This window comes from Nocardia brasiliensis NBRC 14402, assembly GCF_000308475.2.
Taxonomy (GTDB): domain Bacteria; phylum Actinomycetota; class Actinomycetes; order Mycobacteriales; family Mycobacteriaceae; genus Nocardia; species Nocardia brasiliensis.
In genome coordinates this window covers 171,864-229,534 of the sequence record NZ_BAFT02000098.1, presented here as the reverse complement: position 1 = coordinate 229,534, position 57,671 = coordinate 171,864, and the positions used below count along the sequence as shown (strand labels likewise).

The window sequence follows — 57,671 nt, the reverse complement described above, 5'->3', positions numbered from 1 at the left end:
CTCCGGGCTGGATGCGATCGAGAGCGCCGCGGCGCGCGTTGCCGCGGGGTACGCGGACCTCATCGTCGCAGGTGGTGTCGAATCGATGTCCCGGGTGCCGATGCTGGCGGATCGGCCCGCCATCGCCACCGACGCCGACCTGGGGGAGCGCACGGGCTTCGTGACGATCGGTGTCTCGGCCGATCTCACCGCGGCCACCGCGGGCATCACCCGCGCCGAACTCGACGAGTACGCGGTGTCGTCGCATCAACGAGCAACGGCCGCAACAACTTCCGGGTCGGTGGTGCCGGTACGCAAGGGTGGGACGGTGCTGCTCGCCGCCGACGAGGGCGCGCGGGCCGATGCGAGCACCGCGGCCTTCGCGGCGCTGCCCGCCCTGTTCGGTGCCGATCCGGCGTGGCAGCGGGTGGCGCGCCGCCTGCCCGGCGCACCCCATCCGGCCGACGGCCTGCACACCATCGCGACCGCGCCACAGCTGGCCGACGGCGCGTCCGCGCTGGTCATCGGCAGCAGGCGGGCGGAGCAACGGCTCGGCAGACCGCCGCTCGCCCAGATCGCCGGCAGCGCGCAGACGGCCGTGCGTTCGCCGCTGCTCACCGCGCCGAGCACCGCCGCCCGGCTGGCGCTCGACCGGGCCGGGCTCGCCGCCGCCGATCTCGACGTGCTCGAGATCAACGAATCCTTTGCCGTCACACCCATTCTGCTCACCCGGGAGCTGGGCGTGGATCCGGCGCGGGTCAATCCGGCCGGCGGTGCCCTCGCGGTCGGGCATCCGCTCGGCGCGACGGGCGGCAACCTGATCGTCCAGGCGCTCGACGCGCTCACTCGTACGGGTGGCGAACACGCACTCGTCGCCATTCCCGCCGCACTGGGGCTCGGCTCCGCCCTGGTGCTGCGGCTTCTCCGCTGAAGGAACGCCCATGCCCGAGTCGTCCACCACCGCAACCGATACCGGCGCCGGCACGGACGTGCCCACCTGCCATCCCGCGGACAAGGTCCGCGAGTTTCTAGCCCGGGGTTGGTGGCAGCCGGAAACGCTGCCCGACCTGCTCCGGCAGCGGGTCGAGGCGGCACCGGAGGCGCCGGCGATCTCCGATCCGGCCGATCTCGCGGCGCTGACCGGCGCGTCGCCGCGCACCCTCTCGTGGCGCGCATTGGACGAGCACAGCACCGATCTGGCGGCACTGCTGTACCGCAACGGGATTCGGCAGGGCGACACGGTGGCGGTGCAGCTGCCGAATTCGATCGCGTTGACCGCCACCTATTTCGCGCTGTGGCGGCTCGGCGCGATCGCGACACCGATGCCCGCCTCGTTCCGCCGCCACGAGCTGTCCGGCATCGTCGCCGCCGCCGGCGCCACCGCGGTGATCACGGCGGGGGCGTTGTCCGGCCGCGAACTGGCCGGGGACGCACTGGAAGTGGCGGACACCGTGTTCGCCTTCGGCCCCGGCGTGCCGGACGGGGCGATCCCGCTGGACGCCCCGGTGGCCGCGGCGGACCGCGAACGGCTGCGGTTCTATGTGCGCGGGCTGGCGGTCTCGGTCAACGATCGAGTCACCGTCTGCTGGACCAGTGGCACCGAGGCCGCGCCGAAGGGAGTGCCGCGCTGTCACGGCGACTGGCTCGCCATGGCGTGGGGCGTGCAGGACGGGCTGTGTCTCACCCCGGAATCGGTGCTGCTCAACCCCTTTCCGATGGTCAACATGGCGGGTTTCGCGGCGTCGTTTCTGCCATGGCTGCTCGTCGGCGGGCACCTGGTGCAGCACCAGCCGCTGGACCTGCCCGTGTTCCTCGGCCAGATCGCGCGGCATCGGGTGACGCACACCAGCATGCCGCCCGCGCTGCTGACGATGCTGCTGCACAACGAGACCTTGCGCGCCTCCGCCGATCTCAGCTCGTTGCAACGGGTCGGCTCCGGCGGCGCGCCGTTGCCGCCGAGCGTGGTGCGGGGCTGGCGGGACGAACTCGGCATCGAGGTGCTGAATTTCTTCGGCTCCAACGAGGGCGTCTGCCTGCTGGGCGCGCCCGACGACATCCCCGATCCGCTCACTCGCGCACAGCATCTGCCGCGCTACGGCGCGCCCGGCGTGCGCTGGGCCACCCGGCTCGCGCGGAGCACGACGGTGAAGCTCGTCGATGTCGGCACCGGCGCCGCGGTGACCGCCATCGGCGGCACCGGTGAACTGCGGCTGGCCGGGCCCGCGGTGTTCGGCGGCTACCTGCCCGGTACCGCGACGAGCGAGCCGTTCGACGAGGACGGTTTCCTGTGCAGCGGAGACGTCTTCGAGCTGTGCGGCGTCGACGGCCGGTATCTGCGGTTCGTGGACCGGATCAAGGAGATCATCATCCGCGGCGGAATGAACATCGCGCCCGCCGAGATCGAGGGTCTGCTGGCCGATCATCCGGCCGTCGCCGATGTCGCGGTCGTCGGCTACCCCGACGCGGTACTCGGCGAGAAGTGCTGCGTCTTCGTGGTTCCGGCACCCGGTACCACGGTCACGCTGGCCGATCTGGTCGAGCATCTGCGCGAGCGCGAGGTGGCCTCGTTCAAGCTGCCCGAGCGGCTGGAGCTGGCCGAGGCGCTGCCGCGCAACCCGGTCGGCAAGCTGCTGCGGCGCGAGCTGCGGGAGACGCTGCGGGGCAACGGCGTCGAGACCTGACCGGGTCCCCGCGCCACCCCAGACCCGCACGAGAGACCGGAGTACTCATGTCCACCAGCACCATTCACCTACTCGGCGGCAGCCAGACCGATTTCGCGGTCAACTGGCATCGGTCCGGCCGCGGCTTCGACGCGCTCGTCGCGGCGGTGCTCGCCCCCACCTTCGAGGCCACCGGCGTCGGGCCGGACGAGATCGAGGTGATCCACGTCGGTAATGCCTTCGGGCAGCTGTTCACCGGGCAGGGCCAGCTCGGCGCCATGCCCGCCACCGTCTGTCCCGAGTTGTGGGGTGTACCGGCGAGCAGGCACGAAGCCGCCTGTGCCTCGGGCAGTATGGCGCTGCTGGCCGCGATGGCCGACCTGGCGGCGGGCCGCTACGACTGCGCGCTGGTGCTCGGCGCCGAGCTGGAGAAGACCGTGCCGGGGGAGCAGGCGGCGGGCTACCTGGGGGCGGCGGCCTGGGTGGGCCACGAGGCGCAGGACGCGAAGTTCGTGTGGCCGACCATGTTTGCCGCCCTCGCCGACGAATACGACCGCCGCTACGGCCTCGACGACGCGCATCTGCGCGCGATCAGCGAACTCAACATCACCAACGCCCGCGCCAACCCGGCCGCGCAGACCAGGAACTGGACCTACGCCCGGGACAGCTTCGCCGCCGACGACACGGCGAACCCGCGGGTGGCGGGCCGGTTGCGCCGCCAGGATTGCAGCCAGATGACCGACGGGGCCGCGGCCGTCGTCGTGGTGTCGGACCGATTCCTGGCGCGGCGCACCGATTTACGGTCCGGACGCCGCGCGGTGATCACCGGCTGGGGGCACCGCACGGCCGGGCTGTCGCTGGCGGGGAAGCTGCGGGTCGCGGCGGACGACCCGTATGTCTTCCCGCATGTGCGCACGACCGTCCTGGACGCGCTGGGGCGCGCCGGCTTGCCTGCCATCGACGCCGTGGACGGTGTCGAGGTACACGACTGCTTCGCCATGTCGGAGTACATGGCGATCGATCATCTCGGTATCACGGGGCCTGGGGAGAGCTGGAAAGCGGTGGAAACGGGCGAAATCGGGCGAAACGGCAGGATCGCTGTCAACCCGGGTGGCGGATTGATCGGGGGTGGCCATCCGGTGGGGGCGACCGGGGTGCGTATGGTGCTCGACGCGTACAAGCAGGTGACCGGGCAGGCAGGAGATTATCAAGTGCCGGACGCACGTCGATTCGCCACCCTCAACATCGGCGGGAGCGCCACGACCGCAGCGAGTTTCGTGGTCGAAGCCGCGACGCGCCCGAACGAGTGAGGCATTGCCCGGCCGCGTCCGCGCGGCCCAGAAACCCCGTAGCGAACATCGGGCGTTTCGGCGCGTCGTGCCCGCGACACGGTCATCGTGAACCGTTCAGTCTGGTATGCGCACCGGCGAAAACCGTGTCGCGGCACGCCGCATTCACCCGGCAAATCGACACTTTTCGCTGGCAACGGTGCGTCGTCCGGAAATGCGATGTAGCCTTCTCCCGCGTGATCACTTGTCTGCCATCGAATCTCCTCCTGGAGCCTAAATGACCATCCAGCATCCCATCGAGGACGAGGTCACGCAGCTGGCGAAGCGGGTCGAAAAGGCTCGTGGCCGGCTGGCATACCAATTCGATCCCGCGTTGACCGAAGCGCTGTCCGAGGACGAGCTGCAGGCGGAACGCGAGCTGGCCGAGCGGATTCGCGGCCAGGATCGTGGTCAGCGCTGGAAAGAGGCTCAGGCCGCCGCGTCGGCGGCCGACCGCGCCAGGCAGACCACCGAAGCCATCGAAAAGGCCGACATGCGAGATCTCCTGATGGCCCGCAAGGCCATTGCGTCACAGCGCCGTGAGTCGAGCCCGCATGCCAAACTGGCCTCGCTGTACCGGCATCGGTCCTGGTCGCTGCGCGCCCTGGCGGGCGTCGTCGGCGCGGGCATGCTGTGGTCGGCAGTGAACGTGCAGCAGAACATCGCGCCCGGCGGGGCCGACGATCCGCTGTTCTGGTTCAGCTATCTGCTGGAGGCGATGATCAGCGTCTGCTTGATCATCATCATGATCGGCACCAACAAGGTGGCCGAATGGGGCATCGTCGACAACCGCAAGCAGGTCGTCGCCGCCGAGGTCGCGCTGCTGTCGCTGACCGTCACCCTGAACACCTACCCGTACGTGCGCGCGGAGCAGTGGTACGACGCCGCCGTGCATGCCGTCGCGCCCGTGATGATCGGTGTGGCACTGCTGATTCACGACGCGGCCAGCGCCCGCTACGGTCTCGCGATCCACCGGGCCACCGAGCAGGTCCGCGATCTGCCGGATCCGGCCGAGCAGATCCGGCGCACGCTGCCGCCGATCGCCAGCTACCGGATGGACCGCCGGACCTCGGACGTGATGGCGGCGAGCGCGATCGCCGAACTCACCGTGGAGCCGGAGCCGGATCCGCTGGCGGAGTTGGGCGCCGGCCCGAGTACCGCCGTCGTCGATCCGGAGATCGATGTCGTGGTGCAGGACGACGACGCCGTCACCGAGAAGAAGCCCGCCGTGTCGGGCTCGGCGTTCCGCGGCGCGACCGCGTTCGAGGCGACCTCGACCTACGAGAAGCTCGCCGCGCTGGACAAGCTCGTCGAGGCCGACAGCGCCACCGCGTTCTCGGCCACGGCCGAGAACGGTCGCACCGCAGGCGATCCCGAGCTCCGCACGGTGCCGAACGGCACCGAGGTCACGGCTACGGTGTCGGCCAGGAACGGTAAGTCCGCCGAGCTGCCCGCCGCGAAGAGCAAGCCCGCCGCGGCGAGCACCGAGAAGCGTACGGCCGAGACCAAGCCGGCATCGGCGAGCCCGGCCGCCAAGAACGGCGCCGTCAAGCCCGCCGCACCGGAGGTGACCCCGGCCAAGCCGGCCACCCCGGTGACGAAGCCGGCCGCCGCGGCACAGTCGGCCGCCGCGACGACGGCGGCGATCAAGCGTCAGGACACCGAAAAGTCCGGCGGGGCAGCCGATGCCAAGGATGCGCTGCCGACCCCGGAGATCCACGACACCGGCCAGTTCCGCATCGCCGAGATCCTCGAGCAGGAACTCGCCGAGCTGCAGGCGGCACGTCGCCGGGCCCGCACCAACCGCAAGACCTCGCCCGCCGCGGGACGCGATCGCTGAGCGCGTCCCACCGAACCCGGATCGTCCGGCCCGCTCAGTTACTCGGTGCGCACCGAGCAGCGCAGCGCGTCGAACATCCAGTGGTGGATCGCACCGATCGTGGCGGTGACGCCCGTGACCTGCGCGGTGAGCCGCCAGTAGCGCTGTAACCGGGGATCCGGGTCAGTCGCGCCGACGAGCAGTTCCCGGCGGAAGCGCGGTGTGTCTCGGCGCCCGCGGGCAGCGGCGTGCGCGGCCACGTACTGGTCGAGCACGGTTCCCGCGCGCGGCTGTTCGGCCGCGGCGACGAGCGGTGCCGCCGCTTCGCAAGCCTGCGCCACCGCCGTCACCAGCTGTCGCCGATCGCCGACGTTCGCTCGGCTGGATCGCCAGATCTGGTGTGCCATCGCGGTTTTGACGTGCGCGTCGGTCGCGAGTGCGCTGAGTTCGGCGTACGCGAGCACGTGTCCCGGCTCCGGGTCTCTCGGTAGCGGCGCGTGCATATCGATGAACGAATCGAACAGTCCGCCGGGCAGGGTACCGAGGATGGGACGCCACAGCGCGACCAGCGTATCGAGCACGGTGTCCCGATCATGTGCTGCCGCAAGCAGAGCCACGCGCTCGGTGTGTTCGCCGGCAGACGCGTGCTCGATGGCGAGCAAGGCCGCCCGGCGCCAGCGCAACGCGTCGAGCTCGGCCTCGACGGCCGCCCGCTCCACCGCGGCCGCCGCGCCGAGGGACTCGGCGCCGCCGAGCACCCGCACGATCGTGGGCAGCGGCACGTCGAGCGCCCGCAGCCTGCGCACCAGCAGCAATTGGTCGATCGCGGCGGGCAGGTCGAAGATCCGGTGGCCGGCCCCGGTCCGGCGGTAGTCGAGAACGCCGCTGTCGCAATAGAACCGGATGGTGCGCACGGAAACGCCGGTCCGCTCGGCCAATTCGCCGATGCCGGCCACCCGGGTGGATGTGTCCTCGGTCACAGCAGCTTGCACCTCCACTCGGCTGGAGTTCCTAAGGTAGTGCAACCACGAGCGAGAGGGCCTACCGATGCCACCCACCGGATCCATGACCACCGAGGACATTTGGCGGGCGACCGCCGCCGAACGGGCCGCACTCGCGGACCTGCTGACGGGACTCACCGAGGAGCAATGGGAGCACCAGTCCCTGTGCTCGCAGTGGCGGGTCCGCGACGTGGTCGCGCACGTCGTGCAGACCACCCGCGCACATCTCGGCTGGATTCTGGTGAACCTGATCCGGGCCCGGGGCAATGCCGACCGGGCGCTGTGTGAGGTCGCGATCCGGCACGCGGACCGGGTCGGGACGCGGGAGTTGCTCGCGGAACTGCGCGCGAGTGTGCCCGCGCGGTTCGTCCCGATCAGCACCGTGCCCGCCGACCGGCTGCTGGACGTGCTGGTGCACGCCCAGGACGTCGCCGTACCGCTGGGCATCGAGCACCCGATGCCCGCGGCGGCGGCAAAGGTTGCGCTGCAACGGGTCTGGGCGACGGCAGGCCGGTTCGGGATCGCCGAGCGGTTGGCGGGCGTGCGGCTGGTCGCCACCGACGTCGAGTGGGCGGCGGGTGCAGGAGCGCAGGTGCACGGCACCGCGGGCGCGCTGCTGCTGCTCGCCACCGGCCGCCCCGCGGCCGGGCTGCTCGCGGGGCCGGGGCCGCAGTGCTGGCCGACCGGCGATGAATCGACCGCCCGCGCGCAGCCGGTGACTACTCAGGCGGGTTTGCGGGCGCTCAGGTATCGGATGCCGTCCATCATCTGACTGAACGGTTCCGGCAGCACCGGAGCGTCCCGGTGGTAGAGGTCGGCCAGCTGCTCGGGCCGCAGTGCGCTGGTGGTCCAACCCTGTGCGGTGAGCCAGCTTTCGGCGTCGGCGCGGTCGTCGGTGTAGAAGAGCGCGCCGAAGTCGATCTTGTCGTAGACGGTGTCGCGCAGGTGCTCGGCTTGGTAGGCGGTGACCTGCTGGAGATCGACCGCACTGTCGAAGGTGTCGGTGGCCAGGCTGCTGCCCGGTGCGGACAGGTGATCGATGCGGCTGAACAGGGCGTCCTGCGCCGCGCCCGGCAGGTAGGGGAGCAGTCCCTCGGCCGACCAGACGGTGGGGACGGCCGGATCGAACCCGGCCGCCAGGAGTGCGGCGGGCCAATCGTCGCGGAGATCGACGGCGACTTCCCGGCGCTCCGCGCGGGGGACGGCACCGGCCGCGGTGAGCACCTGGCGTTTGAAGTCGAGCACCTGCGGCTGGTCGATCTCGAAGACGGTCGAACCCTGCGGCCAGTCCAGCCGGTAGGCGCGCGCGTCGAGCCCCGCGGCCAGGATCACCGCCTGCCGGACTCCCGCCTGTCCGGCGGACAGGAACAGGTCGTCGAAGAACTTGCTGCGTAAGCCGAGGTACCCGTCCATCAGCGGCGTGCCCTGCCATCGCTGCGGGTCCCGGACCAGCGCGATCGTGTTCGGGTCGCCGGCCGCCTCGACGAACAGCGCGGCGAATTCGTCGTGGATCAGGGCGTCGGGTCGTCCGGTCTCGATCGCGCGGGCGGCCGCGACCTGTAGCGCGGTCATCCCCACGCTGCTGACGATGTCCCAGGTATCACCTTCGGTACGCATGTTGCTCTCCTCGAAGTCCTCGAATGACCGGTGCGACAAGCACTTCGGACGTATCCATCCGACGAATTCGCTTGTCGGCGTGGCAATTACATTGCTGTCTACAGGGCCGAGCGGAAACGAGTCGATCATACGACTGACTGGGACGGTCGTGCTAGAGCTGTGCTGCGGGAAACCAGGGGGTCAGCAGGTGGTCGGGCCGGGATCGGCGCCCGCGACGACCGCGGTGAGCCAGAGCAGCGAGGGTTCGTAGCCGATGAGTTCGGCCGAAATGTGTTCCGAGGCGGGAACTCTGAAGAAGCGCAGGTTGGCGCCCGCGGCGCAGTAGCGCTGCACGACCGGTTCGATCGACGGGATCGGGATGATCGGATCGGTGGTGGAGTGCCAGATGGCGATCGGCACATCCGGTGTGTCCCCGTAGCCGAGGCTGTCGCGATGCAGCACCGACTGGACATCCGGGTCGAGGAAGGCTTGCGGGTCCTTCAGATAGTTCTTCAGCGGTCGCCACGCTCCGGTGGCCGCGGCGGTGTAGAGGCAGCGATGCGAGATGTCGTTGGCGACGGTCAGGCCGTCGGGGGTGAGGAACTTTTCCAGCGGCAGCTCGTCCGGGAATTCCCTGGACAGTCCGATGATCCAGATCCAGCCGACGAAATCGGACTGCCCCGCGATGCCGGGGCCCGCGTCCATGGCGAACTGCGTCATCGCGTGCTTGTCGCCGGGCACACCACCCTGGGCGCTGCCTTTGACCGGCAGTTCCGGGGCGTAGCTGCGATGCAGCTCGGCCGCCCAGGCCGTGGCGCTGCCACCGCCGGAGTAACCCCACAGCCCCACCGGCGCGTCCGCCAGTCCGAGCCCGGCCCGGCGGACTGCACGGGCGCCGTCGAGCACCATCCGGCCTTCGCTCGGCGCGAGCGTGGTGCTGGTCTTGCCGTTGAAGTCGGGCACCGACACGGCCATGCCTTCGGCGAGGAACTGCAGCAGCAGCTGGGTTTCCTTCATGGTGCCCGCGCGCAGCGTGTGCGAGGGATTGCAGGCCGGATCGAGTCCGTCGATCGCCTCCTGGTAGGAGATGACCGGTCGCGGCGTGGGCCCGAGCCAGGGGATGCCCGGGATCAGCACGGTGGTCGCCGTGGTGATCGGCCGATCGTGGCTGTCGGTGCTGCGGTAGAGGATCTGTTCGGTGTGCACCGGCGGCCACGGCACGCCGAGCAGATAGCTCGTCACCACGCGCTTGCGGATGACGTCGCCGTTCGCGTAGGCGCCGAGATCGGCGGGATCGTCATACCACCGATCGTCGCCCGGCATGGGCACCGGGATGAACCGGTAGATATCGGTTTCGCTGGGCAGCGGCGGGAATTGGTTCTCGTCCGGCCGGCTCGGCCAGGTGGGCGCCGGATCTCCGGGCGCATCCGGTGCGGCGGTCGCCGTCCCGGTCACGGCGAGCGCGGCAGCGAGGGTGAGACCGAGGGCGAAGGTCGCGGAACGAAAGCAGGGCAGCATTGCGTCTTCCTCATGGGCTTTGATGGGCACCTGAGCCAGGGACCGCGCGCGGCGGCCGCCAACCGGGACCCAGGGGAGTGCCCGACCGACCGAACGAGCACTCATTCCACCCGACCTGTGATCTGGGTGTCACTACGCACTCGCTCAGTATTTGCCCACTTCGCCCTGTGCACTGTGCATATATGTGACCGTAAATGCACGGATATTGCCCGAGGGTCCGAGCAGGCCGGCGAGTCTCAGGGCGCGACGAGCCGGAACCGCAGCTGCTGGCCCGGCCGCAACTGGGCCAGCAGGTCCACATCGGCGCTGACGACCGTGCCGACGACCGGATAGCCGCCGGTGATCGGGTGGTCGGCGAGGAAGACGACGGGTTCGCCGCTCGGCTGTACCTGGATGGCGCCGAGCGCCATGCCCTCGGTGGGCAGTTCCTTGTCGTCGATCCGGGTCAGCGGGGGATGCTCGCCCACCCGGGTCAGGCGCACGCCGACGCGATCGGCGCGGTCGGTCATCGCCCAGGTGCCGGTGCACAGCGCCCGTGGATCGGTGAACCAGTCGTCGCGCGGACCCAGCAGCACGCGGACTTCGACGGTCGCGGTGTCGGGCGAAGGCACCGGTGCCACAGCGACATTCGGCCACGGGTAGGTCCGCGCCGAGCCCACCGCGAGCTCGGTCCCGCCCGTCAGTGCCGCCGGCCCGAGCCCGGCCAGTGTGTCCGTGCTGCACGAGCCGAGCACCGGTTCGGCCGCGATGCCGCCGCGCACTGCGACGTAGGTGCGCAGACCCGCCGTGGCCGTGCCGAGCTTCAACTGCTGACCGGCCGCCAGCGCGAGCACGGCGGCGCGCGCCTGCGGTACGCCGTCCACGGTGATCGGCGCGTCGGCGCCGGTGACCGCCAGCAGGACCGGCGCGAGGGTCGTCAATTCCAGTCCGCCGAGCAGAGTTTCGATGCCCGCCGCCTGCTCGGGGTTACCGACCAGCCGATTGGCCAGCTGCAGCGCACCGCGGTCGGCCGCACCGGATACGCCGACGCCGATGGCGAACCAGCCGGGCCGGCCCAGATCCTGGATGGTGCTCAATGCCCCGGCGGCGTCGACCCGTAACGCGGCATGTCCCGCACTCACGCGGCGGCCTCCTCGGTGAAACGGACTCGGGTGCCCGGACGTAACAGGGACGGTTCGGTCCGGGTGAGGTCCCACAGGCGAAAGTCGGTGGTGCCGATGATCTGCCAGCCGCCGGGTGAGCGCCGCGGATAGACGGCGCTGTACCCGTCGGCCAATGCTACCGAGCCCGCGGGCACCGAGGTGCGGGACTCGGCCCGCCGCGGCACCGCGAGCCCGGTGTCCGTGCTTTCCAGATAACCGAAACCCGGCGCGAATCCCACGAAGGCGCAACGCCATTGCGCCTTCGTATGGCCCTCGACGACCCCGCGGGTGTCGGTGCCGAGCAGTGCCGCGACGGCGGCCAGGTCCGGTCCGTCGTAGCGGACCGGGATGATGATCGCGGCGGGCACCGGCGCCTCGGACGCCGCTCGCTCGGGGGATTGCGCGCGCCGGAACAGTTGGCGCAGGTTGTTTTCCACGGCCCGGCCGTCCGCGCTGTCGGTCATGGTGACCAGCACCGTCTGCGCCGCGGGCAGCACATCGCGTACCCCGTCGGGCAATTCGCACCGCAACAGGTCGACGAAGGCGACGAGGTCGGCGTGGTCCTCGGGGGCGACCAGTAGCGAACGGTCACCCGCGGGCAGTATCCGCAGCGGCACGGTGGTCACCGACATCCTTTCTCGCTCAGGCCAGTTCGCGGCCACGGGTCTCCGGCAGGCCGAACAGTGCCAGCACGGCGATCAGGTAGCCGAGCGCGCCGAACATCATCGCGCCGGTCAGGCCGAACGCGGTGGACGCCAGAAACCCGACGGCCGTGGGGAAGATCGCGCCGACGCCGCGCCCGAAGTTGTAGGTGAAGCCCTGCCCGGTGCCGCGTGACGCGGTCGGATACAGCTCGGACAGGAACGACCCGAAGCTGGAGAAGATGGCCGCGGTGCAGAAGCCGAGTGGGAAGCCCAGGATCAGCACCAGGGTGTTCGCCCCCTCGGGGACCTGGATGTAGGCGATCATGAAGGCCAGTGACAGCACGGCGAACAACTGGATCGTGCGTTTGCGCCCGAGCCGGTCGGCGAGGATGCCGCCGGTGACGTAGCCGAGGAACGCACCGCCGATCAGCAGGAACAGATAACCGCCCGTGCCAACGACATTCAGGTGCCTGCTCTTCTTCAGGTAGGTCGGCAGCCAGGTCGCGAGGGTGTAGTAGCCGCCCTGCACGCCGGTGGCCAGCAGCGAGGCGAACAGGGTGGTCCGCAGCAGGTCGCGCCGGAAGATCGCGAAGAACGATCCGGCCTGCTTGCCCGCCGATTCGCGGCGCTGGGTCACGGCTTCGGAATCGGTCAGATTGCGCCGCACCCAGACGATCAGCAGCGCGGGCAGTGCGCCGGTCCAGAACAGCACCCGCCAGGCCAGATTCTCGTCGACGAAGTGGAAGACCAAGGTGTAGACGAGCACCGCCAGACCCCAGCCCACGGCCCACGCGCTCTGCACATAGGCCACCGCCCGCCCCCGGTATTTGGACTGGGCGTACTCGGCGACCAGGATCGCGCCGGCCGCCCATTCACCGCCGAAGCCGAGGCCCTGGAACGCCCGGAACACCAGCAACGTCTCGAAATTCGGTGCGAAACCGCACAATACGGTGAACAGGGTGTAGGTCGCGACGGTCAACTGCAGTGTTCGTACCCGCCCGATCTTGTCGGCCAGCACGCCCGCCAGCGCGCCGCCGAGCGCGGACACCAGCAGCGTCACGGTGGTGAGCAGCCCGGCCTTGCCGGAGCTGATGGCGAAGTACGACGTGATCGCGCCGAGCGCCAGCGGCAGCACCTGGAAGTCGTAGGCGTCCAAGCCATATCCGCCGAACGCGCCGAGGAAGGCGCGTTTGCCCTTGGCGCTCATGGTGCGGAACCAGTCGAACGGCTGCGAGGTCCCGGCGGAGTCCGCCGGAATGTCGGTGGAAAGGGTCATGCTGCCTCACAAATCTCTAGCTCAAGAGAGCGACCTACGTCACAGCAGAGTACGGATCGTTGAACGATTCTGCAATCCTAAAGTCGGATCGTCGGCTGGCGGTGCGATCTGAGCTATGCTCGAACGGCAAAGCCACAGGTCCGCGGAGGTTTGGATGACGACACCGGTAGATCGGCCCGATCCCGTCTACACGGCCCTTTCCGAACACAAAGGTCTGCTGACCCGGTCCAGCCGCAGCTCACAGACCGCCGATATCGTCCGCGCGAGCATCCTGGACGGCTCACTGCGGCCCGGTTCCCGCCTTTCCGAGCCCGATATCTGTGCCGCGCTCGGTGTTTCGCGCAATACTCTGCGCGAGGCCTTCCGCTCGCTGATCGAAGAGCGGCTGGTGACCCACGAACTCAACCGCGGCGCCTTCGTCCGGGTGCCCACCTCCGACGATGTCGCCGAGCTGTACCAGTGCCGGCGCATCGTCGAGTGCGCGGCGATCCGCGGATTCGACCGCGCGGCAACCGAATCCGACGAGCTCGCGGCCGCGCTCGCGCGCGCCGACGCCTGCGCCGCGGAACAGGATTGGACTGGGGTCGGCACCGCGGACATCGATTTCCACAAGGCGATCGCCGCGCTCAATCGCAGCAAGCGCCTCGACCAGATGATGTCGAGCGTGTGGAACGAACTGCGCCTGGTCTTCCACGTGATGGCCGATCCGCTCACCTTCCACGAGCCCTATCTGGCGCGTAATCACGAGATCCACCGCGCGCTGCTCGACGGTCGTGGTGCGGTGGCCGAACAGATGCTGGCCGACTATCTCACCGACGCCGAAACGCATATCCGGTCCGCCTACACGCGCGTGGTCGCCTGAGCGGTCAGCGCAGATACCATCCGGTGCTGCCGACCGGTATCTCCTGCTCCATGCGCGGAACATGCTGGTCGAAGAACAGTTTCGCGGTCAGTTCGGCCCGGCTGCGCACCGCGAGCTTGCCGAAGATCCGTTTGACGTGATCGTCGACGGTGTGCGCGGACAACGCGAGCAGTTTGGCGATCTCGGTCCGCGCATAGCCGCGGGCGAGCAGCCCGACCACGTCCCGCTCGCGCGGGGTGAGCCGGTAGGTGTCGGCGACCAGTGCCGCGATCTCCACCGGGCGGGTGGCCTCGATGATCACCGAGAGTTGGTCGGCGGCACCCGGTAGCCGCTCCGCGTGCAAGGTCATCCAGCGCCCGCTCCTGGCCCGGGTCCTGGCCCGCGCCGGGCCGGGGCGAGACCACGCTTGATGCGCCAATGTCATGACGCAGAACGGAATCTCGCGGTCCGGGTCGACGCCGTCGTCGATCTGCGCCAGCCAGTGCGCGGCCGCCGCGGTCATGGTGACCGGATGCAGGTCGGGCGTCAACAGCAACAGCCCCGGCCCGGTGACCGCGTCCTCGGTGGCGATCTCGGTGAGCACCATCTCGCGGCGGATGGCGTCGGCCACCGAAGTGGTGGCCGCGTCGGCGAGTTCGGCGTCGGCCGTGGCGAAGTCCGGGACGTCCGCGCCGCGGAACAGCACCAGCGCACCCCACACGTTGCCCTTGTCGCCGAAGAGGATGCGCATCTCGCGGGTCATCCCGCTCGGCACCAGGATCTCCCGGTAGTGCCTGCTGCGCTCGGGGTGCCCGTCGGTGGCCGCGCTCAAGGTCATCGCCCGGTGCGGGCCCCTGGCCAGGATCGGCAACGCCAGCGCGTCCTGACCGCCCGCCTCGATCTCGAGCATCGCATCCATGTACTCGAGCGGGAGTCCGTTGCGATGGCAGCCGCCGGTCGGCAGCACCGAACCGGGGTCGACGGTCAGCACGCACCACGCGTCGAAGGGCACAGCCTCGCGCAATACCGCGGTCACGGCGCGCTCCAGTTCGACCGCGCCGGACACGGTCCGGCAGACGCGGTCGACGCCCGCGGTCACCCAGTCCAGGGATTTCTCCGGCATGGTCTCAGTATCGTCCGGGGTGCGGCCGTGCCGAACCCCCGGAATCGGGGATGGTCGCGCCCGGCCCGGCTGGCGAGGCTTTCTCGTATGACCAGCTACGCCGCCGGGCTGTCCGGCTTCACCGGCACTCTCATCCGGCCCGACGACCCGGACTATCACGCCGCGCGCCGGCTCTGGAACGGCGCCATCGATCGATACCCGGCCGTCATCGCGCGCTGCCGGAGCGCGGCCGACGTCGCGCTGGCGGTGCAGTTCGGGCGCAGGCACGAACTGGCCATCGCGGTGCGCGGCGGCGGGCACAGCTTTTCCGGGCTGTCCACGTGCGAGGGCGGGCTGGTTATCGACCTGAGTGCGATGCGCGCAGTCGAGATCGATCCGCGTGCCCGAGTCGCCCGCGTCGAACCCGGCGTGCGCTGGCAACAGCTGGACGCGGCGGCCGAGGCGGTCGGGCTGGCGGTGCCCGGCGGCGAGGTCTCACACACCGGCGTCGCCGGGCTGACCCTCGGCGGCGGAATCGGCTGGCTGTCCCGTCGTTACGGTCTCAGCTGCGACAACCTGATCGCCGCTCAGCTCGTCACGGCGGATGGCGAGATCGTGGAGGTGACCGCGGAAACTCACCCGGAACTGTTGTGGGGGCTGCGCGGTGGCGGGGGGAACTTCGGGGTCGTCACGCGGTTCACGATGCGGCTGCATCCGATCCCGGTGCCGATGTTCGCCGGGGCGGTGCTGTATCCGCTGGCGGCGGAACCGCTTTCGGTGTTCCTGGACGTGGCCCGGACCGCCCCGCCCGAACTCGGATTGAACGCCGCGCTGATCACCGCGCCGTCCGCGCCGTTCGTACCGCCGCAGTTCCACGGCAAACCGGCAGTGGCGCTGGCGGCCTGCCACACCGGCGATTTCGCTGCCGCACAGGAGCTGGTCCGGCCGCTGCGCACGGCGGGCACACCGCTCGCCGACCTGTTCGGGCCGATGCCCTACACCGCGCTGCAAACCATGGTGGACGACGCCGCCGCACCGGGACGCTGTGCCTACGGTCGCTCGGAATGGCTGGGCCCGTTGGATGATACGGCGGTCGACTGCTTGGTCGCGGCAGCCGAACACAGCACTTCGCCGATGTCGCAGCTGCTGGTGCGCATCGCGGGTGGCGCGATCGCGGACACGCCCGCTGAGTCCGCCGCCTTCCGCTTCCGCACCGCCACCGCGCTGCTCACCGTCGCCGCCGTCTGGCCGGACGCGACCGACGACAGTGCGGCCCATCGCCATTGGACCCGGGCGACCTGGGCGGCGATGCACCCGTGGTCGGCGGGCGGCGGGTACGTCAACCATCTGGGCAACGAAGGCGAGCATCGCATCCGGGAGGCCTACGGTGAACCCGCGTGGCAGCGACTGGTGCGGCTCAAGCGCGCGGTCGACCCGGACAACGTGTTCCATCTCAACCAGAACATCCCGCCCGGGAACCGTTGAGGCGCAATGGCCGCCGCGTGGGGTGCCAAAGCGCTGGGTGCTCTCGACAAACTGGGTGGTCTGGACAGCCGGGGCGGCCCGCCGCGGCGCGCAGCCTCAGGACACCATCGATTTGACCCAGCGCCGGCTCGGCGCCAGGCACCGGCGCTGCGCGTCGGCGAAGAGCCGGACTGCAGCCGGGCCCGGCCACTGCGCGGGCAGCATCCGCTGCGGCAGACCGGGATCGAGATAGGGGATCACGCGCCATTCGTCGAGCGCGGGCACGAACCGTTCGAAGGCGTCCCGGTCGCCGAGCTCCGCCGGGTCGAGCAGACCGCGATGCCGGGCGAGGAAAGCGCGGTACCGCGCGGCGAGGGCGGGCAGATCCCACCACTGCGCCGCCACCGCTGCCAGTGGGCCGGGCACCGAAAGATCCACCGCGCGAAAGGTGGTCACGTACGCGTCGAGCCCGAGCGCGCGCACGATGGCGGTGACCTCGTCGGCCAGATACTCCGGGCAGATCCACAGCCCGGGCGAGACGGTGCCGCAACCGATCGAGGTCAGCCGCCGCCGCAGCTGGTGCCGGGCGGCGCGCTCGGCTTCCGGAATACCGAACGAGATCAGATGCCACGCATCGGTATCGGCCATCTGCCGGAAGCCGAAGATGCGCGGATCGCCGCGCAGGTACATCGCCTCGGCGGCCGCGGTGACGCGGTAACCGCTACGCCCGCCGCGGGATTCGGCCGCCAGCACGCCCTTGCTCTTGAGGCGGGCGACCGCCGTCCTGGTGCTCGGCTCCGGCACGCCGAGCCGGGTGAGCAGCGCGCCGAAATCGGCGATCGCGATCCAGCCGCCGAGATCACGGACGTAGGCGCCGAGCACCGTCCGGGCGAGCGAGGTGGCGCTGCCCGGCCGCGAGTCGATGTCGTCGAGGACGGCACCGGCGGTCGCGGGATCAGGGTGCGGTGAGTTCATCGCGAATCGCCGACACTCCGGCGAGCACTTCGGCGAAGGTGGTGCTGAGTGGGCTCAGCCCGATCCGGATACCGTGCGGCGGACGGAAATCGGGAAGGACACCGCGCTCCCAGAGTCGTGCCGTGACTTCCTGGAAACGGGGGTGATCGATCGTCACGTGGCTGCCGCGGCGGGCCGGATCTGCTGGTGAGGACACCGTTACACCCAACGGCACCAGCCACGCGTGCGCAAGGTCGAGCGCGAAATCGGTGAGTGCCAGCGATTTCGCGCGCACTGCGGGCATGCCGGCCGCCTCGATCAGGTCGAGCATGTCCTGGATCGGCAGCATGCCGATGATCGCGGGCGTCCCGCTGATCAACCGCCGGATACCGGGTGCGGGCCGGTAGCCCTGCGCCATCGCGAAGGGGTTTTCGCGGCCCATCCAACCCCAGATGGGCTGGCGGAAGTCAGCGAGATGCGTGCTGTGGACATAGCCGAACGCCGGTGCGCCGGGGCCGCCGTTGAGGTACTTGTAGGTGCAGCCGACGGCGAAATCGATACCCCACGAGTCGAGTTCGAGCGGTACCGCGCCCACCGAGTGGCACAGGTCGAGCAGCAGCAGTGCACCCGCGTCGTGGGTGACGGCCGTGATCGCGGGCGCGTCCAGCAGATAGCCGGATCGATAGGCGACGTGACTGAGCACGACCAGTGCGGTGCGTTCGGAAACGACCTGTGCCAGTTCGCCGGCGGTGACCCCGCCGATGAATTCCGGTTCTATCCAGCGCAGTCGCAGTCCGAGATCGGCCGCGATCGATTCGAGCAGGTACCGATCGGTGGGGAAGTTGTCGCGGTCGAGCACGATCTCGGTGCGGCCGGGCCGCAGTGCGAGCGCGCCCCGGGCCAGCTTGTAGAGCAGCACGGTGGTGGAATCGCCGATGGTGGTCTGCCCGGCGGCCGCGCCCAGCACCGTGGCGCCGATCCGATCGCCGATCGTCAACGGCAGCTCGTACCACTGTTCGTCCCAGCCCCGGATGAGTCTGCCGCCCCACGCCTCGGTGACGAACTCGGCGAGGCGGTCGGCGCTCGCCCTCGTCGGCCTGCCCAGCGAGTTGCCGTCGAGGTAGGCGACGATCTCGGGATCGTCGCTGCCGAGGAAGCGGCCCGGGTAGTCGCGCAGCGGGTCGGCTTCGTCGAGGGCTTTCGCGCGCGTGGCGAAGTCGTCGGTCGTCATGGCTCAGCCTCCGAGCTCGGTACGAACGGCGAACAGTTCCGGGAAGAAGGTGAGGTCGAGCGCGCGCTGCAGGAAGCCGACGCCGCTGGAACCGCCGGTGCCGCGTTTGGTGCCGATGGTGCGCAGCACGGTGCGCATGTGCCGGAACCGCCAGAGCTGGAAGTTCTCCTCGAGATCGACCAGTTCCTCGAACGTCTCATAGATCGACCAGTGCTGCTGTGGGGCTTGATAAATGGATTTCACCAGCGGAATGAGTTCGGGGTCGAGCACGTAGGCCTTCGTCACGTCCCGGTCCAGCGTCGAGCGCGGCACGTCCAGCCCGCTGCGCGCGACATGGCGCCAGAACGAATCGTAGAGGCTCGGTTCGTGCAGCAGGGTGTCCAATTCTTTGTGCGCCACCGGATCTGCCTCGAAGACGCGCAGCATGGACGCGTTCTTGTTGCCGAGAATGAACTCGATTGCCCGGTACTGATAGGACTGAAAGCCCGACGAGTTGCCGAGCACGCCACGGAACTGGGCGTATTCGGTGGGCGTCAGGGTGGCCAGCACGGACCACTGCTCGGTCAGCGTCTTCTGGATATGTTTCACCCGCGCAATGCATTTGAGCGCGACACCGGTGTCGTCGGCGTCGAACGCGGCCCGGGCGGCCCTGGTCTCGTGCAGCACGAGTTTGAGCCACAGCTCGGTGGTCTGGTGCTGGATGATGAACAGCAATTCGTCGTGATGTTCGGGCCTGCTCACCGGATGCTGCGCGCTGAGCAGGGTGGGCAGATCGAGATATCCGCCGTAGCTCATGCGGGAGCTGAAGTCGGTGACGATGTCGTGTTCGAGTGCCCGGGTGTTGTGCTCGACGGTCATGCGAAATCCCCACTGATCGGGTACTACCTGGTGCCGCCAGGGTATGACATTATCGTGACGTTCGCTAGATCGATGTCATGGGAGGCGCGTGATGAGCGACCTGCGGATCGTCTTCGGGCCCGATGCGGTCACGCACTGGGCGACCGCCGTCGAACTGCTCGCCGCGGCCTGCGCTGCCTACGACGTCACGGCGGTGCCGGTGCGCACCGGCGACCAGGTCGAGTTCGCCGCGGCCTGTCGTGCCGCCGCCCCGGACGAAGAGCTCGTGGTGGTACCGGGCGCGGCCGCGCTGCCGGGGGATGTGCAGCGGCGGATGATCCGGGTGGACTTCGAGCGATGTGCCGCCGACCGGTCCGCCGGTGTGCGCACGCATATTCGCGGTCGAGGTTTGGCCGGTCTCCGGTATGCCGTAGCCGACTGGTATTTCCACCGGTGCCATCCCGCGACGATGCTGACCTACGGCACGCATCCGTATCAGCGGGTGTACCTGCGGACACCGGCGGGCCCCGGCCCGTTCCCGGTGGCCGTGCTGCTCCATGGCGGGTACTGGAAGCCGTGGTGGGACAGCGACCTCATGCATGCCATGGCGGTCGATCTCACCGCCCGCGGCTGCGCGACGTGGAACGTCGAATATCGTCGACCGGCCGAATCGAGCTGGGCCGCAATCGTTGCCGACGTGGCCGACGCCTTCGCGGCGCTCGCGCCGGCGGCCGAGGCGCATCGGCTCGACCTCGACCGGATCGCCGTGCTCGGCCATTCGGCGGGCGCCCAGCTGGCATTGCGCCTGGCCGCCGACGCGCGGGCCACCGACTTGCGGCCCGCCGTCGCGGTGAGTCTCGCGGGCGTGCTCGACCTGCGTACGGCGGATCGCCGCGAACTCGGCGACGGGGCGGTGTCGCTCGCGCTCGGCCACCGCTACTCGCCGGACTCGGCCGTCTACCGCTCGGCCGCACCGATCGAACGATTGCCGCTCGGTATACCGCAACTGATCGTCTGCGGCCTCGATGACGAACCCGATCTGCTGGAGTTCAGCAGGAACTACGCGGATCTGGCTCGTAGGAAACAGGATTCGGTGGAGCTGCTCGAGCTGCCCGCCGATCACTTCGCCGTGATCGATCCGGGCAGCGCGATCTGGCGGCGCACGGCGCAGTGGTTGATGCACACTCTCTGAGTCCTCGGGGTGAAATCCTCGGCCCCGAAAACTATGGCTATCGGCGACCTTCCGAAGCTGCCTAGGCTGTGCCGCACATCATCCGGACAAAATCCGGACGATGCGGACACCCACGGTTATCCTGCCGGTACCACCGGCGGGTCGCCGGATAGATAGCGCAAGGTGGGACAACAGAATGAAGGTCGGGGTCACGGGCGGGTCGGGATTCATCGGCTCCTATGTCTGCGAAGAATTGGTGCGGCGCGACCACGAGCCGGTGATCTTCGACCACCGACGACGGGCGGGCGCGCAGCCGTACGAGGTGATGCTCGGCGACATCCGCGACGCCACCGCGATGGCCGAACTCGCCGCACACTGCGAGGGCATCATCCATCTCGCCGCGGTGCTCGGCACGCAGGAGACGATCAGCCGGCCCCGGCCCGCGGCGGAAACGAATCTCGTCGGCGGACTGAACTTCCTGGAATCCGTGGCGCAGTACGATCTGCCCGGCGTGTACATCTGCGTCGGCAACCACTGGATGAACAACAGCTATTCGATCTCCAAGACCGCGGTCGAGCGGTTCGTGCACATGTTCAACGCGTATCGCGGTACCCGGGTGACGAACGTGCGGGTGGTCAACGCCTACGGCCCGCGCCAGTTGGCGGCCGCGCCGTTCGGGGCGGGCAAGGTACGCAAGTTCACGCCCGCGGTGATCTGCCGCGCGCTGGCCGGCCAACCCGTCGAGCTCTACGGCGGCGGGGTGCAGCTGTCCGACATGGTCTGGGTGGGTGATGTTGCGCGCGTGCTGGTTTCGGCGTTGGAGTCGGCCGAGCGCGGCCTGGTGCCGGACGTCGTGCTCGAGGTCGGTCCGGCCCGCTCCCAGTCGATCCGGTCGGTCGCCGAGCTGATCATCGACCAGTGCGCCGAATTCGGATACCCGCGGGTGCCGATCGTCGGTCTGCCCATGCGGCCGGGCGAGGAGCCCGGCGCGATCGTGCGGGCCGATCCGGCGACGCTGTCCACCATCGGCGTCGACCCCGAATCGCTGCTGCCGCTCGACGACGGTATGCGGCGCACCATCGAATGGTTCATCGAGACCCGCGGCACGCATTGGGGTGTGCCGGAGCCCTGCGAGACGGCCACGGCGTGATGGCCCCCGCCGGGTTCGGCCTCACCGTCGTGGTGCCGTGCCGCGACGAAGAGGTCAATGTCGTCGCGGCGCACGCGGCCGTGCTCGCCGAGCTCGGCGAGCACGATATCGAGCTGCTGTTCGTCGACGACGGCAGCACCGATGCCACGCTGGCGCTGGTGACCGGGCTGGCCGCGGAAGACGAACGGGTGCACTACATCTCGTTCGCGCGCAACTTCGGTTTCGAGGCGGCCTTCGCCGCGGGCTACAAGTACGCGAGCAAACCGTGGATCCTGCACCTGGACGCCGATCTGCAGAGTCATCCGAGTCAGGCGCACAAGCTGATCGCGGCCGCCTCCGACCGGGTGGACGCGGTGTTCGGGGTGCGCGACGAGCGCGCCGATCCGCCGCTGCGGCGGTGGGGCTCCACGCTGTCGGAGCTGATCGCGCGTCGCCTGCTCGGGATCGAAATGCCCCGGGGCGCTACGACCTTCCGTCTGGTGCGCGCCGGCGTCGCCCGCCGGGTCGTCGAATTGCGCCGTCCCGCACCGTACTTCATGGCGTCGCTGCCCGCCGTCACGAATCGCTACACCACCGTGCGGACGGCCCACCAGGCCCGGGCGGCGGGAGCGTCCAAGTTCACCGTCGCGGGACTGGCCCGGCACGCGCTGGATCTGTATATCGGGCACTCCGGCGCACCGGCGGCCGGCGCGGCGCTGCTGCTGGTGGTGGTCGCGTTCGCCGCGGGCATGGTGCTCGTCCTGTTCGGCGCGGGCGTGGTCGGTGGCGGGGTGGTACTCGCCGCGCTGCTGTGCGCCGTGCTCGCGACCATGCCGGCCTTGGCTCTGCTGCTGCGCTATTCGGTGCTCACGGCCGGTCGTGGCGTGCGCGCGCTGTATTACATACGAGAGTCCGACCTGCCCATCGACGCGGCCGACCGGCTGCAGCTGGGGCGGTCCGTGGTGGGTGGAGGTGCGTTGTGACGGGCACGGTGGTCATCCTCGGCGGTGCGGACGGCTCGACGTCCACCTATCGCCGGGCCCGCGAACTCGGCTACCGCACTGTCTGCGTCGACCGGCGCGCCGGCGCCGTGGCGCGGTCGCTGGCCGACGAATTCGTGCACGTCAGTATTCGGGACCCCACCGCGATCGCCGCCGCGCTGGACGGGCGCGCCGATATCGTCGGCGTGCTGTCGCCGGCCAGCGATACCGGGCTGTCCGCGCAGCGCTGGCTGGCGCGGCACTGGGAGCTGCCGGATCCGCTTGCCGCGCAGGTCGTGCACGCCTCGCAGGACAAGTCCTATTTCCGGGCGGTGTGCCATCGGCTCGGCTTCGACAGCTACGGGTACGTCGCGGGCCGGGCCGACGCGGAGCTCGCGTTGCGCGCGGCGACGCTGCGGTTCCCGGTGCTGGTGAAACCGCTGGACGCGCAGAGCAGTCGCGGCATCCAGGTGTGCGCGGAGGTATCCGAGGTCGCGGCGGCGGCGCGGGAGGCGGCCCGGTTCGCCGGCGACGGCGGCGTCATCGTGGAGGAGCAGATCGCCGGAAAGCATTACAGCGCAGAGGTGTTCGTCGATCGCGGGCGGATCGTGTTCATCGGGGTCAGCGCCCGCACGCTCACGCCCGCACCGCATTTCGTGACCGTCGAGCATCGGGTGCCCGCCGACCTCGCCGTCGAACAGCGGTGGGAGCTGACCGACATGCTGAACGAGCTGATCACCGAACTCGGCTATCGGCGCGGCCCGTTGACCGTCGACGTGATCGTCGACGCGTTCGGCACCCTGCATCTGATCGAGATGGGTGCCCGGGTCGGCGGCAACGGACTGGGCGAATTGTTCCGGCACGCCTACGGAGTGGACACCGTCGGGGCCTCGATCGAAGCCGCGACGGGCGGCGCGGTCGATGTGCTGCCGACCCGGTCCCGCGCCACCGTGTCCGGGATCCTCTACACCGACGACGCCGGGGTGATCGCCGAGGTGCGCGGCGCCGACGATGCCGCCGCGGCGATCCCCGAGCTGGCGGAGCTGGTGCTCTTCGTCCGGCCGGGCCAGGAGGTACGGCCGTATCACAACGCGGCGAACAAGCTGGGCCACTTCATCGTCGTCGCCGATCTGCCCGACCGGGCGGCCGAGGCGGCGGACGCGGTGCGGGCCAGGTTGCGGTTCGACGTGAGCGGGGCGGCATGAGTCCGGCGGTGCGCAGCGCGCTGCTCGGCGGCGCGGCCGTGGTCGCGGCCGGGCTGGTCTGGGGGACGACCGGCCGGGAGCACGGTGTGCCGAGTGTGTGGGCGCTGCTGGCCTCGCTGATCCCGTTCGTCTTGGCAACCGAGACGATCGCGAGCCTGCGACCCGAGTGGTTCCGGCGCGGACGGCTGGTCGAGATCTGTGCGCTCGCCGCGTTTCTCGTCGTGTTCTGTTTTCTGGTCCCGAAGATCTTCGCCGCCGCGCTCGACGACGATTTCAGCCGGTTGTATTCGTGGATGCGGATATTGGTGCCGCTGTTGATCCTGTGTCTGGCGCTGATGCTGCGGCTGGGCGGCGCGGGACCGGCCGTGGCCCGCCGGGTCGGCTACGTGGGCATCCTCGTCATGCTCTCGGGCATCGAGGACCTCGCGTTCCAGCTGCTGCGCGGGAAACCACTGGCCGCGCAGTGGGATTGGGCCGATCACATGACGGTTCGGCTCGGCCATGTGGCGAGCCGGAACGAGGCGCTGGCCTTCATCGTGGTGCATCTGATCCTGGCCGCGGTGGTGCTGCTGCTGCCGGACCGGTACTGGCAGGGGATCGGCGACGGCCTGCGACGGCGCTCCGGGGGCGTGCGGCGGCGCGCCGTCGCGGTCCGGCAGCGAGCGGGCGCGCGTCACCGCTGATGGTGTCCCCGTCCGCCCCGCTGCCCGCACCGGCCACTGTGCTGTCGCTGCTGGCCGGCCGCGGCGGATTCCGGCTCGCCTATCACGGCATCGCGCTTGTGCTGCTGGCGATCTGGGGCGCGGACCAGTTCGCGGTGTACGCGAGCGCGGTCGGCGCCACCGCCTGGATCGCGCTGCTCGGCTCCGGCCCGGAGAAGTCCGTGCTGAAACTGGTGCCGCGACTGCGGCACACGGGCGCGGACGTGGTGCGGACCGCCGTGCTGACCGCGGCTTTGCCGCTGGTGCTCGCCCTGCTCGCGAGCGCGGTGACCGCGGGCTCGGCATTCGTGGTCTACCCGCTGGCCGCCGCCTGGAGCGCCGGTCTCGGGCTGCTGACGGTCGTGGTGGCGGTGCATCGCGGGGCCGGGCGCGCGGAACGCGACAGTCACGGCTTCCTGCTGCTCGCCGTGGCCATGGTCGCGGCGGTGGGAGTCGGTGCGGCAGCGGGGCTTTCGCCCGCCGGTCAGCTCACCGTGCTCCTGGCGGTGACACTGGGCGTGGCCGGCTGGTCGGCCCGCGGACTCCCGTCGCTGACGGTGCGGCCGCGACGGGGAACCGCCACGGCGATCGTGCGAGCGGAACTGCTGCTCGGCCTGTACGAGCCGCTGGGCAGCGCGGCCGTCGGCGTGCTGTACGCGGCCTTGGCGCTGAGCGGTCAGCGGGACAGCAGCACGACACTCTATGTGGCGCTGCTGATATCGAGCGTGGTCGGCTCGGGCACGCTGTACCTGCTGCGGATCTATCAGCCCGTGTCGTCGCTGCGGCTGCGCGGTGCAGGCGCGCGCGCCGGGATCGGACTGGCCCGCCGACTGCTCGTCGCCGCCCTCGGCGCCGGCCTGCTCGGCAGCGTGCTCGCGGTCGCGCTGGCCGGGAAGGTCACGGCCGCAGTACTTGTCGCGGTGCTGCTGGGTTTCGAGATCCCGGTGCACGCGCTGGTGAGTCTGGCGCTGTTCCTGCTGGAGAATACGGGCCGGCGGGAGCTGACGGTCGCCGCCGTCGGTGCCGCAACGCAATTCGCCGCGGTCGCGCTGGGCGCGGCGGTGCTGGTGCCCGCGCACGGTCCGCCCGGCGCGCTCGCCGCACTGGTCGCTTCCTATGCTGTGCTCGCGGCGTCGACCCTGCCACGGCTCAGCCGAGCGTCCCGTGCGGTAGCGCGACGCCGCGGTCCCGGAAAGCGGTGATGGGTGTGCGCGTCGATGTCTTCGATCCCTTCCGAGACGCCGAGCCGCCGTGGTGGGACACGGTGCGGCGCACCGCGGGACTGCGCGCGACCTGGTCCTGGGAGGTGCTCGCCGCGGCCGGACCCCGGCTCGGCATCGCGGTGGTGTTCGACGGTGCGGACGTCGTCGCGCTGGCTGCCGCGCGGTGGACCGCAGGGGTCCTGAATGTCGCCGCGCCGGGCAGCACCGGCCAGCCGGGATGGTGGGTGGCCGACGCGGCGCGGGCGCACGAGCTGTTCGGCGTGCTCGCCGCGGGCCTGCGAGCGCGCTTCCGGTACGCCGTGCTCGGCACGCTGTGGCGGGAGCTGTCCCGCGAGCAGGTGGCGACCTTCGGGGGCCCGCGCATCACCAGGGAGGTCAACCCGACCGCGATCCTGCCCGTGGCGTGGCCGGACGAAGACGGCTGGCTGGGCACGCTGTCCTCGAATCGCCGGCGCAGCCTGCGCGCCGAAGCCCGGTGGCTGGCCCGCGATCACGATCTGATCGCCGGTTTCGGGCCCGCGAGCGAGCTGGACGTCGATCAGCTGGTCGGATTGTTCCGGCGGACCGAGGAGAAGTACGACGGACTCGGCCGCGCACCGCGCATGCCCGACGAATGGCTCTACCGCGTGCTGGTGCATCCCGACGTGCACGCGGTGCACTACCACGACACCGACCGAAACCTGTTGGCCGCGTTCACTATTCTGGACCACCCCAGCTGGCCTCTGGTGCACCGCTGGGGCGCGCTCCCGGTCGACGAGGGCGGCCGCAAACACCTCTACTTCGACGCCTTCCGCCGCACCGTCGCCTGGGCGGCGGCCGTCGAAAAGCAAGGCCTCGTCTGGGGCAAAGGCCTACCCGACGTCAAAGCCCGCCTCGGCTGCCAACTGATCCCGCGCTACGCCGTAGCCCTGGCCGGTAGATAGTGCTCGGTCGCTCAATCCACGAGGGCGGTCGGCGGGCGCATTGCCCGGGTCCGGCTCGCAAGGGAGGATGGAGAGGTGGCCATCGGATCCAGCGCTCGGGCGAATCCCTGGGTGGCGCTGGGCCCGGAGGACGACGCGGAGCGGGTGGGCCACCATGTTTCGGCCGCACACGAATTGTTCGTCGCGCGCGGCGAGGCGCCCCGCAGCGTGCGCCGGGTGATCGAGGCGTCCTGGTTGCGCAGTCGCGGCAACGGCATCGACCCGGACCGCCAGATCGGCCGGACCTCGCTCACCGGCCTCGAATTGGAACGCTACCGGCGCGCGCATCCGATGGCGGCGGTGCGCCCGGTGGTGCAGAAACTGTTGGTCGAGGACGCACGGGACACCGGGCTGCTGGTCGCGCTGAGCGATGCGCGAGGCCGTCTGCTGTGGGTGGAGGGCGACGCGGCGGCCAAGGACCGCGCCGCGCAGATGAACTTCGCCGACGGCGCGGACTGGAGCGAGGCCGCGGTCGGCACCAACGCCCCGGGAACCGCACTGGCACTTGATCATTGCGTGCAGATCTTCGGCGCCGAGCACTACAGCCGGGTGGTGCATCCGTGGAGCTGCGCGGCGGGCCCCGTGCACGATCCCGCGACGGGACGGGTGCTGGGCACGATCGACATCACCGGCGGGCCGCGGGTCGCCGCCCCCGAGGTGCTCTCGCTGATCAAGGCGACCGTCGCCGTCGCCGAATCCGAGCTGCGCGCCCACCCGGCCCCGGCGCCGGCCACGCCGCGGGTCGAACTGCTCGGCGCCGGCCCCGCGCTGCGGTTCGGCCACGAGCGAATCGCGCTGTCGCGCAGGCATTCGGAGATCCTGCTCCTGCTGCTGGAACATCCCGAGGGTCTGTCGACCGAGCACATCGCGGTGCTGCTGGACGAGCGTGACCTCGACGCGGTGACCGTGCGCGCCGAAATCTCGCGCCTGCGCCGCATTCTCGGCGGCACCACGCTGGGGTCGCGACCGTATCGGTTACTGACGGAACTCGATTCGGATATCGGCGAGCTGCGTCGCGCGCTGCGCCGCGGCGATATCGCCGCGGCCGTCGCGGGATACCGCGGGCAACTGCTTCCCGCCTCGCGCGCGCCCGGCGTCGGCCGGGTGCGGGAGGCGCTGCGGGCCCGAATGCGTGCCGCGGTGCTCAAGTCTCGCGATCCGGCGATCCTCGGCTGGTGGATCGGCTCCGTCGACGGCCGCGAGGACCGGGGCGCGTGGGCCGCCTATCTCGCCTCGCTGGACCGGGATTCGTCGTTGTACGCGCAGGTGGCGGCGCAGTTGCGGATGCTCGATCGCGAGTTGGGCGGCTGCTGAACGGTTCCCAACGGTGATGCAACGTTGGCGCTCTAGTGTCGTTGATCACATGTCGTGTCCCACGACAGTGCCGTCTCGACCGCGAGGAGCTTCGATGACTGTGTATGCCCGGCCCGGCGCACCGGATGCCCTGATGAGTTACCAATCCCGCTACGACAATTGGATCGGCGGCCAGTGGATGGCACCGGTCAAGGGGCAGTATTTCGAGAATCCCACGCCGGTCACGGGCGAAAACTTCTGTGAGGTAGCGCGTTCCACCGCGGAGGACATCGAACTCGCGCTCGACGCGGCGCATGCCGCCGCCCCGGCCTGGGGCAAGACCTCGGCGGCCGAGCGCGCGGCGATCCTGAACAAGATCGCCGACCGGATCGAGGCGAACCTGGACGCGATCGCGCTGGCCGAGGCGTGGGACAACGGCAAACCGATCCGCGAGACGCTGGCCGCCGACATCCCGCTGGCCGTCGACCACTTCCGCTATTTCGCGGGAGCGATTCGCGCGCAGGAGGGTTCGCTGTCGGAGATCGACGCCGAGACCGTCGCCTACCACTTCCACGAGCCGCTCGGCGTGGTCGGCCAGATCATCCCGTGGAACTTCCCCATCCTGATGGCGACCTGGAAGCTGGCGCCCGCGCTGGCCGCGGGCAATGCGGTGGTGCTCAAGCCCGCGGAACAGACCCCAGCCTCGATCATGTTCCTGTGGAGCATCATCGGCGATCTGCTGCCGCCCGGTGTGGTCAATATCGTCAACGGCTTCGGTGTCGAGGCGGGTAAGCCGCTGGCCTCCAGCAACCGGATCGCGAAGATTGCGTTCACCGGCGAGACCACCACCGGCCGGCTCATCATGCAGTACGCGTCGCAGAACCTGATCCCCGTGACGCTCGAGCTCGGCGGCAAGAGCCCGAACATCTTCTTCTCCGATGTCATGGGCGCCGACGACGACTTCCTGGACAAGGCCCTGGAAGGCTTCACGATGTTCGCGCTGAACCAGGGCGAGGTGTGCACCTGTCCGTCGCGCTCGCTGATCCAGGCCGATATCTTCGACCGCTTCCTCGAGCTGGCCGCGCTGCGGACCAAGGCGGTGCGCCAGGGCGATCCGCTCGACTCGGAGACCATGATCGGCGCGCAGGCGTCCAACGACCAACTGGAAAAGGTGTTGTCCTACATCGAGATCGGCAAGGGTGAGGGCGCGCAGCTGGTCACCGGTGGCGAACGCGCGCTGCTCGGCGGTGATCTGAACGGCGGCTACTACGTGCAGCCGACCATCTTCACCGGCCGCAACGCGATGCGGATCTTCCAGGAGGAGATCTTCGGACCGGTGGTGTCGGTGACCTCGTTCACCGACTACGACGACGCCATCTCGATCGCCAACGACACCCTGTACGGTCTCGGCGCTGGGGTGTGGTCCCGCGACGGCGGCACCGCGTACCGGGCGGGCCGTGATATCCAGGCGGGCCGGGTGTGGACCAACACCTATCACCAGTATCCGGCGCACGCGGCGTTCGGCGGCTACAAGCAGTCCGGGGTCGGCCGGGAGAATCACAAGATGATGCTCGACCACTACCAGCAGACCAAGAACCTGCTGGTCAGTTACGCGCCGAAGGCCATGGGATTCTTCTGATGGCACAGCCCGCCCCGCCCCGGCTGGTGGCGACCACGGCGGCGGCGCAGCTGCTGCGCCGCCTCCGTACCGCGCACGGCGCGCTGATGATGCACCAGTCCGGCGGTTGCTGCGACGGGTCCTCGCCGATGTGTTATCCGCTGGGGGAGTTCATCATCGGCGACCGCGACGTGCTGGTCGGCATCATCGATCTGCGCCTCGCGGTGGGCGAGGTGCCGACCACGCTGCCCGGCGACGAACTGGACGCGGTGCCGGTATGGATCTCCGGCTCCCAGTTCCAGGCGTGGAAACACACGCAACTCGTCATCGACGTGGTGCCCGGCCGCGGGTCCGGCTTCAGCCTGGAAGCGCCGGAGGGTTGGCGCTTCCTCAGCCGGGCAAGGGCATTCACGGCCGCGGAGAACGAGGCGCTGGCGGCCGTCGCGCCGGTGGTCGGCGCCGAGTACGAATCCGGCGCCCGCCCACCGGTTCCCGACACGCCCCAGGTGGTCGCCGCGGCGGTGGACGCGTGCCCGGTGCCGCGCTGACTCGGCAGGCGGGCATTCTCCGGAACTTCCCCTATTCGGACATCAACCCAGCGGGGTAGACCGGATCCCCTCAGCAGGTGATGATCTCGCGGCCAGGTGTCCCTAGGGTTGCGGAAGTGCCCGTCGCCCGTGCTGCTCGATATCGCGTCCTGTTGTTCGCGGGATGGCTCCTGCTGCTGGGTGCCGGGGCGGCGCCCGCGTTCGCCGATTCCGCCGCCGCCGGCGCGGATCTCTCGATCGCACAATCCCTCGGCGACCGGGAACTGACCGTGATCCTGCGCCGGGTGACCAGCGTGCCGGGGCCGCTGCGGGTGGACGTCGTCACCCACACCGGTACCGCCGCGGGGAGACTCGCCCTCGCCGCCGTCCCCACGGGTGCGGTCGCCGTCGATTCCACGCTGCCCGCGCCCGGTGTTCCCGTGGCGGAGAACAGCATCGAACTCGGCGCGACGCCGGGGATGTACTCGGCGACCCTCGACATGGACCGGCCCGGCCCGTGGGAACTGGCCATCGGTGACGGCACCCGGGTCGCCCGGATTCCGTTCGTCGTGCCCGCACAGGTCACCTCGCCGCCGGAACGCCTGGTCTATCGCGGCTTTCTGGTCGCCGGTGTGCTGCTGCCCGTCGCCGTGCTGATCGCCGTGCGCGCCAAGCGTCCCGCGTGGGCTCTGGTTCCCGCGGGCGGAATGGTCGCGGGCATCACGGTATCGGTGACCGCGGCGCTGCTCTCGGCCTCGCTCCCGCTACCGCCGCAACCGGGTGGCCAGCTCGATCCCACCCTGGCCAACGTCATCGATCCCTACGCGGTGAATCAGCCCGCCATCGCGGACTTCTCGCGCCCGCCGGTGCTGCTGACCGTGGCGGGCGAACCGTTGACGGCGGGGCAGCCCGGCGATATCGACCTGGTCCTGCTCGACGCCGCCACCGGTGCACCCGTCGACGACCTCGTGGTGCACGACAGCGCGCTGGTACATCTGCTCATGGTCGGGCCGTCGGGCGTTCTGTCCCATCTGCATCCGATCCGTACCGGCCCCGGACGCTACCAGGTGCATTCCACGGCAACCGAACCCGGACGCTACGCGCTGTCCGCGGAACTCGCGCGCCGCGGCGGTGGTGTGCAGATGGCCCGCGCCGCCACCGGTGTCACCGTCCTGCCGGGCACATCCGGCACCGTCGCGCCGCCGTCCGCACCGGTGTCACTCGGCGGCCCGGTGACGTCGGCGTCGCTGGTGCTCGACGGCACGCCGATCGAGGTCGAGACGACCGCCGCGGTGGCCGGGCAGCCGACCACGATCACCGCCGAGATCGGCGACGCCGCCGAACTGCAACCGTGGCTCGGCATGGTGGGTCACCTGATCATGGCGGGGCCGATACCGGACGGCAGCACCGATATCGCGGCGGCCGTGCACGATTCGGCCGTCTGGGGCCACGGCCACTCGATGGGCCCGACATCGATGCAGGGCATGGCGGACCTGCCTGAAATGGACCATGCGTCAGGAGCACACCACATGCCGGGCATGGATCACGCAGAGCCACATGGCGTGCCGGGCACGGCGACCGAGCCCGCCGGAGGTCGCGGCGTGATGCTCATGCCACCCGCCAACGGACAGAGCCCGCCCGACGAAACCGTGGCCGCCTACGGCCCGGACGTGCCCTTCACCTACACCTTTCCGGTCGCCGGCCGATACCGGCTCTGGATTCAGGTCGAACGCCGCTTCACCGTACTGACCATCCCCGTGGTGCTCGAGGTCGCGCAGGCGCGGCGATGAGCGAAACGAGCACGCGCACAACTCGTTCGCGCCGTCCACTGATCCTCGCCGCCGCGCTGGTGGTCGTGCTCGCGGTGCTCGGCTGGCTGCTGTGGCCGAATTCGGCGGCAGCGGTCGCCCTGCGCTCGGGCAGCGAACGCCACCAGGTGACGGTGACCGTCGAACGAGTTCGACTGGGCGACACCGCCGTCGACGTCACGGTCGCCGATCGGGCCGGCGCGCCGGCCGTGCACGCCACCGTCACGGTGCAGGCGACCCAGCTGCTGATGGGCCACGCCGGTCCACCTGTCGCGCTGACCGCCGTGGGCGACGGTCGCTTCCACGCCGACTCGGTGCCGCTGATGATGACCGGTCCGTGGGAATTGCGCCTGACGATCGACGCGCACGGTGGCGTCGACCAGATCACCGTGCCGCTGTGGGTGGGCAACTGAAACAGACACGCGACACACAAGATTCAACGAGGCACCGAGGAGGGCAGCGGATGGACAGCTCGGCAGCGTTCGACGCGAGCGAAGGGCGAGCCGGACCGGCGGTGGACACCGTTGCGGCCCGGTCCGCGCCGGAGCACACGGCATCGGACAACAGCGCCGCCGCGCGGGCGGGCGCGTGGGGCGTACTGGCGGGCACCGCCGTCACGCTGGTCGGGCTGAGCTGGGACATTCAGTGGCACAACGATGTCGGGCCGGACACGTTCTTCACGCTGCCGCACCTGTTCCTGTATTCCGGCAGCGCCATCTCCGGGTTCGTCAGTCTGGCGATGGTGTTCCTGGCCACCGCAGCGCAGCGGGCCGGGCGGCCCGTGCCACGGCTGGGCGGCACGCCCGTTCGCGTCTTCGGCAGCACCCTGACCGCGCCGCTCGGCTACATGATCGCCGGGGCGGGCGCGGCCCTGTTCCTCCTCTACGGCCTGCTCGATCTGGAATGGCATTCGATCTACGGCTTCGACGCGGTGCTGAACACGCCGTCGCATGTGGCGCTGTTCCTGTCGATCACGTTGACCATGATCGGCAGCATCATCGTGTTCGCGGCACATCGTGACCACCGGTGGGGCCGGCTCGGCATCGTCGCGGCGGTCCCGATCCTGATCACCTTCGCGCCGATCCTCGCGCAGGCCCTGGACAACCTGGACCTGCCGGTGGATTCGACCATCCTCGGCGTGCTGTTCTTCGGCCCGCTGCTGCTCGTCCTGGGCGCGGCCGTGCTGGCACGGCCCGGCGCCGCGCTGGCCATCGCGGTGGCTCTCGGTGTGCTGCAAGGGATCCTGTGGTGGTTCTCGCCCTGGGCCGCCGAAGCGTACGCCGATTCGATCGGCCTGCCGCTGCGCGACGGGCTCGGCTCGCGCCCGCCTTCGCTGCCCGCGATCATGCCGATGTTCCTGCTCCTCGCGGCGGCCGGGATCGAGGCCCTGTTCTGGTCGGTGCGTACCCGCGGCTTCGACGCGCGAAAGGTCGTCGTGCTGGCCGGTGGCTTCGCCGGAATCGTGGTCGGCGTGACGTTCCCGCTGCAACTTCAGCTCACCCACTTCTTCTCGGGTGTCGGTCCCGGTGACGTCCTGGTCTCGACCGCGCTGGGTCTGCCACTGGGTCTGCTGGCCGGTTTCCTCGCCGGTCGATTCGTCCGCATGCTGCCCACACCGGGAGATCTCCGATGACCACCCTGCGCAGATTCGCGCTCACCGTGCTGGCGGCGATCACACTGTCGCTGGTCGCGATCAGCCCCGCGTCGGCGTACGCCCCGGTCGACATCGTGCACACCGAGCGCGTGCAGGCCGGGCCGTACGGCCTGACCGTCGGCTTCTCCACCTGGCCGATCCGTGCGATGCAGTCGCTGGACTTCACGTTCATGCCCGACGGCGGCATCGCCGACAAGTCCGGCACGCTGAAACTCACCGGGCCCGGCCTGAATTGGCGGCGGCCGGCGAAATTCGTCCGCCACCCGCGCAAGCGCGACTCGTGGGGTCTGGACATCTTCGCGGTCGACGATCCCGGCAGCTACAGCTTCGCCTTCACCATCGATGGCCCGCTCGGGCACGGCGAAGGCACCCTGGACCGGCTGCAGGTGCTGGACCAGCCCGGCCCGCCGCTGCCGCTGAGCTGGTCGATCGCCGCCCTGCCGCTGCTCGGGCTGCTCGGCTTCCTCACGGTCGCCTGGCGGCGCACCCGGCCGGGCAGCAAGCCGTTGCCGGTGTGAGTCTCAGTAGATGTGGCTGGGCAGCGGCACCTCTGCCGCCTGCGCCCCGGCCGAGCGGTCCAACGTGGCGGTAACCGTACCGGCGCAGTCGATTTCGGTCCTGCGGTTGCGGTCTTCCGCGTCCACCAGCACGGTGGCCAGATTGCGGCGCCCCGGGGGTAGCACCCGGACCGTGACATGGCCGCGGTCGGTGTTGTCCAGTTCCTGAACGGCGATGTCGCGCACCAGATCACGCAGTGCGAGGGACGCGGTTTCCAAACCGCCGTCGTCGAGCAGCATCACCTCGACGCCACGGCGGCGCGCGGCGCGGGCCGCGGCGAGCACCTCGCTCGTCGACAACTGCGGTGCGCGCAACTCGTCCCGGAGTTCGGCTTCGAGCAGCCGGCATTCCTCCCGCTCCTCGGGCTGGAACGGGACCGCGCTGGCGATGCGTTCGAGCATCGGGCGCGCGCGCAGGTCGAGCCGGTCGAGCTGGCGTTTGCGCTCGGCCTTCTGCGCGTCGAGCCGGGCCCGATTCGCCGCGCGCGTGGTCGATTCGGCCTCGAGTTCGTGCAGCGAGCGCAGGGTGGGGCGCATGATCGCGGCGAAGGCCGCGGCGATGACGACGTTGACCAGCGGCACCACCCCCTGCACGAACGCGGTCGACGCACCGCCCGCGGCGGCGACGACGGCGAGCCAGGTGGCCACGGTTCCCGCCCACGCCAACAGATTCCGGCCGCGCAGCACCAGCAGGGCGAGCGTGATGCCCGCGGTATACGCGGTCCACATGCTCGTGCGTGCATCCAACTGCGCAGTGACCTGATCGCGGACGATCAGGGTGGCGACCGGCCCGGCGGCGGCGACCAGCAGGGCCGAGGATCTGCGGATCGGCACCCCGGGGTCGAGCACGACGAGCACGGTGCTGGCGGCGAGCAGTGCCGCGGCCAGGAAAAGCGTGGGGGACAGCGGTATTCCGGCCAATCGCACCGAACGGATCATCACCGCGGCGTCGGTGGCCAGCGCCACCACGATGATCGTCACCATGGTGGAGCGCTGCCCGCTGAGTAGTCGGCTCAGGTCGCCGTGGTCAGGCGTCATCGGGTGCGTCCCATTCCAATATGATCCGGGTTCCGGCGCCGGGCGCGGCGTCGATGACGGCCCGGCCGCCGACCTCGCGCATCCGCTGCACGATGCTGACCGTGAGGCCGAGGCGGTTGGGTGCGACCGCGGCCGGATCGAATCCGGCGCCGTCGTCGGCGACGACCACGGTGAGACCGAATTCCCGTGCGGCGATCGTGACGTCGCGGGTGACCGTGCGTTCCGGCACGTCCGCGTGCCGCACGCTGTTGCGCACCGCTTCCGCGGCGGCCTGCGCGAGAGCGCTCACCGCGGCCGAGTCGATGCGCAGTTCGCTCGCGCGCCGATCGTGGCGGACCTGCACGCGCAGTGAGGTTTCGGTGGCTGTCGTGACCTCGGTGGTGATCGTCTCGATCGCCTCGGCGCCGGTGCACAATTCGTTGATCCGCCCGATCGCGGCGAACTGGCCGAGCGCCTGTTCGGCCTGCCTGGCCAGCATCGTCGGGCAGCCGCCGCGCGAGGTGTCGAGCAGCGTGGCGAGCACCTTGTCATGGATCACGCCCGCGAACAGCGCGCGCTCGCCGGCCCGGGCCTCCGCGGCCGCCGCGAGCGTGGCCTGCTGCTGGGCCCGCGTCCGCTCCATGTCCAGCAGATAGGCGGCACGCCGCGTCATCCTGGTGATGTAGACGAATCCGACCGATATACCGAAGATGCGCAGCCAGGTGAGGAAGAACTCGATCGAGCTGAGATCGTTCTTCACCTGACCGTTGGACCACGCGGCCAGCACCGCCACCACGAGCAGATAGAGCGCCGTCACCGGCGTACGCCACACCACCGTGGCCGCGACCCCGCCGAGCGGTACCAGCCGATAGATCCATTCCACATCGTTGGTGATCTGCCCGGAGGTCACCGCGAAACCGGACAGCCCGATCACCACGGCGAAAACCGTTGCGTGTGTTGCCGCGAGCACCCGGACCGCGGGGAACGGCACGAACAGCGTGGTGGCCGCCAGCACCAGCGCGGTGCCGAACACCCCGCACATGGCCACCACGGTCCACCACGGCGCGTAATGACGCGACTGCTCGGCGATCTCCGCGGCGTCCCCGATGCCGAAAATCCAAGTGCCCGCGCCCAAGGCGAAGGCGATGATGCGATCCACCCGTTCCCCTGCGGCCCGTGCGGGCACGGTTCGTTGCCGCCGGCAATTCGGCAACATGGCGGTCGCGCGGTACCGCAGGGCTTCCCGCAGTGAAGTCATCTGGCGTCTCTGGCTTCGGCCCCGGAGAGTTCCCGGTCGGGTGCCGGGGCGCGCCGCAGGTACGTGGTGCGGACCCGCCGCTTGGGACGCAGGTTGATGGTCAGTTTCATGCCGGGGTCGCCCGCAACTCGTACGGTGCCGCCGGCGAGCAGCAGCGCGGTGAAGATCTGTCCCTCCAGCAGGGCGAGCGCGGAGCCGACACAGACGTGCTCACCCGCGCCGAAGGGTAAGTAGGACAGGCGTTCCCAGCCGCGGTCGGCATCTGCGGCGAAGCGTTCCGGGCGGAACGCTTCGGGATCGGGATAGCGGTCGGCGGATCGGTGCATGACGTACGGCGCGACGAAAATGATGGTGCCCGCGGCGATTTCATGCTTGCCGAGGCGTGTGTCGCACGCGGCCTCGCGCAGGAACGCGGGCGAGGGCGGATACAGCCGCATCGACTCCTTGAACACCTGCAGGCAATACGGCAGCAGCGCAAGATCTTCCGCGGTCGGCACCGCGCCGCCGAGGGCGCGGTCCACCTCGCCGCGGGCGCGGTCGGCGGCGACCGGATGGCGCGCCAGCGCGTACGCGGTCCAGAACATGGCGTCGGCGCTGGTCTCGTGCGCCGCCGCCCAGAGGTTGATCACCTCGTCGATCAATCGCTCGGTGGGCATCGGTGCGCCGTCGCGGTCCCGCTGGGCGAGCAGCGCGGACACGATGTCGTCGCGCGGCGCGCGGCGGCGCGCGTCGACCATGGCGGTGGCCCAGTCGCGGACCACGCCGAGGTCGCGGATGAATTCGCGGTTGCGTTTCGTCGGAATGTTGAGCGGGGTCACGATCGGACGCGACATCGCGCGCATCTCCCAGTCGAAGATGCGGTTGGCGGCGTCGAGCACCTCCCGGTAGCCCTCGATCGGCTCGTCCACCAGCAGGCCGGCGATGACGTCGTGCATCATCTCCTGCACGGCGGCGAGCAGATCCACCTCGCCCGCCGCTTGCCAGCGGCGCAGATGCGGCCGCATGCGCGTGGCGATCACGTCGACGTATTTCGGCACGCGCCGCGCGGTGAACAGCGGCCCGACCAGCGCGCGCTGGCTGCGGTGCACCTCGCCCTCGGAGATGATCAAGCCTTCGCGCAGTGCGGGCCACAGCGTGCCGGTCACCGCCCGCGCCCGGCGGTAGTCCGCGGCGCGCGAGACCAGCACCTCGTGGATCTCGGCCGGCCCGGTCACCAGCGCCGCGGGCCACAGGCCGATCTGGAAGCCCGCGACCGGGCCGTGCTCGTCCGCGAGCCGCCGCATCACGCCCAGCGGATCGCGGAACCACCGGATCGTGGTGCCCAGCCCGAGTACCCCGCCACGTCCGTGGTGCAGTCTTGCAGTTTCCCCTGTTTCCCCCGCCCGATCGTCATTCAACTGACGATTCCTCCCTGGCTCGTCACCGAAGTCTGACTCTATGGTCAGTCGATCGTTCGTTGTTCAGTTGTGGCTGCCTCTGCGCAGTCTTCTCTGCCGCATGTTATCGGCATCACGGCGCGCCGTCGCGCCCGCAGAATTGGGGTCTGCCATAGCTGGGGCCGATGCTAGGATGACTTCACTTAGTTTAGCTAAGCATTTGCTGGTCTGCGTGTGTTGCCTCATCTGATGAAGGAAAAACAACTCCATGGCTGTCGTCCTGCACACGGAAGAACAGCGCGGTACCGGTGTGGTCGAGGTGGTGAAACCTCGTGCCCCGCACACGTTCACGGTGCTCGCCGCTGCGCTCGTCTTCGCCTGCTGCTCTGTCGGTGCCTGGCTGGCCTTCGTGCGGCCGAACTGGGAAATGTACTGGCACCAGGTCGATCTCCAGGTCTACATGTGGGGCGGCTCGATGGCCGCGCTGCACCCCGAACTGCTGTACGACGGGCGTGGTCCGCTCGGCCTGCCCTTCCTCTATCCCGTCTTCGCCGCGTGGATCTGCGCGGAGCTGGCGCGCTTCCCGATCGACTATGTCGGGACCGGCATCACGCTCCTGACGCTGGGTGCGCTCTGGATCAGCGTGTGGAGCGCCGGTTTGCTCCAGCAACGGCGCCCCGGTGTTCGCTTGGTCGCGCTGACGACCGCCGTGGCCGCCGCGGCGCTCTGGTTGGAGCCGGTTCAGCAGACTCTGCAATTCGGGCAGCTCAGCGTGCTGCTCATGGCGTTCGTGCTCGCCGACCTGGCGATACCCAAGAACCGCTGGTATCGCGGCATTCTCATCGGCCTGGCGACGGGGCTGAAGCTGACCCCCGCCGTCTTCGTCGTCTACCTGCTCATCACCCGGCAGTTCCGGGCGGCGGCCACCGCCTGCGCGGCCTTCGCCGCGACGGTCGCCGTCGGGTTCTGGTATCGGCCCGCCCAGGCCTGGGAGTTCTGGACGACGACGATGACCTCGCAGAACCGCATCGGATTCGCCTACGTGCAGAATCAATCGATCAACGGACTGTTCGGCCGGTTGCAATGGTCCACCTGGGACGACAGCACCGGCTCGCTGGTCTGCGCGGGACTGATCGGGCTGGCGGGCATCGCCGCCGCGCGCGTCGCCTACCTGCGCGGTGACGAACTGCTCGGCGCACTGCTCGCGGCCACCGTGATGCTGCTGGCCTCGCCGATCTCGTGGACGCACTACTGGGTCTGGATCGTGCCCGCGCTGCTGTGGATCGGGCACGCGCTGCGGCATCGTCGCCGTGCCGTGCGGATCGCGGTGCCCGCGCTGATCTATCTGTTCGTCTTCGCCTGGCCGATGCGCGTCGACCGGGTCGGCTGGTGGGATCCGGATCTGCCGCTGCTCCCGCAAGGCCTGGTCTGGTACGTCCCGCAGACCAACGGGCGTGAATTCCATTGGACGCTAACGCAATTCCTGCTCGGCGACTCGTACACCCTCCTCGCCGTCGCCGCGCTGCTCGCGGCGATCGTCTGGCTGTACCGGCCGCGCGGCGCCCGATCACGGGTGGCGGACAAGGACAGTGCGTAGTACGGCGGTACTGCGAGGGGTTCGCACCATGGCGTGAGAACCGTTGGCGCGGAGCTGCGTTTCGGCACCGAGCTCACGATGCCGCAGCTGGTGGCCGATGTGCACAGCGCGGTCGAGGCCGGGATACGCGATCCGCGGATCGACCCGGAACGGATCTACCTCCTCGGCTGGAGCGAAGGCATCGCCGTGGTGGCGGCCGCCGCCCCCGAACTTCCGAAGGTGCGCGGAGTGATACTGCTAGGGGCAGTGGGCATTCCATGGCGGGACGTTGCTCGGCCTGCTGGGCGCGGGCACACCGGCCATCGAACCGGCTTTCGACCCGGACGGCAACGGACGAATCGACCAGGCCCTCGCCGCCCACGCCAACCCCGACCACACTCTCCTCACCTACTCCGCCACCGGCCACTCCCTGAGCCCCACCCCAGATCCAGCCCACGACCCCCCTCACCTCCATCCACCCCCACCGCCTAACCGACCTCACCAATTGGCTACGGGCGCACCAGCCCACCGCCTAACCGACCTCACCAATTGGCTACGGGCGCACCAGCCCACCGCGTGATCGCGCCGCGACGGCACTCCGTCGGGCTGCGGGCCAACGAGCGCGCTGCGTGTGCGGGGTGAAGCGACATCCTCGACGCTGCCCTCGACGCCGACCTATGACGGCGCGGATTACGCCGACCTCGCATTGGTTGCGGGGGCGCGAGCCCGTCGTGTGGGCGGGCCGGGCGGCATCCTCGGCGCTACTCTGAGGTCGGCCTACTGCGGGGCGGATCGTGCGGAGTTGCCGTGCCCGGGGTTGGCCGGGCTGATTACCGAGCGTGTGAAGGGAAGTCGCAGATGCTGTTGCCATCGACCGAGCGGGCGTTGCTGCATCGGGTTGCCGTCGAGCAGGCCGAGTATCGGGTGCCCTCGCTGATCGCCGCCGTGGTGCGAGACGGGCAGCTGGTGTGGTCGGGGGCCAGGGGGCGGGTCGGTGCGAGCGCGCCGACCACCGACACCCAGTATCGCATCGGCTCGATCACGAAGTCGATGGTGGCGACCATGGTGCTGCGGTTGCGTGACGAGGGCAAGCTCGACCTGGCCGACCCGGTGGCCAAGCATGTGCCCGGCGCACCGGTCGGGGATCGGACTGTGGCACAGCTGCTTTCGCACACCGCGGGATTGCGCGCCGAATCGCCCGGCGACTGGTGGGAGCGCACCGCGGGGCCGCAGTGGGCCGAACTCGCGGACAGTTTGGACGTCGACGCGGGCAGCAAGGCGCTGTTGCATCGCGCCGGCCGGCGGTTCCACTACTCGAACGTCGGCTTCGCCGCGCTCGGTGAACTGGTCGCCCGGTTGCGCGGGCAGAGCTGGTTCGAGGCGTTGCGCGCCGAAGTCCTTGCCCCGCTGGGCATGGCCCGCACCACCGCCGCACCCGTGGCCCCGCACGCCACCGGCGCGGCCGTGCACCCGTGGGCCGACGTGGTGCTGACCGAGCCGTCGCACGACAACGGGGCGATGGGCGCGGCAGGCCAACTGTGGTCCACGGTAAGCGATCTGGCGCGCTGGGCCGCGTTCGTCGGCGGCGACACCGGCGACGTGCTCGCCGCCGACACCCTCGAGGAGATGCGCGCCCCCGCCACGGTCGAGGACGGCGACGAATGGAATTCCGGCTACGGACTCGGCTTCCAGTTGCAGCGCCACCACGGCCGCAGGCTGGCCGGGCACACCGGAGCCATGCCCGGTTTCATCTCCACCGTCTGGGCCGATCCCAAAGACCGCACAGGCGTGCTGTTCTTGTGCAACACCACCTACGGCGGCATCCGCGGCAAACTGGCCACCGGCCTGCTCGACATCCTGGCCGAACACGAACCCACCCTGCCCGAAGAATGGCTCCCCGCCATCGAAGTGGACCCGAACCTGTTGGCGCTCACCGGAACCTGGTACTGGGGCACCGCCTCCCTCGCCCTGCGCCTGCGCGCCGACGGCCACCTCGAACTCACCGCCCTCGCCCACGGCGGCCGCGAATCCCGCTTCCGGCCCGAACCCGACGGCTCCTGGACCGGCCTGGACGGCTACTACGCCGGCGAACGCCTCGATATCATCCGCGACCCCCAAGGCACCCCCCAACGCCTCGAACTCGTCAGCTACATCCTCACCCGCGCCCCCTACGAACCCGCCGCCCCCATCCCCGGCGGCGTCGACCCAGCAGGCTGGCAAACCCGGGACTAACCCCGGGGACCATGGGTGCCCAGCTCATTACACCCGGCTGTCTGCATGCGATGGCGGTGGGCGCCGGGCCGGCGACAGCAGCTCGGCCTTGGGGATCGGTCACTGCGTTACGGCTCGTTGCTTGGCGGCCGACGCGCCGCACCGCCGATTCGGGTGGGCCGGTGTGGTCGAGTTCGGTTGGGGTTCCTTGCGTTTGGGCTTGTTGGCTGGCTTCCGATGTGTGGCAGGCCGGTTTTGTGTGCCTGCCGCGGGCGTTACATGTGCCGACTGCTGTGAATCAGTGCTCACAGACTTTTCATACGGTTCACAGGGGCTACAGCCCCTGTGAACCGTATGAACCCTCTGTGACCCTCGACCTATCTGTCGCTTGGTTCAGGCCCTCGGCCGCCCTCTTCTCCTAACCCTCCAGCCGGACCTTATGGCTGGTGTTTGAATACCGTTGGTGCTGGCTGGGTAGGTTGTGGTGGGATCCCGCTGATGATGAGGACCCGTCAGTACTGCTATTTCGCGTTGAAGAGTGACATGCTGTCGGCGGTCGAGATGGCCGCTCGGCTGCAGATGGACCCGGACCAGGGCATGGTGATGGGGAGCCGGCGCTACTTCTACGGTCCAGAGGGCGTCCATGCCGCGCTTGGCGGGGCGTCGGCTGATCGTGGGCGGGAAGGACCTCGGCCGCTGGGATGGCACCTGTCGCTGCCTGTGCTGGAGTTTCTGTCCTCGCTCCGGATTGAGCTCGATGTCGATGAATACGATTTCAGCGACGACAATGTGCCCGGCGAGTCGACCGATGAGTAGGGCGGCCATCACATGATCATGTCGTGTCTGTTTGTGACACAACTGAATTGGCGATGGCCGCAGGCGGCATCGTAGACCGGACTGCTGGACGTTGGCCGGACATGGCGCGGCGCACCTGACGTGCGCCTACAGCCGGGCACGGCGCACGACGCGCTCAGCACTATCCATGTAACTCCTGCGGCAGGTATCCCGAACCGGGCTCGTCCCACTGTGGCAGCCGGCCAACAAGCCCAAACGCAAGGAGCTCCAACAAAACCCAGCTCAAAACCACCCAACCGCCCCCCTGCAGACCACCCACCGGTTCCCGAGTTCAGCGGAACCGGTAGATCCTGTCCACCTGCATCCGGTCGGCATCGAACTTCCACTGCTCGGTCTCTCCGGACACCGTCACGACCTCGATCATTCTGTCGCCGGTGAACGAGACGTGCTGTGGGCAGACGTCTTCCGCCCAGACTGTGTCCTGTCTACTGAACAGCCATCCGCGTTCACGAAGCAGGACGCGGCAACCGGGAGGGTTGTTGTAGATCTTGTACGACTCGGTGACGACTTCATGGTGCCCGTCCGAACTCACCGCGACCGCCACGACCTCGCTGTCCTCGGCGACGAAGGAGGTCACGAACAGCGAAACGGACCACACCGGAACCATCGCGACCCCCGCCACGATGGCGAAGACCAACGATGGAGGTTTGATCTGTCCAGGCTCGCGCCGTCGGGCCAGGCCTGGTACGGCGAGGAGTAGCACGGCGATCGTCCAGCACGCCGCAGGCCCCCACACCGGGAGCCAATCGAATCGATAGAAACGGGAGGAGTACAGCCACGCGGGCACCGCTGCCGCTCCGACCACGAAAAATGCTGCAACGGCGCACATCCACACGATCCGCCGGCGACGAACTCCCCGGTCGGCGCCGCTGCGCGCTGCCTCTGATACGGGCATCTTCTGATTCGCCGTGTCGGTCAACCGTTTCCCCATCATGCGACTGCCGTCCGACTCGGTCGGCTCGAGCAGAGCATCAGTCTATCCGAGACCGGCGCACCGCGAAGCTGCGCGACCGCGGCCCGGCCCCGGGGCGAGTGGGGGAGACTCGCAGACCTGCACAAAACGCGGTGTCTACTCATGTTTGTGCCTGCGAATGTAGGTGGCACCGGTGCGGACGGTGCCGATGACGACGACCAGCATGACCGTGACGAGTTGCAGCATGTTCCAGGCGACCGGGTCGCCGGTGGGCGGGACCGCTTCCTGTTGGCGTGAGGGCGGGAGTATGACCGGTTCCCGGCGGGGGACGGGCGGGGAGATCGGTGGGGCTTCGAGGATGTCGGGGAACTGGGTCGGCAGGATCGGCGCCGCGACCGCGGGCGGGGTGAGATCCAGGGGGAGGCCGGGGAACGGCGGCAACTCCCGGGGCCAGAGCAGGCAGGCCAGCCCGCTGCCGGTCATGGCGCTGCCGACCGCCGCGCTACCCACCGCGGCGCTCCCGACCGCGGCACTGCCCACGCCGGCGCTACCCACGGCGCTGCCGAGACCGGACAAGCTGGAGCCGAGGCTGGAGCCGCTGCCGCTGCCGCTGCCGGTGAGGATCCCGGCCACGATCAACGACAGCCCCGCCACAGCGCTGCCCGCGCACGCGGTACGCACGGTGTCGGAATCCAGATCCGGCGTGACGAGCGGATTCTCGGCGACCGGAGGTGCCGCAGCCGGCTCCGGAAGCGCGAGTTCCATGCCGGCGGCGGGTTCGATGCCGCTACTGGAAGCTTCCGTTCCGGCACTGCTCGTTCCGGCGCTGCCGCTATGCGGCGAACCTGCCGCCGATGCCGGTCCGAGACTCAATTCGCCACCGACAGAGGCACTTCCGGTAGCGATGCCGTCAGGCCACGCACTGCCCGTGACGATTTCACCGAGTGGTGGCCAGGTGCCGGGGTGGGGGTCGGCGGACACCACGGGGTGCCCGGTCAGTAGGACGATGGCCACGGGGACTACAGCGAGTCCTCTTGTAGCCCTGCGGGTCCGAGGTACATCGGAATCCAGCGACATGTGCAGACATCCATCTTTCGTGACTGGCCGGGGCCGCTAGGTGATGTGCTGGAAGCGGGCCAGCGCCAGTTCGAAAGCGTCCTTGGAGACGACGTTTCCGCCGGCGAACGGCCGGTCGAGCCGGTAGATCGCCAGGATCGCCGCGCCGATCACCACGCCCAGCAGCGCCGTCATCGCCACGCTGCGCGCGCTCACTTCGACGCCCGCCAGTACCGAACTGCACAGCAGCAGGATCGTGCCGAACCACAAAGCGCCGTAGAGGAATCCGGGCATGCCCAGTTGCGCGTCCATGGCCCGGTCGTGCCGTGCCGCCGCCACCGCGTCCAGTGCCGCCAAGGCGATCTCGCGCTGATCGGTGACCGCGGCATCCTCGGACTGGACGGCGAGTACGGTATCGCGCACGGTGTCGAGGATGTCCTGGGTGCCCTGATCGAGGCGCCGGTCCCGGTCCATCACCGCCCATTCGGTGGTGACCACCTGTTCGGTGTATTCGCCTACCAGGCCCTGGATTTCGCTGTGCGCGGGCTCGGGCATCGCGTGCGCCGCCGAGTACACATCGACCAGCGACTTCGATTCGGCGACGGTGTGATTGTGCGCGTTGTCGAACTGCTGCCAGCAGATCACCACGACGAACGCGGCGACCGCCATGAACAGCGTGCTGATCAGCTCGAGCGTCACCGACCCGGAGTCCCCGTTCTCCGGCTTGCGCCACACCAGCGCGCGCAATCGCGCGCCGACGACGAAGACGAGTACCGCGATCACCCCGACGGCGAGCGGCACGCCGATCTCTTCGATCATGACAGGGCTCCGATTCTCCTGGGCACCAACGGTGCACGGCATCCTCCGGGCATGACGTGCCCTTATCCGGTGCGGGCGATCGCGTCGTCCGCGAGGTGTTGCAATGTCCGGATCACCGCGAGGGGGATCGGGGCTTGCTCGAGCGCCTGATGCGCCTGCTCGGACCTGGTGCGGATCATCCCCTCGACGCGGCCCAGCGCTGTCGCGCCGAGGATTTCGCGGCATTCGGCAGCCTGCTGCTCGTTAAGCGACGGATCGCCGAGCATCGCCGACAACCGTGCGGACTGCTCGGCGTCCGCGTGCGTGAACGCGAGCGCGATCAGCGCGGTGTGCTTACCCTCGCGCAGGTCCTCGATATTGGATTTGCCGGTCCGCGCCGGATCGCCGTAGACGCCGAGCAGATCGTCCCGGAGCTGGAACGCCTCGCCGAGCGGCCGGGCGTACGCGGCGAGCGCCGCGGGAATGCCGGGCGCGGGATCGGCCAGCAGCGCGCCCAGGACCAGCGGGCGTTCGCAGGTGTAGGACGCCGTCTTGTACCGGACGATGTCGAGCGCACGGTCCAGGTCGCCGGACGGGCACGCGGTGGTGAGCAGATCGAGATACTGGCCGTACATCACGTCCGCGCGCATTCCGTCGAGCACCTCGAGCGCGGTGCGCAGTTGCCGCGCGGTCAGCCGCGCAGTGTGCAACAGCTCCGCGGACCAGACCATGGCCAGATCGCCGAGGACGATCGCGGCGTGCCTGCCGAACCGTTCCGGGTCGCGGCGCTCGGGATGCAGCGTGGTGAGCGCGCGGTGCACCGTGGGGTGGTCGCGACGGGTGTCGCTGTTGTCGATGATGTCGTCGTGGATCAGCACCGCCGCGTGGAACAGTTCGAGCGCGGCCGCGACCTGGATCACCGGCTGCGGCACCGGTGCCGCCCCGTGCGCGGCATGCCAGCCGAGTACGCAGAGCAGCGGGCGAATCCGCTTGCCGCCCGCGAACAGGAATGCGCGCAGCGTGTCGGTGATCTCCCCGGGCAGCGTCGGATCGGCGCTCGCCTTGCCGCGCAGGAATCGGTCCAGCACGCCGTCGACTCTGATCCGGGTCGCGACCAGATCGACGGGTGCCTGCTCGACCCGGGTGGTTGTCATGAGATCCCTTCCGCCGGTGTGTGTTCGAGGTGCTGGGTGAGCGTCGGCGGCCGCCGCGGTGCCCGAACCGAGCGCCGAGACCACCGGCAGCGACATGCTGTGGCGGGCAAGGTCGCTCGCCGGTTTCCCGGTGAGCGCCGGGTCACCCCAGATGCCGATCAGATCGTCGACGAACTGGAACGCCATCCCCAGCTCGCGGCCGAACGTCTCCATGGCCGCCACCGTGGTCCGGTCGGCCTGTGCGCACAGTGCGCCGAGCACGCAGGCGCACCCCATGAGGGCGCCGGTCTTCCCCATGACCATGCGGGTGTACTCGTCCAATCCCGTGCGGCCACCCGCGCCCAGACGACAGTCCTCGTGCTGGCCACGGCACATCTCGATAATCGCCATTTCGAGTGCGGCGAGCGCCGCTGTCGCCGTGGCCCCGGGTAGTCCGGCCACCAGAACCCGTGCCGCGAGGGCGTGTAGCGCGTCGCCGAGCAGGATCGCATCGGCGCTGCCCCACATCTTCCAGACGGCGGGCCGCCCACGCCTGACCTCGTCGCCATCCATGACGTCGTCGTGCAGGAGCGTGAAGTTGTGCACGAGTTCCACCGCGGCGGCCGCGGCCGCCGCGGCGTGCGCGGTGCCGCCGCACGCGATCGCTGTACAGACGGTGAGCGCGGGTCGCAGCGCCTTTCCGACGGGCTGCGGCGTCGAGGTGCCGGCGGCATCCCACCAGCCGAAGTGATAGCCGCCCATGTGATCCAGCGGTTCGGGCCGGGTGCCCACCGCTTCGCGCAGCAGTGGCTCACACAGTCCGCGGACATTCGTCAGAATCTCCGTTGCCGTGCGACCCGCCGCCGACGTGCTCTCGACCATCGGTCCACCCACCTCCCCCAATCGGGTCGTGACGCGGGGGACGGCTGGTCCACCCCGCCGGGAACGGTGCTGTACGGCGGTCAGTCGGTGGGCCGGGCGACCAGGACGTTGTCCAGCGCGCCGAGCGCGTCGGGCACCAGCACGGCGGCGGAGTAGTAGCAGCTGACCAGGTACGAGATGATCGACTGATCATCGATCCCCTTGAACCGCACGTTCAGGCTGGGCTCGTACTCGTCCGGCAGCCCGGTCTGGTGCAGGCCGATGACACCTTGGTCTTTTTCGCCGGTGCGCATGGCCAGGATCGTGGTGGTCGCGGTGTCGCTGACCGGGATCTTGCCGCACGGGAAGATCGGGACGCCGCGCCAGGCGGGTACGCGGTGGCCGTCCACGTCGACAGGGTCCGGGTAGAGGCCGCGTTTGCTGCATTCGCGTCCGAAGGCGGCGATGGCTTTCGGGTGTGCGAGAAAGAGTTTGGTGCTGCGGCGCATGCTGAGCAGTTCGTCCATGTCGTCCGGGGTGGGCGGGCCGGACTCGGTGTAGATGCGTTGTTTGAGATCGCAGTTGTGCAGCAGGCCGAAGTCGGTGTTGTTGAGCAGATCGTATTCGCGGCGTTCGTAGAGCGCCTCGATGGTGAGCCGCAACTGCTGCTGGGTCTGGTTCATCGGATCGTTGAACAGGTCGGCGACCCTGGTGTGCACGCGCAGGACGCTCTGCGCCAGGCTCAGTTCGTATTCGCGCGGGCTGGCGTCGTAATCGACGAAGGTGCCGAGCAATTCGGGCTCGCCGCTGTGCCCGGACGAGATCTCGATCGCGGCCTCGCCCTGTTTGTTCTGCGGCCGTGACGAGGCGTCGGCGACCCGGGCCAAGTGCTCGCGCAGCGCGGGCGCGTTGTCGAGTATTTCCTCCAGCGCCGACCGGCTCAGCACCAGCATCGTGGTTTTGGTTTGTGTCTTGACGGTGACCGGCCAAATGGCGGACGAGTCGGTGAGACTCTGATCGCCGAAGAAATTGCCACCGGCCAGCATGCCGAGGAGTGTGTTTTCACCGTATTCCCCGGAGCCGAGCTTGCTCAATTTTCCGTGCACGATCAACATGACCTGATTCATCGGATTGCCGAATTCGGCTACCACGCTGCCGGGTTCGAATTCGCGCTGTTCGAACCGGCGGGCCAGTGCGCGCAGCACATCCTCGTCGGTGAAATCGTGCAGTGCGGGCAGTTCACACAGTTCCAGCGGGATCACCTTGGCGGTGGAGCCGTCCACGGCGAACTCGACCTCGCCGTTGCCCACGGTGTGCGTGAGGCGCCGGTTTACCCGGTACACACCGCCGTTGACCTGCGTCCATGGCAGCATGCGGGTGAGCCAGCGCGAGGTGATACCCTGCATCTGCGGTTCGGACTTGGTGGTGGTCGACAACTGGTGTGCGGCAGTGGTACTGAGACTCCTGCGCACAGTCGTCTCGGTATGTGCGGACATTTCCATTGTCATGGCTGATCCTCACCTAGAAATTGTCCCGGGACGTTCGATAGTGGAGCGTTCGAGTCCTCGGATTGTTCACAACGGACCGGCGATCGGCGTGCGAGCCGGTCGCGAACTGGGTTTGAACACAGGTGAATCTGGTTACCCGACAGTGTGTTTCGAACAGCTCAGATCGTATGCCCGCTAACTCCCCGCGCGCAGCAGAATTATCAATATTTACCTTTTAATTCGGATGGTAACGACACGAATTCGATTGGGCAACAAGGAATAACGTTCCGCTGCCCAGTCGGTGAAAGTGCGACGGGTGATCCGCGCGTGGGTTATATTCCCGGCGGTTACGGCAGCGCGAGGTAGGTGGTTTCGAGGTACTCCTCGATGCCCTCGGTGCCCGCTTCCCGGCCGAGGCCGGATGCCTTGACGCCGCCGAACGGCGCGGCCACATCGGAGACGACGCCGCGATTGATGCCGACCATGCCGGCTTCGAGGCGCTCGGCGACCCGCAGCGCGCGATCCAGGTCGGTGGTGTAAAGGTATGCGGCCAAACCATATTCGGTGTCGTTGGCGGCGGCGATCGCGGCGTCCTCGTCGGCGAATCCGGTGATCGCGGCGACCGGGCCGAACACCTCCTCGCGCAGGATGCGGGCAGTGGGCGGCACCTCGGTCAGCACGGTCGGCGCGTAGAAGTAGCCTGCGCCGGGCAGGCTCGCGCCGCCCGTAGTGACCCGCGCGCCCTTGTCCGTCGCGTCCTGGACCAGCTCGGACACGGTGCCGCGCTGTTTCGCGCTGATCAACGGCCCGACTTGGACTCCGTCCGAGTCGCCCGCGCCGATCTTCAATGCCCGCATGCGGTCGGTCAGCTTCGCGGTGAACTCCCCGCGCACCGCGTCCGCGACCAGGAAGCGATTGGCCGCCGTACAGGCCTCGCCGGTGTTGCGCATCTTCGCGGCCATGGCGCCGTCCACCGCGGCGTCGATATCGGCGTCGGCGAACACCAGGAACGGCGCGTTGCCGCCGAGTTCCATCGAGGTGCGCAGGACGCGCGAAGACGATTGTGCCAGTATGTGTTTGCCGACAGCCGTGGAGCCGGTGAAGGTCACCTTGCGGAGCCGGTCGTCGTGGAACATCGGGTCCGTGAGCCGGGCCGCGTCGCTCGTCGGCACGATCGACAGCACGCCCGCGGGCAGCCCCGCGTCGGCGAAGACCTGCCCGAGCAGCAGCATGGTCAGTGGTGTCTCCGCGGCCGGTTTGAGCACCATCGTGCAGCCCGCGGCGAGCGCGGGCGCGATCTTCCTGGTGCCCATCGCCAGCGGGAAGTTCCACGGGGTGATGGCCAGGGTCGGGCCGACCGGCCGCTTGGTGACCAGGATGCGTCCGGTGCCGGTGGGGGAGTGCGTGTATCGGCCGTGTACGCGCACGGCCTCCTCGGCGAACCAGCGCAGGAACTCCGCGCCGTAGGTGACCTCGCCGTAGCTCTCGGCCAGCGGTTTGCCCATCTCCAGGGTCATCACCAGGGCGAAGTCGTCACGTTGTGCGATGACGAGTTCCCAAGCGCGGCGCAGGATCTCGGCCCGATCGCGCGACGGTGTCCGGGCCCACCCGGCTTGCGCCGCGGCGGCCGCATCGAGCGCGTGTGCACCGTCGGCGGCCGTGGCGTCGGCGACCTCGAGCAGGGTCGCGCCGGTGGCCGGATTCTCGACGGGAAAGGTGCGGCCGTCGCTCGCGGGTTCCTCGGTGCCGCCGATCCACAGTCTGGTCGGCAGCGCGGCGAGCAGGTCGGGCACGGCGCGCATAGTCGGGTACTCCTCGTTCTCAGTGGTGCGGTACCCGAAACCGGCTGATCGACAACCGGTTTCGGATACCGGATATCAGTGGCGACGCTCGTCTGCCACCGCGGCCAACGTCTTGTCCAGACGCTCCACCAGTTCTTCGATGATTCCCGGGGAACTGTTCAACGGCGGCGCGACGAGCACCGAGTCGGTCGTCTCGCCGATGCCCGCCGAGCACAGGACGAGCCCGTTCTCCTTGGCGGCGGCCACTATTCGCTTGTTGGTGTCCACCGATTGCCCGGGCCGGACATGCAGCGCACGCATCAGGCCGATGCCCGATTGGTCGGAGAGCAACTCCGGGTAGTGCCCGCACAGCTTGGTCAGCTCGGCGCCGAGCAGCGCGCCGACCTCGGCGGCATTGTCCAGCAGCGACTCGTCTTCGAGCACGCTGAGCACCGCGTTGGCCGCCGCGCAGGCGAGCGGATTCGCGGACATGGTGTGGCCCAGCGCGATCGGGCCGAGCGGTTCGGCGATCGCGGTGGTCACGGTGCTGGAGACCATGGTCACCGCCAGGCTGGTGTAGCCGCCGGTGACGCCCTTGCCCGAGGTGAGGATGTCGGGGGCGATATTGGCATGGTCGCAGGCCCACCACTTTCCGGTGCGCCCGAAGCCGGACATCACCTCGTCCGCGATGAGCACGATGCCGTTGTTCTGCGTCTCCCGGCGCAGCCAGTGCATCGTCTCCACGTCGATCGGGGCCGCGCCGGAGGAGGCGCCGCCGAGCGGTTCGATGACGATGGCCGCGACCTTCGACGGCCCGACATTGAGAATGGCCTGCGCCCACTCCTCGTGGGTCGCCCGGCGCCGTCCGGGCTTGGGACGCACCAGCACTCGGTTCGGGCTCGGGGTGCCGAGCAGGGCCTCGACCGAGGCGTCGCGCTTGTTCGGGCTGCCGGTGATGGACAGTGCGGCCGCTGTCATCCCGTGGTAGCTGGGCTCTTCGGACAGGATCACGGTGCGCTGGGTATCGCCGCGCCGATGCTGGCAGGCGAAGGCCAGCCGCAGTGCGCACTCGTTGGCCTCGGAGCCGGAGTTGCTGTACTCGATGGCGGCGGTGCCCGCGGGCGCGATGGCGAGCAGCCGCTCGGTGAGCTGGCGGGCGGGCTCGTTGCGGAACTGCGTGCGATGCACGAAAGTCAGTTGCTGGAGCTGGTTTTCGACGGCGCGCAGCACGGTGGGGTGGGCATGCCCGACATTGACGTTCAGCACCCCGGAGGAGCCGTCGAGATAGTCCTTGCCGTCGGCGTCGTAGATGTAGGGGCCCAGGGCCCACGCGGCAACGGGGAGGGCGGCCCGGTTCGGGGCCACCGCGGCGGAGGCGGGAATCATGCTGGCTGACGTTCCTTTCGAAGGAGTGCGAGCAGGGCGGCCGACACCACGGCCGCGATGAGGCCGAGCACCGCGGTACACGCGGCGAAGACCGCGCCGCCGACCGTGAGGGCGCCCAGCAGGGTGGTGCCGATGGCGATGCCCGCGTTCATCATCGAGTTGTTCCAGGCGACGACGGAGGCGCGCTGGGTCGGGTCGGCGGAGGACAGGTAAGCCTGCTGGCTGGAGTAGAAGGCCCCGCCGAAAACGCACCAGAGGGTCAAGGCGACCAGCGCGACGATCACCTGGTTGTTGGTCAACGCGACCACGGCACAGGGGATGAACGCCACCGCGGCGAATACGGAAACCCACACTCCGCTGACCCCGCGCCGGTGCAGCCGGTCGAGAATCGTTCCGGCACTGAGTGATCCGACCAGCGATCCGGCGCCGACGAGCAGACCGACCAGGCCGAGCGCGCTGAGGCCGAAGCCGAAGCGCTGCGCGTAGATCACCCCCACGAAGGTGTAGGCGCCGAGCCTGGCGGCTTGCAGGAAGAGAGTGGCGATGAGCCCCAAGCTGATTCGGGGCTGGCGCCAGGGCGCGAGCAGCGCGCGGAAACCGCGCGACCGCCCGGTGACCGGCACGTGCTCGAGCCGGACGTACAGCACCGCCGACGTCACGATCATCAGTAGGCCGACGGCCAGGAACGGCCACCGCCAGCTGGTGAGCGCGGCGAGCGCCGCGCCGAGCGGGACGCCCAGGACCTGCCCGAGCGAATAGACGCTCGCACCGAGCGAGATCACCCGCCCGCGCTGATGCTGCGGCGTACGTTCGGCGAGGTAGGCCCAGATCGCGGGCGCGGCGATCGCGGCGCCGAGGCCGGTGATGCCGCGGCCCGCGACCAGCATGGTCAGCGAGCCCGCCACGGCGCAGGCCAGATTGCCGAGCATGAACACCAGCGAGCCGAGCAGGATCGACCAGCGCCGCGGATAGCGGTCGGCGAGGATGCCGAACGGCGGCCCGGCAACGGCGTAGACGAGCACGTAGGCGGTCACGATGGTGGCCGTGGCGGCCACCGAGGCGTGCAGCGACTCGGCGATATCCGGCAGCATCGGTGCGACCAGATACATCTCCGCGCCCATCAGGAAGAACGCCGCATAGAGGAGGACGTGCTGAGCCCACGGCGTTGTGGGCTCAGCGTCCGCCACCGGATGCAGGTTCCGGAGTCGGGTGGGCCGCGCCTCGACGGTCATACCGAGACCTTCTCCAGGGTGTCGAGGGCGGCGACCGGTCGGGCGGGGCGGCGGGGCAGGTTCAGCTGCGACCAGACGGAATCTATGATCTCGGCGAACTTGTGTACCGCGGCGGGGCTGTGCACCGGTGAGGGGTTGATCCGCAGGCGTTCGGTGCCGCGCGCGACCGACGGGAAGTTGATCGGTTGCGCGTATTGGTGGTGTTCTTCGAGCAGGATGTCGGCCAGTTGTTTGCATTTGTGCGGATCGCCTACGAGAACGGGAACGATGTGACTTTCGGTGGACACCAACGGAATCTGGGCGTCCATCAGCAGGCCCTGCAGCAGCTGGGCGCGGTGGTACAGCAGGATGCGCTCGTTGTCCGACTCGCGCAGGTGCCGCACGCTGGCCAGCGCGGCGGCCGCGAGGGCGGGCGGCATGGCGAGGGTGAAGATGAACGCGGGCGCGAAACTGCGCACCGCGTCGAGGATCGCCGCCGGACCGGTCAGGTAGCCGCCGAGCGTGCCGTAGCCCTTGGCGAAGGTGCCCATCAGCAGATCGACCTGGTCCGCACAGCCCATCTGCGCCGCCATGCCGAGCCCCTCGGGACCGTACATGCCGACCGAATGCGCCTCGTCGACGTACACCAGCGCGCCGTGTTTCTTTGCCACGGCACATAATTCGGGCATCGGCGCGATATCGCCGTCCATCGAGTAGATGGATTCGAACGCGACCACCTTGGGCCGGTCCGGATCGGCGGCGGCGAGCAGCTCGTCGAGATGGGCCGCATCGTTGTGCCGGAAGATCTGCCGCTCGGCCCGCGAGGCCCGCATGCCGAGAATCATCGACGCGTGGTTCTGCTCGTCGGAGAAGAAGATCACCCCGGGCAGGTGCTTGCCGAGCACCCCGAGCACGGCATCGTTCACCGCGTACCCGGTGATGAACGTCAGGCCGGCTTCTTTCCGATGGAGTTGCGCCACTTCCCGTTCCAGCAGGATGTGGGTGTGGTTGTTGCCGGAGATGTTGCGCGATCCGCCCGCCGCGACACCGGAGCGATTGATCGAGCGGTGCATGGCCTCGACGACCTTCGGGAACTGACCCATGCCGAGGTGATCGTTGCTGCACCACACCGTGATCTCGCGCAGGCCGTCCCGATGATGGTGCACCGCTTGGGGAAACCGCCCGGCCAGGCGTTCGATTTCCACAAAGGTCCGGTACTGGCCCGAGGACCGGATGTCGTCGATCTTTCTCTCGAAATGGGCTGTGTAGTCGAAAGCCATGGGAATCTCCGTTGTCTCGAAGGTGTTGCGTTTTCTTCAGTGGGACTGTTGATGCGCGAGGTGAGTCGTCAACGCCTGGGCGGTATCCCAGCCCGTGATGGGTGGGTAGGCGTCGGGATCGGTGTAGACGTCCAGAACGGTGGTCGTCGGATCGACGATCGCCTTGGACAGGGCCTCGCGCAGTTCCACGTCGTTGTGGATGGTTTGACCGCGTGCGCCGCACGCGGTCGCGATTTGGGCGTGATCGACATGACCCAGTTCGACGGCCGAGGTCGGCCTGCCGAACTGGACGATCTCGGCGTGCTTCTGGAAGCCGAGGATGGCGTTGTTCAGCACCACGACCACGACATCGAGGTTCTCCCGCACCGCGGTCTCCAGCTCGGACCAGCAGTGCGCGAAGCCGCCGTCGCCGACCACGCACAGCACGGGCGCGGACGGCCGCGCGGCCTTGGCGCCGAGCGCCAGCGGCAACCCCCAGCCCAGCCCGGCCATGCCGCGCGGCAGCAGGAAGCGCTGGCTGTGCGTGGTGGCGCGGATGTAGTTGGCCACCCAGATGGAGGAGTAGCTGGCGTCGGCGACCACGATGGCGTCGTCCGGCAGCAGCGCGCTGATCTCGTCCGCGATGCGTTCCGGGCGCAGCGGCTCGCTGGTCGCGGTGCGCACGGCGGCGGTCGTGGTCTCGAACGCGGCCCGTGACCGGGCGATCTGCGCGGTGACCGCGGCGCGGCTCGCGCTCCGTTCGCTCAGATCGAGCTCGCGCAGCGCCGCGGTGAGATCGTCCAGTCCCGCGCGCACGTCGCCGACCAGACGCAGTGACGGATAGTTGCGGCCGATCTCGGCCGGATCGATATCGAGGTGGATGAACGTGGCGTCGTCCGGGAACAGGGTCCAGCCGTCGGTGCCGTTCTCGTTGGTGCGCGACCCCGCGAACAGCACCACGTCGACACCGGCGATCCAGTCCCGCATCCCGTGCGAAACCCCGTGTGGGCCCATGTAATTGCCGATCACGCCGACGCTCAGATCGGCGGTGTCCGGGAGGGCGCCCTTGCCCATCGGCGTGGTCGCGACGGGCAGCGAGGCCAGCTCGCTCAACCGGGCCAGCGCCGCACTCGCATCGGAGGCGATCGTGCCGCCGCCGGCGACCACGAGCGGGCGCCGGGCCCGGGCCAGCAGTTCGGCCGCGCCGCGCACGGCGTCCGCGGGCGGGCGGATCCGGTCGAGGGGGAACTCGGGCGGTCCCGGGTAGTGGCTCGTCGGCACCGGGGGAGCGGGCTGATCGAGGATGTCCTTGGGCAGCATCAGGACGGCGGGCCCGGGCCGGCCGCTGGTCGCCGCGCGGAAGGCCGCGTCGAGGTATTCGTGCACCCGATCCGGATCGTCGAGCCGGTCGAACCACTTGGCGCACCCGGAGAACAGACTTTGGTGATCAATTTCCTGAAACGCATTTTTGTTGCGAATCGGACTCGGTACATCCTGGATGAACGCGACCACCGGAATGGATACCTTGGCGGCCTCGGTCAGCGGCGGCACGAGAAGCGTTGCGGCGGGACCGTTCTGCGCCACGACCACCGAGCAATGTCGCGATACCCGAGCGAAACCGTCGGCCATCGTGCCCCCCGCGTTCTCGGTGCGATAGACGATCTGACGGATGCCGAGATCCTCGGCGGCCAAAACCAGCAGCGAGGGCAGGCTCTGCCCGAAGAATTCGGCTATTCCCCTGGCGCGCAGACTCTCGGCTATGGCGGTGGCGACTGTCGTAGGCATCGGAACACCTTTTCGCGGTAGCGGGCGTGGACTGATCGGTAGCTACAGTCTTGGGCCACGGAGACCGGCCGGTCCAATACGTTTTTACTTCCGATTGATAAGGTCTCCTTATCTGGCTAGGCTGACCCGCGTGGACGATCTGCGCCGGGTTCGTTACTTTCTGGCAGTCGCCGAGCATCGGCATTTCGGGCGGGCGGCCGACGCGTTGCACATCACCCAGCCCGCGCTGTCACAGCAGGTCAAGGCGCTGGAGCGGGAGTTGGGGGTGGAGCTTTTGACGCGCAACGGCCGCTCCTTCGTGCTGACCCCGGCGGGTGTCGCGTTACAGGCAGGCGCGCAGCAACTGCTCGACGCGGCCGCCGAGTTGGAACGTGGTGTGCGGGCGCGCGCCTCCGGCACCACCGGTGAGCTGAAGGTCGCGTTCACCCGTTCGGGCTCCGACAGCGATATTTCCCAGCGCATCAGGGCATTTCGCAAAGAGTTTCCCGATATCACGGTGTCCACGATTACCGGCTGGACTTCCTGGAATCTGGACCTGCTCGAGTCGGGTGAGATCGACGTCGCATTCGTGCGCGGAAATATCGCGCATCCGCGAATCCACACGCATCTGATCGGGATGCAGGAGGCCGCGGTGGTCGTCTCGCGCGACCATCCGCTGGCCGGACGCGCCACCGTGGAAAACGCGGACATCATCGATGAGCCGATCGTGCTCTGGTCCCGGCATACCGGGCCGGAATTCTATGACGAACTCGTCACGCACATCTGGGGCGATCGCGCACCCAATCTGGTCGCGGAGGAATCCGACGCCGAACAGGTCCTCGATTCGGTGTCCACCGGCACCGGAATCAGCGTGCTCGACCGGAAACGGGCCACTCGGATCGCGCACGAGAACATCTGCGTCATCCCGTTCGGCGCGAATCCGCCGCAGATCTCCATCCGGCTGGCGTGGATTGGCGACGCCGACACTCCGGCGCTCGCGCAGTTCCTGGCGTGGTGGCGGCGCCCGAGCGACTAATTGCGGCCGGGGGTTCGGGCGCGCGTGTGGATACGCTCGCCGTGTTTGCCGAAGAGACTGAGGATTTCGACGGCGCCGGTGCCGGTGGAGCCGAACCAGTGCGGGATCTGGCAGTCGAATTCGGCGGCTTCGCCTGGGCCCATGCGGAAGTCGTGCTCGGCGAGGCGGACCCGGAGCCGGCCGTGCAGCACGTAGAGCCACTCGTATCCGTCGTGCGTGCGCAGGTATGGGTCGTGATCGTCGGCGGGGATGATCATCTTGTAGGCGCGCGGTTCGGCCTGGTGCCGCGACAGCGGGACGAGCACCCGGCCGTCGCGCTGGGTGGGTTGCTGCGGGACGCGGGGATCGACGACGCGCGGCGTCACGACGATCTCGTCGAGCGGGACGCCGAGTGCGACGGTCACCGGGACGATCAGTTCGAGGCTGGGTTTGCGCTGGCCGGATTCCAGCCGCGAGAGCGTGCTGGTGGACAG

The 57,671-nt window shown here is 69.3% G+C and carries 49 protein-coding genes (2 of these 49 cut by a window edge); 25 read left to right on the top strand and 24 right to left on the bottom strand.

Annotation, left to right across the window (positions count from 1 at the left end; translation table 11 throughout):
* The 4 genes from TY25_RS33485 to TY25_RS33470 all read left to right on the top strand — a co-directional run.
* Positions 1-910, top strand: partial view of a thiolase family protein gene (locus TY25_RS33485; RefSeq protein WP_042262990.1) — the 3' portion only. The gene continues 287 nt to the left of window position 1, outside the view; 910 of the gene's 1,197 nt are visible here — the last part of the coding sequence; the start codon falls outside the window, past its left edge; the stop codon is at positions 908-910.
* A 10-nt stretch (positions 911-920) separates the two neighbouring features.
* Positions 921-2,660, top strand: coding sequence for a class I adenylate-forming enzyme family protein (locus TY25_RS33480; RefSeq protein ID WP_042262988.1), 1,740 nt, complete (start codon positions 921-923; stop codon positions 2,658-2,660).
* Between the two features lie 47 nt (positions 2,661-2,707).
* A complete protein-coding gene (locus TY25_RS33475; RefSeq protein WP_042262985.1) occupies positions 2,708-3,949 on the top strand; it encodes an acetyl-CoA acetyltransferase in 1,242 nt (413 codons plus the stop codon).
* A 256-nt stretch (positions 3,950-4,205) separates the two neighbouring features.
* Positions 4,206-5,807: a hypothetical protein gene (locus TY25_RS33470; protein WP_042262983.1), complete on the top strand. Its 1,602-nt coding sequence runs from the start codon at positions 4,206-4,208 to the stop codon at positions 5,805-5,807.
* Positions 5,808-5,845: 38 nt separating this feature from the next.
* Here the strand turns inward: TY25_RS33470 and TY25_RS33465 are convergent, their stop codons facing one another.
* Positions 5,846-6,766 (bottom strand): MerR family transcriptional regulator, encoded by a 921-nt coding sequence (locus tag TY25_RS33465; RefSeq protein ID WP_042262982.1) that lies wholly within the window; start codon positions 6,764-6,766, stop codon positions 5,846-5,848.
* Between the two features lie 85 nt (positions 6,767-6,851).
* Between TY25_RS33465 and TY25_RS33460 the strand changes: the two genes are divergently transcribed.
* The gene (locus TY25_RS33460) at positions 6,852-7,559 is read left to right on the top strand and encodes a maleylpyruvate isomerase family mycothiol-dependent enzyme (RefSeq protein ID WP_063602782.1); all 708 of its coding nucleotides are present in this window, start codon (positions 6,852-6,854) and stop codon (positions 7,557-7,559) included.
* Here TY25_RS33460 and TY25_RS33455 read toward each other — a convergent pair.
* The 5 genes from TY25_RS33455 to TY25_RS33435 form a co-directional block, all read right to left on the bottom strand.
* On the bottom strand, positions 7,511-8,404 hold the full coding sequence (locus tag TY25_RS33455; protein WP_042263119.1) for an SAM-dependent methyltransferase: 894 nt from the start codon (positions 8,402-8,404) through the stop codon (positions 7,511-7,513). The two genes, TY25_RS33460 and TY25_RS33455, sit on opposite strands and share 49 nt — an antisense overlap.
* Before the next feature lie 180 nt (positions 8,405-8,584).
* Positions 8,585-9,901 carry a lipase family protein gene (locus tag TY25_RS33450; protein ID WP_042262979.1) on the bottom strand — a complete coding sequence of 439 codons (1,317 nt, stop codon included), beginning with the start codon at positions 9,899-9,901 and terminating at the stop codon, positions 8,585-8,587.
* 236 nt (positions 9,902-10,137) lie between these two features.
* Positions 10,138-11,022, bottom strand: a complete 885-nt coding sequence (locus TY25_RS33445) for a 5-oxoprolinase subunit C family protein (RefSeq protein WP_042262975.1) — start codon at positions 11,020-11,022, stop codon at positions 10,138-10,140.
* Entirely contained in the window at positions 11,019-11,675 is a 657-nt protein-coding gene (locus TY25_RS33440) for a 5-oxoprolinase subunit B family protein (protein WP_042262974.1), read from the bottom strand. Before TY25_RS33440 ends, TY25_RS33445 begins: the two co-directional genes overlap by 4 nt.
* Positions 11,676-11,685: 10 nt before the next feature.
* Positions 11,686-12,963, bottom strand: coding sequence for an MFS transporter (locus tag TY25_RS33435; protein WP_081869260.1), 1,278 nt, complete (start codon positions 12,961-12,963; stop codon positions 11,686-11,688).
* Positions 12,964-13,117: 154 nt separating this feature from the next.
* Between TY25_RS33435 and TY25_RS33430 the strand changes: the two genes are divergently transcribed.
* The gene (locus tag TY25_RS33430) at positions 13,118-13,825 is read left to right on the top strand and encodes a GntR family transcriptional regulator (protein ID WP_042262971.1); all 708 of its coding nucleotides are present in this window, start codon (positions 13,118-13,120) and stop codon (positions 13,823-13,825) included.
* A gap of 4 nt (positions 13,826-13,829) precedes the next feature.
* On the opposite strand, the gene TY25_RS33425 is transcribed toward TY25_RS33430, so the two are convergent.
* On the bottom strand, positions 13,830-14,927 hold the full coding sequence (locus TY25_RS33425; protein WP_042262969.1) for a LuxR C-terminal-related transcriptional regulator: 1,098 nt from the start codon (positions 14,925-14,927) through the stop codon (positions 13,830-13,832).
* Positions 14,928-15,014: 87 nt separating this feature from the next.
* Between TY25_RS33425 and TY25_RS43305 the strand changes: the two genes are divergently transcribed.
* Positions 15,015-16,391 carry an FAD-binding oxidoreductase gene (locus TY25_RS43305; RefSeq protein WP_042262967.1) on the top strand — a complete coding sequence of 459 codons (1,377 nt, stop codon included), beginning with the start codon at positions 15,015-15,017 and terminating at the stop codon, positions 16,389-16,391.
* Positions 16,392-16,487: 96 nt separating this feature from the next.
* Here the strand turns inward: TY25_RS43305 and TY25_RS33415 are convergent, their stop codons facing one another.
* From TY25_RS33415 to TY25_RS33405, 3 genes are read right to left on the bottom strand one after another with little or no spacing between them, the layout of a single operon-like run.
* Complete coding sequence (locus TY25_RS33415; RefSeq protein WP_042262965.1) at positions 16,488-17,345, bottom strand: PaaX family transcriptional regulator; 858 nt, start codon at positions 17,343-17,345, stop codon at positions 16,488-16,490.
* Entirely contained in the window at positions 17,326-18,555 is a 1,230-nt protein-coding gene (locus TY25_RS33410; RefSeq protein WP_042262962.1) for a kynureninase, read from the bottom strand. The genes TY25_RS33415 and TY25_RS33410 overlap by 20 nt, the downstream gene beginning before the upstream one ends.
* Positions 18,556-18,558: 3 nt before the next feature.
* Positions 18,559-19,413 carry a tryptophan 2,3-dioxygenase gene (locus TY25_RS33405; protein WP_042262961.1) on the bottom strand — a complete coding sequence of 285 codons (855 nt, stop codon included), beginning with the start codon at positions 19,411-19,413 and terminating at the stop codon, positions 18,559-18,561.
* Positions 19,414-19,504: 91 nt separating this feature from the next.
* Between TY25_RS33405 and TY25_RS33400 the strand changes: the two genes are divergently transcribed.
* The 14 genes from TY25_RS33400 to TY25_RS33335 all read left to right on the top strand — a co-directional run bounded on the left by TY25_RS33400 (position 19,505) and on the right by TY25_RS33335 (position 34,181).
* Positions 19,505-20,584, top strand: coding sequence for an alpha/beta hydrolase family protein (locus TY25_RS33400; protein ID WP_052383368.1), 1,080 nt, complete (start codon positions 19,505-19,507; stop codon positions 20,582-20,584).
* 175 nt (positions 20,585-20,759) lie between these two features.
* Complete coding sequence (locus tag TY25_RS33395) at positions 20,760-21,713, top strand: NAD-dependent epimerase/dehydratase family protein (RefSeq protein WP_042262959.1); 954 nt, start codon at positions 20,760-20,762, stop codon at positions 21,711-21,713.
* On the top strand, positions 21,713-22,675 hold the full coding sequence (locus TY25_RS33390) for a glycosyltransferase (protein WP_042263111.1): 963 nt from the start codon (positions 21,713-21,715) through the stop codon (positions 22,673-22,675). Before TY25_RS33395 ends, TY25_RS33390 begins: the two co-directional genes overlap by 1 nt.
* A complete protein-coding gene (locus TY25_RS33385) occupies positions 22,672-23,877 on the top strand; it encodes an ATP-grasp domain-containing protein (protein WP_042262957.1) in 1,206 nt (401 codons plus the stop codon). The genes TY25_RS33390 and TY25_RS33385 overlap by 4 nt, the downstream gene beginning before the upstream one ends.
* A complete protein-coding gene (locus TY25_RS33380) occupies positions 23,874-24,560 on the top strand; it encodes a hypothetical protein (protein ID WP_052383367.1) in 687 nt (228 codons plus the stop codon). Before TY25_RS33385 ends, TY25_RS33380 begins: the two co-directional genes overlap by 4 nt.
* A complete protein-coding gene (locus TY25_RS40955) occupies positions 24,560-25,780 on the top strand; it encodes a hypothetical protein (RefSeq protein ID WP_052383366.1) in 1,221 nt (406 codons plus the stop codon). Before TY25_RS33380 ends, TY25_RS40955 begins: the two co-directional genes overlap by 1 nt.
* On the top strand, positions 25,780-26,724 hold the full coding sequence (locus tag TY25_RS33370; RefSeq protein ID WP_042262954.1) for a GNAT family N-acetyltransferase: 945 nt from the start codon (positions 25,780-25,782) through the stop codon (positions 26,722-26,724). The genes TY25_RS40955 and TY25_RS33370 overlap by 1 nt, the downstream gene beginning before the upstream one ends.
* A gap of 75 nt (positions 26,725-26,799) precedes the next feature.
* On the top strand, positions 26,800-28,077 hold the full coding sequence (locus TY25_RS33365; RefSeq protein WP_042262952.1) for a sigma-54-dependent transcriptional regulator family protein: 1,278 nt from the start codon (positions 26,800-26,802) through the stop codon (positions 28,075-28,077).
* A gap of 94 nt (positions 28,078-28,171) precedes the next feature.
* Positions 28,172-29,695, top strand: coding sequence for an aldehyde dehydrogenase (gene adh, locus TY25_RS33360; RefSeq protein WP_042262951.1), 1,524 nt, complete (start codon positions 28,172-28,174; stop codon positions 29,693-29,695).
* Complete coding sequence (locus TY25_RS33355) at positions 29,695-30,222, top strand: DUF779 domain-containing protein (protein ID WP_042262948.1); 528 nt, start codon at positions 29,695-29,697, stop codon at positions 30,220-30,222. The genes adh and TY25_RS33355 overlap by 1 nt, the downstream gene beginning before the upstream one ends.
* 116 nt (positions 30,223-30,338) lie before the next feature.
* Positions 30,339-31,991 (top strand): hypothetical protein, encoded by a 1,653-nt coding sequence (locus tag TY25_RS33350; protein WP_226887410.1) that lies wholly within the window; start codon positions 30,339-30,341, stop codon positions 31,989-31,991.
* Complete coding sequence (locus TY25_RS33345; protein WP_042262946.1) at positions 31,988-32,422, top strand: FixH family protein; 435 nt, start codon at positions 31,988-31,990, stop codon at positions 32,420-32,422. Before TY25_RS33350 ends, TY25_RS33345 begins: the two co-directional genes overlap by 4 nt.
* Before the next feature lie 50 nt (positions 32,423-32,472).
* Positions 32,473-33,642: a hypothetical protein gene (locus TY25_RS33340; RefSeq protein WP_081869259.1), complete on the top strand. Its 1,170-nt coding sequence runs from the start codon at positions 32,473-32,475 to the stop codon at positions 33,640-33,642.
* Positions 33,639-34,181 (top strand): hypothetical protein, encoded by a 543-nt coding sequence (locus tag TY25_RS33335; RefSeq protein WP_042262945.1) that lies wholly within the window; start codon positions 33,639-33,641, stop codon positions 34,179-34,181. The genes TY25_RS33340 and TY25_RS33335 overlap by 4 nt, the downstream gene beginning before the upstream one ends.
* A 3-nt stretch (positions 34,182-34,184) precedes the next feature.
* On the opposite strand, the gene TY25_RS33330 is transcribed toward TY25_RS33335, so the two are convergent.
* Genes TY25_RS33330 through TY25_RS33320 form a run of 3 tightly spaced genes read right to left on the bottom strand, consistent with a single transcriptional unit; the run spans position 34,185 to position 37,892 of the window.
* Positions 34,185-35,258 (bottom strand): DUF8320 family protein, encoded by a 1,074-nt coding sequence (locus tag TY25_RS33330; protein WP_106386989.1) that lies wholly within the window; start codon positions 35,256-35,258, stop codon positions 34,185-34,187.
* Positions 35,248-36,495 (bottom strand): ATP-binding protein, encoded by a 1,248-nt coding sequence (locus tag TY25_RS33325; protein ID WP_042262940.1) that lies wholly within the window; start codon positions 36,493-36,495, stop codon positions 35,248-35,250. Before TY25_RS33325 ends, TY25_RS33330 begins: the two co-directional genes overlap by 11 nt.
* A complete protein-coding gene (locus TY25_RS33320) occupies positions 36,492-37,892 on the bottom strand; it encodes a cytochrome P450 (protein ID WP_146154015.1) in 1,401 nt (466 codons plus the stop codon). Before TY25_RS33320 ends, TY25_RS33325 begins: the two co-directional genes overlap by 4 nt.
* Positions 37,893-38,139: 247 nt before the next feature.
* On the opposite strand from TY25_RS33320, the gene TY25_RS40950 reads away from it, so the two are divergent.
* The 3 genes from TY25_RS40950 to TY25_RS33305 all read left to right on the top strand — a co-directional run bounded on the left by TY25_RS40950 (position 38,140) and on the right by TY25_RS33305 (position 42,474).
* Positions 38,140-39,468, top strand: coding sequence for a glycosyltransferase 87 family protein (locus TY25_RS40950; RefSeq protein ID WP_052383364.1), 1,329 nt, complete (start codon positions 38,140-38,142; stop codon positions 39,466-39,468).
* An 837-nt stretch (positions 39,469-40,305) separates the two neighbouring features.
* Positions 40,306-41,679, top strand: coding sequence for a serine hydrolase domain-containing protein (locus TY25_RS33310; RefSeq protein ID WP_042262935.1), 1,374 nt, complete (start codon positions 40,306-40,308; stop codon positions 41,677-41,679).
* Between the two features lie 510 nt (positions 41,680-42,189).
* Entirely contained in the window at positions 42,190-42,474 is a 285-nt protein-coding gene (locus TY25_RS33305; protein ID WP_236639164.1) for a hypothetical protein, read from the top strand.
* Positions 42,475-42,784: 310 nt separating this feature from the next.
* Here the strand turns inward: TY25_RS33305 and TY25_RS42970 are convergent, their stop codons facing one another.
* The 10 genes from TY25_RS42970 to TY25_RS33255 form a co-directional block, all read right to left on the bottom strand.
* On the bottom strand, positions 42,785-43,432 hold the full coding sequence (locus tag TY25_RS42970; RefSeq protein ID WP_146154014.1) for a hypothetical protein: 648 nt from the start codon (positions 43,430-43,432) through the stop codon (positions 42,785-42,787).
* A 150-nt stretch (positions 43,433-43,582) separates the two neighbouring features.
* Positions 43,583-44,191, bottom strand: a complete 609-nt coding sequence (locus TY25_RS33295) for a hypothetical protein (RefSeq protein ID WP_042262928.1) — start codon at positions 44,189-44,191, stop codon at positions 43,583-43,585.
* 348 nt (positions 44,192-44,539) lie between these two features.
* The gene (locus tag TY25_RS33290; RefSeq protein ID WP_042262926.1) at positions 44,540-45,301 is read right to left on the bottom strand and encodes a bestrophin-like domain; all 762 of its coding nucleotides are present in this window, start codon (positions 45,299-45,301) and stop codon (positions 44,540-44,542) included.
* Between the two features lie 62 nt (positions 45,302-45,363).
* Positions 45,364-47,295, bottom strand: coding sequence for a polyprenyl synthetase family protein (locus tag TY25_RS44290; protein WP_226887409.1), 1,932 nt, complete (start codon positions 47,293-47,295; stop codon positions 45,364-45,366).
* Positions 47,296-47,375: 80 nt separating this feature from the next.
* Positions 47,376-48,782: a family 2B encapsulin nanocompartment shell protein gene (locus TY25_RS33280; RefSeq protein ID WP_042262923.1), complete on the bottom strand. Its 1,407-nt coding sequence runs from the start codon at positions 48,780-48,782 to the stop codon at positions 47,376-47,378.
* Between the two features lie 326 nt (positions 48,783-49,108).
* On the bottom strand, positions 49,109-50,563 hold the full coding sequence (locus tag TY25_RS33275) for an NAD-dependent succinate-semialdehyde dehydrogenase (RefSeq protein WP_042262921.1): 1,455 nt from the start codon (positions 50,561-50,563) through the stop codon (positions 49,109-49,111).
* Between the two features lie 75 nt (positions 50,564-50,638).
* Positions 50,639-51,928, bottom strand: a complete 1,290-nt coding sequence (locus tag TY25_RS33270; protein ID WP_042262918.1) for an aminotransferase family protein — start codon at positions 51,926-51,928, stop codon at positions 50,639-50,641.
* Positions 51,925-53,160, bottom strand: coding sequence for an MFS transporter (locus tag TY25_RS33265; RefSeq protein WP_042262916.1), 1,236 nt, complete (start codon positions 53,158-53,160; stop codon positions 51,925-51,927). The genes TY25_RS33270 and TY25_RS33265 overlap by 4 nt, the downstream gene beginning before the upstream one ends.
* On the bottom strand, positions 53,157-54,419 hold the full coding sequence (gene hemA, locus TY25_RS33260; protein WP_042262914.1) for a 5-aminolevulinate synthase: 1,263 nt from the start codon (positions 54,417-54,419) through the stop codon (positions 53,157-53,159). Before hemA ends, TY25_RS33265 begins: the two co-directional genes overlap by 4 nt.
* A gap of 36 nt (positions 54,420-54,455) precedes the next feature.
* Positions 54,456-56,183 carry an acetolactate synthase catalytic subunit gene (locus TY25_RS33255; RefSeq protein ID WP_042262912.1) on the bottom strand — a complete coding sequence of 576 codons (1,728 nt, stop codon included), beginning with the start codon at positions 56,181-56,183 and terminating at the stop codon, positions 54,456-54,458.
* Between the two features lie 130 nt (positions 56,184-56,313).
* On the opposite strand from TY25_RS33255, the gene TY25_RS33250 reads away from it, so the two are divergent.
* Entirely contained in the window at positions 56,314-57,198 is an 885-nt protein-coding gene (locus TY25_RS33250; protein ID WP_052383363.1) for a LysR family transcriptional regulator, read from the top strand.
* Here TY25_RS33250 and TY25_RS33245 read toward each other — a convergent pair.
* Positions 57,195-57,671 carry the 3' portion of a helix-turn-helix domain-containing protein gene (locus TY25_RS33245; protein WP_042262910.1) on the bottom strand. The gene runs 111 nt beyond the window's last position, so only the last 477 of its 588 coding nucleotides appear in the window; its start codon lies off the right edge, out of view — the gene reads right to left on this strand; it ends in the stop codon at positions 57,195-57,197. The two genes, TY25_RS33250 and TY25_RS33245, sit on opposite strands and share 4 nt — an antisense overlap.

What these genes read in the sequence shown, in the direction of transcription:
- TY25_RS33480 (WP_042262988.1), top strand. Translation starts at nt 921, where the DNA reads ATGCCCGAGTCGTCCACCACCGCAACCGATACCGGCGCCGGCACGGAC.
- TY25_RS33475 (WP_042262985.1), top strand. Translation starts at nt 2,708, where the DNA reads ATGTCCACCAGCACCATTCACCTACTCGGCGGCAGCCAGACCGATTTC.
- TY25_RS33470 (WP_042262983.1), top strand. Translation starts at nt 4,206, where the DNA reads ATGACCATCCAGCATCCCATCGAGGACGAGGTCACGCAGCTGGCGAAG.
- TY25_RS33460 (WP_063602782.1), top strand. Translation starts at nt 6,852, where the DNA reads ATGACCACCGAGGACATTTGGCGGGCGACCGCCGCCGAACGGGCCGCA.
- TY25_RS33455 (WP_042263119.1), bottom strand. Translation starts at nt 8,404, where the DNA reads ATGCGTACCGAAGGTGATACCTGGGACATCGTCAGCAGCGTGGGGATG.
- TY25_RS33450 (WP_042262979.1), bottom strand. Translation starts at nt 9,901, where the DNA reads ATGCTGCCCTGCTTTCGTTCCGCGACCTTCGCCCTCGGTCTCACCCTC.
- TY25_RS33440 (WP_042262974.1), bottom strand. Translation starts at nt 11,675, where the DNA reads ATGTCGGTGACCACCGTGCCGCTGCGGATACTGCCCGCGGGTGACCGT.
- TY25_RS33435 (WP_081869260.1), bottom strand. Translation starts at nt 12,963, where the DNA reads ATGACCCTTTCCACCGACATTCCGGCGGACTCCGCCGGGACCTCGCAG.
- TY25_RS33430 (WP_042262971.1), top strand. Translation starts at nt 13,118, where the DNA reads ATGACGACACCGGTAGATCGGCCCGATCCCGTCTACACGGCCCTTTCC.
- TY25_RS33425 (WP_042262969.1), bottom strand. Translation starts at nt 14,927, where the DNA reads ATGCCGGAGAAATCCCTGGACTGGGTGACCGCGGGCGTCGACCGCGTC.
- TY25_RS43305 (WP_042262967.1), top strand. Translation starts at nt 15,015, where the DNA reads ATGACCAGCTACGCCGCCGGGCTGTCCGGCTTCACCGGCACTCTCATC.
- TY25_RS33415 (WP_042262965.1), bottom strand. Translation starts at nt 17,345, where the DNA reads ATGAACTCACCGCACCCTGATCCCGCGACCGCCGGTGCCGTCCTCGAC.
- TY25_RS33410 (WP_042262962.1), bottom strand. Translation starts at nt 18,555, where the DNA reads ATGACGACCGACGACTTCGCCACGCGCGCGAAAGCCCTCGACGAAGCC.
- TY25_RS33405 (WP_042262961.1), bottom strand. Translation starts at nt 19,413, where the DNA reads ATGACCGTCGAGCACAACACCCGGGCACTCGAACACGACATCGTCACC.
- TY25_RS33400 (WP_052383368.1), top strand. Translation starts at nt 19,505, where the DNA reads ATGAGCGACCTGCGGATCGTCTTCGGGCCCGATGCGGTCACGCACTGG.
- TY25_RS33395 (WP_042262959.1), top strand. Translation starts at nt 20,760, where the DNA reads ATGAAGGTCGGGGTCACGGGCGGGTCGGGATTCATCGGCTCCTATGTC.
- TY25_RS33390 (WP_042263111.1), top strand. Translation starts at nt 21,713, where the DNA reads ATGGCCCCCGCCGGGTTCGGCCTCACCGTCGTGGTGCCGTGCCGCGAC.
- TY25_RS33380 (WP_052383367.1), top strand. Translation starts at nt 23,874, where the DNA reads ATGAGTCCGGCGGTGCGCAGCGCGCTGCTCGGCGGCGCGGCCGTGGTC.
- TY25_RS40955 (WP_052383366.1), top strand. Translation starts at nt 24,560, where the DNA reads ATGGTGTCCCCGTCCGCCCCGCTGCCCGCACCGGCCACTGTGCTGTCG.
- TY25_RS33370 (WP_042262954.1), top strand. Translation starts at nt 25,780, where the DNA reads ATGGGTGTGCGCGTCGATGTCTTCGATCCCTTCCGAGACGCCGAGCCG.
- adh (WP_042262951.1), top strand. Translation starts at nt 28,172, where the DNA reads ATGACTGTGTATGCCCGGCCCGGCGCACCGGATGCCCTGATGAGTTAC.
- TY25_RS33355 (WP_042262948.1), top strand. Translation starts at nt 29,695, where the DNA reads ATGGCACAGCCCGCCCCGCCCCGGCTGGTGGCGACCACGGCGGCGGCG.
- TY25_RS33345 (WP_042262946.1), top strand. Translation starts at nt 31,988, where the DNA reads ATGAGCGAAACGAGCACGCGCACAACTCGTTCGCGCCGTCCACTGATC.
- TY25_RS33340 (WP_081869259.1), top strand. Translation starts at nt 32,473, where the DNA reads ATGGACAGCTCGGCAGCGTTCGACGCGAGCGAAGGGCGAGCCGGACCG.
- TY25_RS33335 (WP_042262945.1), top strand. Translation starts at nt 33,639, where the DNA reads ATGACCACCCTGCGCAGATTCGCGCTCACCGTGCTGGCGGCGATCACA.
- TY25_RS33330 (WP_106386989.1), bottom strand. Translation starts at nt 35,258, where the DNA reads ATGACGCCTGACCACGGCGACCTGAGCCGACTACTCAGCGGGCAGCGC.
- TY25_RS33325 (WP_042262940.1), bottom strand. Translation starts at nt 36,495, where the DNA reads ATGACTTCACTGCGGGAAGCCCTGCGGTACCGCGCGACCGCCATGTTG.
- TY25_RS40950 (WP_052383364.1), top strand. Translation starts at nt 38,140, where the DNA reads ATGGCTGTCGTCCTGCACACGGAAGAACAGCGCGGTACCGGTGTGGTC.
- TY25_RS33310 (WP_042262935.1), top strand. Translation starts at nt 40,306, where the DNA reads ATGCTGTTGCCATCGACCGAGCGGGCGTTGCTGCATCGGGTTGCCGTC.
- TY25_RS33295 (WP_042262928.1), bottom strand. Translation starts at nt 44,191, where the DNA reads ATGGAACTCGCGCTTCCGGAGCCGGCTGCGGCACCTCCGGTCGCCGAG.
- TY25_RS33290 (WP_042262926.1), bottom strand. Translation starts at nt 45,301, where the DNA reads ATGATCGAAGAGATCGGCGTGCCGCTCGCCGTCGGGGTGATCGCGGTA.
- TY25_RS44290 (WP_226887409.1), bottom strand. Translation starts at nt 47,295, where the DNA reads ATGGTCGAGAGCACGTCGGCGGCGGGTCGCACGGCAACGGAGATTCTG.
- TY25_RS33280 (WP_042262923.1), bottom strand. Translation starts at nt 48,782, where the DNA reads ATGACAATGGAAATGTCCGCACATACCGAGACGACTGTGCGCAGGAGT.
- TY25_RS33275 (WP_042262921.1), bottom strand. Translation starts at nt 50,563, where the DNA reads ATGCGCGCCGTGCCCGACCTGCTCGCCGCGCTGCCGACCAGACTGTGG.
- TY25_RS33270 (WP_042262918.1), bottom strand. Translation starts at nt 51,928, where the DNA reads ATGATTCCCGCCTCCGCCGCGGTGGCCCCGAACCGGGCCGCCCTCCCC.
- TY25_RS33265 (WP_042262916.1), bottom strand. Translation starts at nt 53,160, where the DNA reads ATGACCGTCGAGGCGCGGCCCACCCGACTCCGGAACCTGCATCCGGTG.
- hemA (WP_042262914.1), bottom strand. Translation starts at nt 54,419, where the DNA reads ATGGCTTTCGACTACACAGCCCATTTCGAGAGAAAGATCGACGACATC.
- TY25_RS33255 (WP_042262912.1), bottom strand. Translation starts at nt 56,183, where the DNA reads ATGCCTACGACAGTCGCCACCGCCATAGCCGAGAGTCTGCGCGCCAGG.